Origin of the sequence: Paenibacillus agricola, assembly GCF_011440305.1 — a bacterium.
In the GTDB taxonomy this organism is placed as follows: Bacteria; Bacillota; Bacilli; order Paenibacillales; family NBRC-103111; genus Paenibacillus_S; species Paenibacillus_S agricola.
This window is the reverse complement of sequence record NZ_JAAOIW010000010.1, coordinates 172,461-230,131: the sequence shown is the minus strand read 5'-3', so window position 1 is coordinate 230,131 and position 57,671 is coordinate 172,461. Positions and strand designations below refer to the sequence as shown.

46 protein-coding genes and 1 pseudogene (2 of these 47 cut by a window edge) are annotated in these 57,671 nt (G+C 48.2%); 13 read left to right on the top strand and 34 right to left on the bottom strand.

Annotated elements, in window-relative coordinates; genetic code table 11:
* Window positions 1-2,932 carry the 3' portion of an immunoglobulin-like domain-containing protein gene (locus G9U52_RS24915; RefSeq protein WP_166153356.1) on the top strand. Its footprint begins 170 nt before the window's first position, so 2,932 of the gene's 3,102 nt are visible here — the last part of the coding sequence; its start codon lies off the left edge, out of view; it ends in the stop codon at window positions 2,930-2,932.
* A gap of 214 nt (window positions 2,933-3,146) precedes the next feature.
* Here G9U52_RS24915 and G9U52_RS24910 read toward each other — a convergent pair whose 3' ends face one another.
* From G9U52_RS24910 to G9U52_RS24885, 6 genes are all read right to left on the bottom strand, one after another.
* Complete coding sequence (locus G9U52_RS24910; protein ID WP_166153355.1) at window positions 3,147-4,706, bottom strand: extracellular solute-binding protein; 1,560 nt, start codon at window positions 4,704-4,706, stop codon at window positions 3,147-3,149.
* A 60-nt stretch (window positions 4,707-4,766) separates the two neighbouring features.
* Entirely contained in the window at window positions 4,767-5,924 is a 1,158-nt protein-coding gene (locus G9U52_RS24905) for an enolase C-terminal domain-like protein (RefSeq protein WP_166153354.1), read from the bottom strand.
* An 80-nt stretch (window positions 5,925-6,004) separates the two neighbouring features.
* Window positions 6,005-6,886, bottom strand: coding sequence for a carbohydrate ABC transporter permease (locus G9U52_RS24900; RefSeq protein ID WP_166153353.1), 882 nt, complete (start codon window positions 6,884-6,886; stop codon window positions 6,005-6,007).
* On the bottom strand, window positions 6,887-7,846 hold the full coding sequence (locus tag G9U52_RS24895) for an ABC transporter permease (protein ID WP_166153352.1): 960 nt from the start codon (window positions 7,844-7,846) through the stop codon (window positions 6,887-6,889).
* A gap of 207 nt (window positions 7,847-8,053) precedes the next feature.
* The gene (locus G9U52_RS24890) at window positions 8,054-10,381 is read right to left on the bottom strand and encodes an AraC family transcriptional regulator (RefSeq protein WP_166153351.1); all 2,328 of its coding nucleotides are present in this window, start codon (window positions 10,379-10,381) and stop codon (window positions 8,054-8,056) included.
* A 243-nt stretch (window positions 10,382-10,624) separates the two neighbouring features.
* A complete protein-coding gene (locus tag G9U52_RS24885; protein ID WP_166153350.1) occupies window positions 10,625-11,557 on the bottom strand; it encodes an ArsR/SmtB family transcription factor in 933 nt (310 codons plus the stop codon).
* A gap of 149 nt (window positions 11,558-11,706) precedes the next feature.
* Here G9U52_RS24885 and G9U52_RS24880 point away from each other — a divergent pair, with 149 nt between their 5' ends.
* The gene (locus G9U52_RS24880; RefSeq protein ID WP_166153349.1) at window positions 11,707-14,589 is read left to right on the top strand and encodes a glycoside hydrolase family 2 protein; all 2,883 of its coding nucleotides are present in this window, start codon (window positions 11,707-11,709) and stop codon (window positions 14,587-14,589) included.
* A 75-nt stretch (window positions 14,590-14,664) separates the two neighbouring features.
* Here the strand turns inward: G9U52_RS24880 and G9U52_RS24875 are convergent, their stop codons facing one another.
* Together G9U52_RS24875 and rpiA are read right to left on the bottom strand one after the other, a co-directional pair.
* Window positions 14,665-15,144: an 8-oxo-dGTP diphosphatase gene (locus G9U52_RS24875; protein WP_166153348.1), complete on the bottom strand. Its 480-nt coding sequence runs from the start codon at window positions 15,142-15,144 to the stop codon at window positions 14,665-14,667.
* Complete coding sequence (rpiA, locus tag G9U52_RS24870; RefSeq protein ID WP_166153429.1) at window positions 15,145-15,822, bottom strand: ribose-5-phosphate isomerase RpiA; 678 nt, start codon at window positions 15,820-15,822, stop codon at window positions 15,145-15,147.
* Between the two features lie 158 nt (window positions 15,823-15,980).
* Between rpiA and G9U52_RS24865 the strand changes: the two genes are divergently transcribed.
* Window positions 15,981-16,361: a hypothetical protein gene (locus tag G9U52_RS24865; protein WP_166153347.1), complete on the top strand. Its 381-nt coding sequence runs from the start codon at window positions 15,981-15,983 to the stop codon at window positions 16,359-16,361.
* 176 nt (window positions 16,362-16,537) lie between these two features.
* Entirely contained in the window at window positions 16,538-16,966 is a 429-nt protein-coding gene (locus G9U52_RS24860) for a hypothetical protein (protein ID WP_166153346.1), read from the top strand.
* Window positions 16,967-17,183: 217 nt separating this feature from the next.
* Here G9U52_RS24860 and G9U52_RS24855 read toward each other — a convergent pair whose 3' ends face one another.
* From G9U52_RS24855 to uptA, 4 genes are all read right to left on the bottom strand, one after another.
* Window positions 17,184-17,417 carry a hypothetical protein gene (locus G9U52_RS24855; protein WP_166153345.1) on the bottom strand — a complete coding sequence of 78 codons (234 nt, stop codon included), beginning with the start codon at window positions 17,415-17,417 and terminating at the stop codon, window positions 17,184-17,186.
* A 256-nt stretch (window positions 17,418-17,673) separates the two neighbouring features.
* Window positions 17,674-18,339: an MBL fold metallo-hydrolase gene (locus G9U52_RS24850; protein WP_166153344.1), complete on the bottom strand. Its 666-nt coding sequence runs from the start codon at window positions 18,337-18,339 to the stop codon at window positions 17,674-17,676.
* Window positions 18,340-18,351: 12 nt separating this feature from the next.
* Window positions 18,352-18,918, bottom strand: a complete 567-nt coding sequence (locus G9U52_RS24845) for a thioredoxin family protein (RefSeq protein ID WP_166153343.1) — start codon at window positions 18,916-18,918, stop codon at window positions 18,352-18,354.
* A 129-nt stretch (window positions 18,919-19,047) separates the two neighbouring features.
* Complete coding sequence (uptA, locus tag G9U52_RS24840; protein WP_166153342.1) at window positions 19,048-19,656, bottom strand: undecaprenyl phosphate transporter UptA; 609 nt, start codon at window positions 19,654-19,656, stop codon at window positions 19,048-19,050.
* Window positions 19,657-19,836: 180 nt separating this feature from the next.
* Here uptA and G9U52_RS24835 point away from each other — a divergent pair, with 180 nt between their 5' ends.
* Window positions 19,837-20,157: a dehydrogenase gene (locus tag G9U52_RS24835; RefSeq protein ID WP_166153341.1), complete on the top strand. Its 321-nt coding sequence runs from the start codon at window positions 19,837-19,839 to the stop codon at window positions 20,155-20,157.
* Between the two features lie 155 nt (window positions 20,158-20,312).
* Here G9U52_RS24835 and G9U52_RS24830 read toward each other — a convergent pair whose 3' ends face one another.
* From G9U52_RS24830 to G9U52_RS24790, 9 genes are all read right to left on the bottom strand, one after another.
* Window positions 20,313-23,615 carry an S-layer homology domain-containing protein gene (locus G9U52_RS24830; RefSeq protein ID WP_166153340.1) on the bottom strand — a complete coding sequence of 1,101 codons (3,303 nt, stop codon included), beginning with the start codon at window positions 23,613-23,615 and terminating at the stop codon, window positions 20,313-20,315.
* Window positions 23,616-23,847: 232 nt separating this feature from the next.
* Window positions 23,848-24,729: a carbohydrate ABC transporter permease gene (locus G9U52_RS24825; RefSeq protein ID WP_166153339.1), complete on the bottom strand. Its 882-nt coding sequence runs from the start codon at window positions 24,727-24,729 to the stop codon at window positions 23,848-23,850.
* Window positions 24,730-24,745: 16 nt separating this feature from the next.
* Entirely contained in the window at window positions 24,746-25,630 is an 885-nt protein-coding gene (locus tag G9U52_RS24820) for an ABC transporter permease (RefSeq protein WP_166153428.1), read from the bottom strand.
* A 192-nt stretch (window positions 25,631-25,822) separates the two neighbouring features.
* Window positions 25,823-28,624, bottom strand: a complete 2,802-nt coding sequence (locus G9U52_RS24815) for a hypothetical protein (protein WP_166153338.1) — start codon at window positions 28,622-28,624, stop codon at window positions 25,823-25,825.
* 66 nt (window positions 28,625-28,690) lie between these two features.
* Window positions 28,691-29,779, bottom strand: coding sequence for a mandelate racemase/muconate lactonizing enzyme family protein (locus G9U52_RS24810; RefSeq protein ID WP_166153337.1), 1,089 nt, complete (start codon window positions 29,777-29,779; stop codon window positions 28,691-28,693).
* Between the two features lie 19 nt (window positions 29,780-29,798).
* On the bottom strand, window positions 29,799-31,937 hold the full coding sequence (locus tag G9U52_RS24805) for a beta-galactosidase (RefSeq protein WP_207953181.1): 2,139 nt from the start codon (window positions 31,935-31,937) through the stop codon (window positions 29,799-29,801).
* Between the two features lie 245 nt (window positions 31,938-32,182).
* Window positions 32,183-33,739: an extracellular solute-binding protein gene (locus G9U52_RS24800; RefSeq protein WP_166153336.1), complete on the bottom strand. Its 1,557-nt coding sequence runs from the start codon at window positions 33,737-33,739 to the stop codon at window positions 32,183-32,185.
* A gap of 269 nt (window positions 33,740-34,008) precedes the next feature.
* Window positions 34,009-36,342, bottom strand: a complete 2,334-nt coding sequence (locus G9U52_RS24795) for a helix-turn-helix domain-containing protein (RefSeq protein ID WP_166153335.1) — start codon at window positions 36,340-36,342, stop codon at window positions 34,009-34,011.
* A gap of 151 nt (window positions 36,343-36,493) precedes the next feature.
* Window positions 36,494-37,468, bottom strand: a complete 975-nt coding sequence (locus tag G9U52_RS24790) for an aldo/keto reductase (RefSeq protein ID WP_166153334.1) — start codon at window positions 37,466-37,468, stop codon at window positions 36,494-36,496.
* Between the two features lie 342 nt (window positions 37,469-37,810).
* Here G9U52_RS24790 and fecD point away from each other — a divergent pair.
* A pseudogene (gene fecD, locus G9U52_RS40225) lies at window positions 37,811-37,912 on the top strand (Fe(3+) dicitrate ABC transporter permease subunit FecD); the annotation flags it as partial.
* Between the two features lie 423 nt (window positions 37,913-38,335).
* Here the strand turns inward: fecD and G9U52_RS24785 are convergent.
* The 4 genes from G9U52_RS24785 to G9U52_RS24770 all read right to left on the bottom strand — a co-directional run bounded on the left by G9U52_RS24785 (window position 38,336) and on the right by G9U52_RS24770 (window position 43,967).
* Window positions 38,336-39,919: an MBL fold metallo-hydrolase gene (locus G9U52_RS24785; RefSeq protein ID WP_166153333.1), complete on the bottom strand. Its 1,584-nt coding sequence runs from the start codon at window positions 39,917-39,919 to the stop codon at window positions 38,336-38,338.
* 207 nt (window positions 39,920-40,126) lie between these two features.
* Window positions 40,127-41,803, bottom strand: coding sequence for an ABC transporter permease (locus G9U52_RS24780; protein ID WP_207953180.1), 1,677 nt, complete (start codon window positions 41,801-41,803; stop codon window positions 40,127-40,129).
* A 46-nt stretch (window positions 41,804-41,849) separates the two neighbouring features.
* Complete coding sequence (locus G9U52_RS24775; RefSeq protein ID WP_166153332.1) at window positions 41,850-42,968, bottom strand: ABC transporter substrate-binding protein; 1,119 nt, start codon at window positions 42,966-42,968, stop codon at window positions 41,850-41,852.
* A gap of 30 nt (window positions 42,969-42,998) precedes the next feature.
* Window positions 42,999-43,967 carry an ABC transporter ATP-binding protein gene (locus G9U52_RS24770; protein WP_166153331.1) on the bottom strand — a complete coding sequence of 323 codons (969 nt, stop codon included), beginning with the start codon at window positions 43,965-43,967 and terminating at the stop codon, window positions 42,999-43,001.
* A gap of 173 nt (window positions 43,968-44,140) precedes the next feature.
* Between G9U52_RS24770 and G9U52_RS24765 the strand changes: the two genes are divergently transcribed.
* From G9U52_RS24765 to G9U52_RS24750, 4 genes are all read left to right on the top strand, one after another.
* Window positions 44,141-45,025 (top strand): LysR substrate-binding domain-containing protein, encoded by an 885-nt coding sequence (locus G9U52_RS24765; protein WP_166153330.1) that lies wholly within the window; start codon window positions 44,141-44,143, stop codon window positions 45,023-45,025.
* A gap of 213 nt (window positions 45,026-45,238) precedes the next feature.
* Window positions 45,239-46,003: a MerR family transcriptional regulator gene (locus G9U52_RS24760; RefSeq protein WP_166153329.1), complete on the top strand. Its 765-nt coding sequence runs from the start codon at window positions 45,239-45,241 to the stop codon at window positions 46,001-46,003.
* 166 nt (window positions 46,004-46,169) lie between these two features.
* Entirely contained in the window at window positions 46,170-46,757 is a 588-nt protein-coding gene (locus G9U52_RS24755; RefSeq protein WP_311764924.1) for a DUF1989 domain-containing protein, read from the top strand.
* 61 nt (window positions 46,758-46,818) lie between these two features.
* Complete coding sequence (locus G9U52_RS24750; RefSeq protein ID WP_166153327.1) at window positions 46,819-47,595, top strand: YqcI/YcgG family protein; 777 nt, start codon at window positions 46,819-46,821, stop codon at window positions 47,593-47,595.
* Between the two features lie 117 nt (window positions 47,596-47,712).
* Here the strand turns inward: G9U52_RS24750 and G9U52_RS24745 are convergent, their stop codons facing one another.
* The 4 genes from G9U52_RS24745 to G9U52_RS24730 all read right to left on the bottom strand — a co-directional run bounded on the left by G9U52_RS24745 (window position 47,713) and on the right by G9U52_RS24730 (window position 50,617).
* Complete coding sequence (locus G9U52_RS24745; RefSeq protein ID WP_166153326.1) at window positions 47,713-48,354, bottom strand: spore coat protein; 642 nt, start codon at window positions 48,352-48,354, stop codon at window positions 47,713-47,715.
* A gap of 212 nt (window positions 48,355-48,566) precedes the next feature.
* Complete coding sequence (locus G9U52_RS24740; protein ID WP_166153325.1) at window positions 48,567-48,926, bottom strand: winged helix-turn-helix transcriptional regulator; 360 nt, start codon at window positions 48,924-48,926, stop codon at window positions 48,567-48,569.
* Between the two features lie 124 nt (window positions 48,927-49,050).
* A complete protein-coding gene (locus tag G9U52_RS24735) occupies window positions 49,051-49,377 on the bottom strand; it encodes a potassium channel family protein (protein WP_166153324.1) in 327 nt (108 codons plus the stop codon).
* 70 nt (window positions 49,378-49,447) lie between these two features.
* Window positions 49,448-50,617 carry an MFS transporter gene (locus G9U52_RS24730; RefSeq protein ID WP_166153323.1) on the bottom strand — a complete coding sequence of 390 codons (1,170 nt, stop codon included), beginning with the start codon at window positions 50,615-50,617 and terminating at the stop codon, window positions 49,448-49,450.
* 313 nt (window positions 50,618-50,930) lie between these two features.
* On the opposite strand from G9U52_RS24730, the gene aroC reads away from it, so the two are divergent.
* Window positions 50,931-51,989: a chorismate synthase gene (gene aroC / locus G9U52_RS24725; RefSeq protein ID WP_166153322.1), complete on the top strand. Its 1,059-nt coding sequence runs from the start codon at window positions 50,931-50,933 to the stop codon at window positions 51,987-51,989.
* Here aroC and G9U52_RS39365 read toward each other — a convergent pair.
* The 3 genes from G9U52_RS39365 to G9U52_RS24715 form a co-directional block, all read right to left on the bottom strand.
* Window positions 51,958-52,137 carry a hypothetical protein gene (locus tag G9U52_RS39365; protein WP_207953179.1) on the bottom strand — a complete coding sequence of 60 codons (180 nt, stop codon included), beginning with the start codon at window positions 52,135-52,137 and terminating at the stop codon, window positions 51,958-51,960. The genes aroC and G9U52_RS39365 overlap by 32 nt on opposite strands.
* A gap of 17 nt (window positions 52,138-52,154) precedes the next feature.
* Window positions 52,155-53,405: a nickel pincer cofactor-dependent isomerase, group 22 gene (locus tag G9U52_RS24720; RefSeq protein WP_166153321.1), complete on the bottom strand. Its 1,251-nt coding sequence runs from the start codon at window positions 53,403-53,405 to the stop codon at window positions 52,155-52,157.
* 340 nt (window positions 53,406-53,745) lie between these two features.
* A complete protein-coding gene (locus G9U52_RS24715) occupies window positions 53,746-53,946 on the bottom strand; it encodes an aspartyl-phosphate phosphatase Spo0E family protein (RefSeq protein ID WP_207953178.1) in 201 nt (66 codons plus the stop codon).
* A 267-nt stretch (window positions 53,947-54,213) separates the two neighbouring features.
* On the opposite strand from G9U52_RS24715, the gene G9U52_RS41455 reads away from it, so the two are divergent.
* Window positions 54,214-54,987 (top strand): YugN family protein, encoded by a 774-nt coding sequence (locus tag G9U52_RS41455; RefSeq protein WP_166153319.1) that lies wholly within the window; start codon window positions 54,214-54,216, stop codon window positions 54,985-54,987.
* A gap of 147 nt (window positions 54,988-55,134) precedes the next feature.
* On the top strand, window positions 55,135-56,055 hold the full coding sequence (locus tag G9U52_RS24705) for an amidoligase family protein (RefSeq protein ID WP_166153318.1): 921 nt from the start codon (window positions 55,135-55,137) through the stop codon (window positions 56,053-56,055).
* Between the two features lie 166 nt (window positions 56,056-56,221).
* Here the strand turns inward: G9U52_RS24705 and G9U52_RS24700 are convergent, their stop codons facing one another.
* Together G9U52_RS24700 and G9U52_RS24695 are read right to left on the bottom strand one after the other, a co-directional pair.
* Window positions 56,222-57,178 carry a D-2-hydroxyacid dehydrogenase gene (locus G9U52_RS24700; RefSeq protein WP_166153317.1) on the bottom strand — a complete coding sequence of 319 codons (957 nt, stop codon included), beginning with the start codon at window positions 57,176-57,178 and terminating at the stop codon, window positions 56,222-56,224.
* A 50-nt stretch (window positions 57,179-57,228) separates the two neighbouring features.
* Window positions 57,229-57,671, bottom strand: partial view of an NAD-dependent epimerase/dehydratase family protein gene (locus tag G9U52_RS24695; RefSeq protein ID WP_311764923.1) — the 3' portion only. The gene runs 208 nt beyond the window's last position; 443 of the gene's 651 nt are visible here — the last part of the coding sequence; its start codon lies off the right edge, out of view — the gene reads right to left on this strand; its stop codon occupies window positions 57,229-57,231.

Sequence of the window (57,671 nt, the reverse complement as noted above, 5' to 3'; positions counted from 1 at the left end):
TGGGTTGACGTTAAGCTACAAACTTCAGGCAGATATTAATCTATCAGCCTTCGGAAATTGGCAGCCAATCGGTCCCGGTAGCGGCAACCCGTTTAAAGGCAATTTCGATGGAGCCGGTTATACGATTAACGGATTAACCATCAACTCGTCCAATAGTAATATTGGTCTTTTTGGTTATGCGAATGGAGCCGCAACGTTTAAGAATGTGCGACTGGAGAATATAGATATTACGTCGAGTAGTGCAAGTGCCAATATCGGCGGACTTATTGGTTTTTCTAGTTCGTCCCAGATCACGATTGACCATATTTCGGTGACTGGTGAGTTGAAGGGTGTCGGTTTTACGGCAGGCGGCTTAGTCGGACAATCTCTAAGCACACTCACAAACAGCGAATCACATGCCCGGTTAAACTTTCGCTATACCAATACAGGGGGGTTAGTTGGGTATAACTCATGGGACAGTGTTATCAAGGAAAGTTACGCATCAGGCGATGTGTCAAGCAACTCGGCAATTGGTGGCCTGGTTGGTAACTTAGACGGTCGTATTGAAAACAGCTATGCAACCGGCAATGTCTCTGGAACTACTGCCAATCATACAGGCGGGTTGGTGGGCACATCGTTTGGTGGAACTATTGTCAACAGCTATGCAGCGGGAATTGTGAGCAGTGGCTCCGGCTTGAAAGGCGGATTGGTCGGCAACGAAGATATTTCGCCGAATGTAACCAGCTCCTACTGGAACGTGAGCGATAATCCTGGCCTGCAAACCGTTGGCTCGGCATCGGGAACAGACGGAGCCGTCATTAAGAACGCTATGAAACAAATGGCCACTTACGGGGGTTGGAACCCAACGATTTGGGGAATTCAAGAAAATATAACATACCCTTACTTGAAAACTTTTTCCCCCACACTAAGGGTAAATCCGCTTTCCTCATTGATATATTCCAATGAGCTGGCGAATAACCAGTTTACGATTTCTGGTTATGTACGGGATGGCAGTATCGGTGAGCCATTGGTAGTCAGTTACTCCATAAAAGACGCATCAAACGCTACGGTAGCCCAGAATGTGTATGCCACTAATGCCACCAGCGGCAATCAGACCTTCAGCTTTCCGGTTACGCTTGACGGAATCAGCTACACAACGGGAACCTATACGATAAACATAACAACGAACGATTCCGTTCTGGCGCACGAACAACTGCAATCCTTAACGTTTAATGTAGAGGATACGACAGCTCCGGCAGAGCCTGTCATCACCACTCCGAGCAACGGACAGATGACGAACAATGCGATGCCAACTATCAGCGGTACGGCGGAACCGGGAGCTACGGTGTCGCTTGTACTGGACGGAGCTGCAGCGGGAACGACTACGGTTGTGGCCAATGGAAGCTGGATGTGGACGCCGCCATCAGCTCTTTCCGAAGGTGAGCATACGGTAACGGCGACGGTAACGGATGCTGCGGGCAATGAGAGCCGTATTTCCAAGGGCAACACGTTTATCGTAGACACGACCCCTCCGGTCATTACGCTCATTGGAAGCAATACCTTGCAAGTGGAAGCGGGGGAGTCTTTTATAGATCCAAGGGCAACAGCCCATGATCTTGTCGATGGAGATATCACGGGGCAAATTACCGTAACCGGAAGCGTCGACACCAGAAGGCTAGGTACCTATACGCTCACATACCATGTTTCAGATCAGACAGGTAATCCGGCGACGGCGGTGACACGCTCCGTCGATGTGACGGATACGCAAGCTCCGGTTATTACACTCCTGGGAGTGAGCTTCATTGCCTTTACAGAAGGTGAAACTTTTGTTGATCCGGGGGCAACTGCTCTCGATAGCTTCGAGGGCAGTTTATCAATAACGGTGACAGGGATCGTAGACAACCAAACCCCAGGGACTTATACGCTGCGCTACAACGTACAGGACAGCTCCGGCAACGCAGCTGTGGAAGTGACACGGACGGTTCATGTGAACGCAAGGAGCAGCTCCTCGGACGGCAGCTCCGGCGGCGATTCCTCCAGTGAGGGTGGGTATCTATACGGAAATGCGGATCTCAAACAGCTTATCGTAACATCCAAAGGGTATGAACTAGCGTTAAGCCCGGCGTTTGCTGCCGGAACCGCCAGCTACAGGTCCGAAACAGCTGCGGAGCTGGTCGAGATTCGGGCGGTCCCCACTGAAGTAAATGCGTCCGTAACCATGAAAGGCGAAGCCTTAACCGGCGCAAAAACCGTTTCGTTGGATGATGGGGACAATCAGTTTGAGATTTCCGTCAAGGCGGAGAACGGCACAATCAAGACCTATGCCTTGATCCTACACCGACAGGCAGTAAAAGAGCAGCAGCCGATGACACCAGTGACACCGGAGACACCGTTGACACCGGCGGGTCCGCCGTGCATGTTTACCGATATTAAAGGCCATTGGGCAATGTCGCAAATTTGTGAGGCGGCTGCAAATTGGATCGTCGAAGGCGATTCTCCGAGCGTTTTTCGTCCGGACGGGTTGGTGACGCGAGTGGAATTTGCGACCTTGCTGATGCGATCACTTGGGTTATCTTCCGGAACTGAAGCGGACGAGCTGGCGTTTGTCGATAGCAAAAATATTCCATCATGGGCAACAAAAACGATTAGTGCAGCGGTGGAGCGCGGCATATTAGAAGGCTATCCGGATGGTACACTCCGGCCGCAGCAGACGATAAGCCGCTCCGAAATGGCCGTTATGCTTGCCAAAGCCATGAAATGGGAGTCGAATAGTACACAAACCTCTTTTGCGGATGACGCCCAAATACCGGCATGGGCGCGCGGCTACATTCAGTCGGTTGTCGAGCATGGTCTGCTGATCGGGCGCGAAGGCAACCTGTTTGTTCCAGACGAGCATACTACGAGAGCGGAAGCGGCGGTAGCCGTTCTCCGCTTGCGCGGCACCTTGCAGTAAGTGGCTGTTTTTTTCAGATATGAAAACACCCTCATGATGGGAATGAATGTGCTGTATTGAATGAATATAAGGTAAACGGATTGTTTCATTTCCGTTTACCTTTATTCTACTTTCTCTTAAATTTTGCAGCTCATATTTCGGCAGACGAATTAGGGGGCTAGCTAGCCCACAATCGTTTTAGCCCATTTCAATCACTACAGCTTATCGCTGCTACTTACTTTTGGGTCTGCCGATTTTTGTACTCGATATTGATTTCTTCAATGATTTTCTGGTAATTCGCATCCTTTTTCAGCTGCTCGACATATTTGTCCCATTCCTCCATCGGGATCTTGCCGATAATGACCTGCGTTTTTGTATCCGCGATTTTTTTCGTATAGTCAGCTCCCATTTTAAGCTCCGTCTCGGAGACCAAGCCAATGGATGGATCACCTGTTGAAATTTTAGATTTTTCTTCAACAAGCTTCATGTTTCTTTGATAAACCTCTTTGGGCATACCCGCCGCATATTGCCACAAATCTGCTACAGGCGTACTGAACATTTTGCCCCACGAGCCCGTTCCTACGCTATCCGCCACCGCTTTATCGTTGGCAAGCTTGAGCCCATCTGTAACGGTGTAATGGACATCCTTAATGCCATAGAGGGTCAAATCCAAGCCCTCGCCGCCAGAGCCGTAATCAATAAATTTCAAAATCGCCTTCATCTTTTCCTCTGGAACGGTTTTCGGTATAGCCAGCACGCCATTCATGCCTGTGCTTTGGGATACATGAGGCTTGCCTCCTGCTTTGGGGGCGAGAGACAGCATCGGTGTCCACTCTACCTTCGGATCCTTCTTCCATTGATCCATCGTATAACGGAATAATGCCTCCGGCGTTTCCTGAGTAAGCCCGGCACGGCCGCTTGTTGCCAGCTCCCAATACTGGTTTTCCTTCATAACCGGGAAGTCCTGTGGAATGAGTCCTTCTTTGTATAATTTATTCAAATAGACCAAGGCTTCCTTCGTTTCTGGCTCCAGTGTCACATTGATCAGCTTGCCGTCCTTTACTTTCCATTTACCAACGGTTCCGTTGAACACCTCTTCAAAAATAAACGAGCCTCCGCGCATGGTATAGCCGGTCGTGTCCTTCTTGCCATCAGGCGCATTGTCCTTAAAAGCCTTCAATACCGTATAAAGCTCATCCATATTGGTTGGCATTTGCAAGCCCAGCTTATCCAGCCAATCCTTACGGATGGAAAAGAAGCCGCCACCGTTCATCGGGCGTCCAGCGGGAACTGCAAAGGATTTGCCATCGATTTTGGTATTGTTCCACACCTTGGGATCCAAGCTGACCAGGTTTGGGTAGTCTTTGACATAAGGCGTCAAATCCCAGAAGGCGCCCTGCTTGACCATTTGCCGGAATAAAGGCGTATTGATATTCGGAATTTTAATTAGATCGGCGATATCTCCAGCAGCCAAGGCCACATTAACACGGTCCCCATAATCGCCGCCTGGCACCCATTGGACGGTCAGCTTCGTATTTGTCCTTTTCTCAAATTCCTTCTGCACCGCGTTATCCGGGGATGGGGGCTGGGCGATCGTATAATCCGTCATAATTTTAATTTCCGTAGGCTTCCCTGGTGCTTTGGCTTCTTCCTTGCCCGGTGTAGCCGTTGCGGGGCTTGCAGCCGGTGTTGGCGTGGAGGAAGAGCAAGCGGCGGCGAAGGACGAGAATACGACCAACGTGGAAACAGCTAGCAACGTCTTTTTTCTAAGCAGGTTTGATCCAGTTAATATCATAAAAACTCATCTCCCAAATTTTAAATTGATCTTGCTTTTATTTCACTTTTATTCTCGCTTTTATTTATGAACCGCTTGAAGTACCCAGCCATGCTCACGTACCATGCTTTCATAGTTCGCTTCGTCAATGTGCAAGCCGAACCCAGGCGTCGTTGGCACCGCTATATGCCCGTCCTTAATCGAGTAGCCTGATGTATCGATACCGGGGATTTGTGCCTCATCCCATTCTACGAACATAAAGCCTTCAATTGCCGGGTACACCTGTGCCGATGCATAGTTGCCATAGAAGCCGCCGTAATTATGCGGTGCAGCCTTCACACCGCTCTTGGCCAGCCGCTTGGCTAATTTCAGCCAATTAATAATGCCATAATCCTTCAAATCATATTGGATTGCATCGATCAAGCCCTGCTCGGCCCACTCGACAATAGGTCCGGCAGCGTGGCCCTCCCCATCGGTGATCAGCACCTGCAAATTGTGCTCAACCAGCCACTCCTTAAGATTACGGTACAGCCGATCATCCTCATGGAACGCTTCCTCTATCCACAGCAGGTTGGATTGCGCCGTTTCCTTCAGTACATGCTTGGTCAGGTTCAGGTTGTAGCCATTGTTGGCATCAATTGAAATATTACATTCAGGACCAACTACATCCCTAATTCCATTAACAATGGCGATATCCCGCTTCGTGCCCTCCATCAAATCCATATGCATCGCACCGCGGCCTACCTTAATTTTGAACCCGCGGAATCCTTCGTCAAAGCCTTGCATCGCTTCCTCCTGCAGCAGCTTAACGGCTTCTGCTTCCGAGCTTAGGTGCAGATCGTCAAAATAAAGCGACGTATCGTAGCAGGCAACACTAAGCGGCGATGTCCACTTCTCCTCGGTTAACAGCTCATAAACCGGTATACCCCTGACCTGTCCCAGCCAATCGAGCAAAGGAAATTGAATACTTTGAAACCGGTCTTTAATCCATTGGTCCTCACAAAAAATTTCGCTAACCGAAGCGCCGATCATCGCCTCCGCAGCTTCACGGGAAACACGGGACCAGCTATAGCCGGCAATACCTCCAATTGTAAGTCGAACCAGCGGGAAGCTCACCTCTTTACCATGGACGCCAAGCCTTGCATTGCTGCCCGCCAGCCTGCGGCGTTCCCCCTTCATCAACACCTGCTCAATTTTTTCAATACGCCAGCTACTGTCCAAGTCCGAAAAGTTTTTCATCGTGTTTGCTCCTTATTTTCAATTTGTTGGGCTCACCCTTTGACCGAGTTATCCATTGAACGGGCTATCTATTGAACGGGCTATCCTTTAACCGAGCCTAGCATAACGCCTTTTGTAAAATGCTTTTGCAGGAAGGGATAGACCAGCAGGATGGGCAGTGTCGAAATGACCACCGCAGCCATCTTGATCGTTTGGGTTGGCAGTTGTTTGTCCGAAGCCATCTCCACGGCAGAGGACCCGCCCATCGCGGTATCGGAATCGATCAGCATGTTGCGTAATACAATTTGTAACGGCACTTTTGTAAAATCATTAATATACAACACGGCGCTAAAGAACGTATTCCAATAGGCCACGGCGTAAAATAACCCAAAGGCGGCAAGCGATGCAGCGGAAAGCGGCAGGATGATACGAAAAAAGATACTTAGATCATTACAGCCATCGATCATTGCCGATTCCTCCAGCTCCACCGGAATGCTGTCGAAAAAGCTTTTCATTAGGATCACATACCAGCCGCTGGTCAGCACCGGAATAATTAGCGCCCACACGCTGTTAATGAGGCCCAGGTCACGGACCAACAAGTACAAGGGAATAATTCCCGGATTAAACAAAATCGTGAACATGACCATCATCATCATCAATTTTCTGCCGCGTAAACGCTTACGGGATAACCCGAAGGAGAAGGCGGAGGTGATCATCAGGCTTAAGACGGTGCCTACCGTTGCCAGAAAGGCACTAACCCCAGTAGCCCGAATAAAGGCCGAGGTGGACATTAAATATTCGTAGGAGCCCAGACTCCACTTGCTCGGGAATAACACAAAGCCATACTTTTCGATATACTCGCTCGGCTCGGTAAAGGAAACAACAAATACATAATAAAGTGGAAACAAGGTGATGATACCGATCACAATAAGCAGCAGTGTATTGGCATAAATGAATAGTCGATCTCCTAAGCCTTCCCTCATTTAATACACACCCTCCTCACCAAAACGCTTGGCCATCCAGTTCGCCCCTATGACAAGCACCAGCCCAATCACGGATTTGAATAATCCTACTGCTGTCGTATAGCTGAACTGCCCTTGTTGGATCCCGTTGCGATACACATAGGTTTCAAATACGTCGGAAACATTCGCTACGGCGCCATTGGCCATCAGGAATACTTGCTCAAAACCAACATCCATAATATGACCGAGCCTGAGAATCAATAAAATAATAATGACGTTGCGGATACCCGGCAGCGTAATATGCCACATTTGGCGGATGCGGTTGGCACCATCAAGCTTTGCCGCTTCATACAGCTGCGAGTCGATCCCCGTTATGGCCGCAAGGAAAATAATCGTGCCCCAGCCGGTATCCTTCCATATATTTTGCCCGGTCAGCAATGCCCAGAACAAGCTTTCGCTGGTCAGGAAGGCGATCTTGGAAGCCCCCATAAATTCTAAAATCAGGTTCACAATCCCATTCGTTTGCGACAGCAGCAAGAAGGTAATGCCCGCAATAATGACCCAGGATAAAAAATGCGGCAAGTACACAATCGATTGAATGATCCTTTTAAAATATTTATTACTAACCTCATTCATACACAGCGACAACACAATAGGTAATGGAAAAAAGAAAACTAAGCTAAGCAAGCTAATCATCATCGTATTGCGAAATAAAAGATAGAAGCTGGGGTTCGTGAAAAACCGGATAAAATGCTCAAATCCAACCCAGGTGCTTTTTAAAACACCCATATAAGGGGAATAATCCTGGAAGGCGATAATGACGCCCCACATCGGGTAGTACTTAAATACGAGAAAGTACAGCACGCCTGGCAGTACCAGCAGGTAAAGATACTTATCACGTTTAAGCTCCGCCCAAAGTGATGATCGGCTTTTCCTTTTAGTAAGCGTTTGCGACATTGACTTGGCGGCTTGGATATCCATGCCCTTTCCTCCTCACTTCATTCATTAGGTTCTGGCTCTTGTTAGAGCTCTTGCGTTTACTTTAAGCCGCTGCCAGCTCAAGCACAATAACAACAAATTATTGCTATGCTCCTGCAAAATTTCCGGAGATCGTCTTTTTTTGCGAGGAGTCCAAAAAGCCCTCTATACAAGGATAGAAGGTGGGGATGCAGGGTACAGCACCCACATCTACCGTTCTTGGCTATGCTTTTCGCGGTATTGTCTTGGTGTTATGCCCTCGCTTTTCTTGAACATGCGGATTAAATAGGACGGCTGGTAATGCAGCTGCTCGGCAATTTCATTTATTTTCATATCCGTAGTGACCAAAAGCTCCTTACATTTCTCAATCCGCAAACGGATGACTGTATCAATAAAGTTGCTGCCATTCATTTGCCTGAATGCTTTGCTCAGCCTGGAGGAGCTCATTTGCAATTGATCCGCGTACATTTCCAGCGATACATCTTTTAAAATGTCTGCTTGAATTTGCGTTAGCAGCTTTTCCATCGTTTCCCGGAGATTGCCATCATAGGTCATCGTTAATGTTTTAATAAAAGGGCGAATCAGCTTATATTGGAACCATTCCACAATGGGCTCCGGCTCCGATAGCTGCATCAGCTGCTCGTACAAATGGACGCCCTCGTAGAGCGCATACAGGTTGACATCATGCTTGACCATCGTATCGTGCAAGGTGCCCAGCAGCTTCATCATCCCCTGATGCACCATGAGCTCCGTGCTGTCATTGCTCTGCAGCTCCTTCATAAACTGCCGGATTAGACGGACAGCCTCCTCTTCGAGGCCCATGCTGACGGTATGGGCAATTTCTCGCTCCAGGTCGGAGGGAAAATGCGTTTGACTCGTATTGTCCATCATAAATTGGTTCATATCCAGCATTTGGTTGGAGGTATGAAGATCACGGAAACGCAACGCTTTGCGCGTCTGCTCCAGCACATTAGGTGTGTCGAGAATCGAATCGGATATTTTGCTCGTGACAATCGTTACCTTCAAACGCAGCACATTATTCACCGCCGCGATGAAGTCATGGGCAAGCTTGTTGAGCGTTGCTTTAAGCGGCTCATTCGTGCTGCTCTTATCCAATACGAAAAACACACCAACGGACAAGTCCTGAAAATTGATCACATGCACCTTATTCAGTTTCTCGGAGCATAGCTCTAGCAAAATATTCGAGGCAGCGAACGTAATAAGCTGGGCATCCCGCTCCGAGAATTTGCCACCGAGGTCGGAAATCCCATGCAGCTGGGCCACCATAACGGCAAAGCTTTTATGCTCCACATCCCAATCCAGCTGCTTCATTTTATCGATAAGCTCTAATTCCGTATGGGTATATAAATGACCTCGCAGAAACTGCAGCAAAAAGCTTTCCCTCAGCGTTGGAATCGACTCCTCGATTCGTGTAGACAGCACCTGCTGCTCCTCCAGATGCTCCTTCCATTGATTTTCGATATAAATGATTTCATTTTTTTCATCGGATCTTGGTGGCTTGGCTGCTTCAAACAGCCTTTTCAAACGGTAAATAGGATCATAAATCTTATTCGAGGCAAACCATGACAGCAAGAGGCCAATGGATAGCCCAAATATACTGATCATTAAAATAAGCCTCGACAAGGAGGTTACGGGAGCCACGATTTGTGATAGGGGCGTCGCCGAAACAAAGGTCCATTTTCCGCCGAGCTTTGAAATTTTTCCATAGGATACAGTATAGCTTTGCCGCTGCCAGTCAAATTTGAACGTATTTTCGTTCAGATCCTCCTCGGTAATCCGGCTTCTTAAGGTATCCTCCAGCGTGAGCTGCTCAATCGTCGCTTCATTCGTACGTGGTGTGGTCAAGTATTGCCCAGACTCGTTAAAAAGAAAGGCAACACCTTCTCCGGAAGCCAGCTTTTGCACCATATTATTCAGCTTCGCCTGATCCAAATAAATCATAAAAGCGCCAAAGGAATCATACATTTGCCCGCCAGGCAGCTTGATCACAATCGCTTTCATCATAGTGTCAGGTGTGCCGATTTTTCTTAACGAATAATTCCAGTAAATGGTACGCTCCTTCTCCAATAACGACTCCAGCAGCTTCTTGTCCTCTTCGGACTGAACCGCTTGAAAGCCATTATCATCACTGATTAGCTTGTTGGCATCACGCAAATATAAGCTGACACCACCGATCAAGGAATTGGATTCGACCATCAATGAAAACGATTTCATGAGTTCGTTTGTTTTTTGGAATTCCTGGATAAAATCCAGCTGCTTCAACGTTTCGTCCAAGCTTCTGTCAAAAGCAAGCCTAACCACCGAATGCTCCAGATTGGATAAATAATCCTCCATATGCTGGATCGATTGAGCAAGCTGATTCTGGTGGGCATTATGGACCTCCGTCCCAATCCGGTCGGTTCCGATATAATATAAAATAACGCTTATAGTAGCGATAGGGATGCAAGTGATCAGCAGTACAAGGCTTAGGTTTTTCCAAAAGATGGTTCCCCTATTTCTACTCTTATGCTTGTTCATCTTCCCACTTCACACCCTTCGCTTTATTGGTTGGCTAGCTAAATCAGCGTGCTAAATTTTAGTGCTATATAAGCATCAGCAAAAGGCGCTGCGCAAGATGACCCTTCCTCCAATCGCTGTTGCAGCCGGATTCTTTGAATTTCTTAATCCCATATAGGTAAGAATCCGGCTGCAAAGGCGAGCACTTCGTTTCTCCAGAAGGGTCAACTTACTCCGCTTTAGGCTATGCGTTTCCATATGCAGCTACAGATCGTCGCGGACAAAGCGCAGCAGCAGATGCTGGGGATGGTCGCCGAAGCCGGCTCCGAACAAGTTCAATCCCCTGCAGTTCTCGGCATCCGCGCGCACCTCTAGCCGCACCTTAATCGGGCGGTTGTAATGAAGATCCAGCTCCGCGAGGGTCGTATCGGAGGACTTCACCCCATTGATGGAGCTGCCCTCAGGAGTGACGCTCCACTCGGTCAGCTGCCCATACTGCGAGCTGCCAAATTGCAGGCTTTGCGACAGCCTGCCCTTTCTGTCCCCGAAGTCCCCCTCGCAGGTCCAGGTGCCTATCCACTTGCCGTTAATGCTAAGCGATATATCCGATGGCCAATCCTGCTTATAGCCCTCGGCCTCCGAGCATAGCTCCGCACTCAGCAGCAGCTTTTGTAGCGGCACGCCTCCAGGCAGCGGATTGGCGAAGGCATATTCCACGAAGCCGGCTTCGCTGAACCAGAGCAGGTTCGCCTTCGTCCGCTCCGGCATATAGAACGCACGGGGATCATCCGGGCAGCCAATCGCACCCTCCAAGCCTTGAAGACCGCATGGCGGCTGGATGATGCAATCTGTGTAAAGGCCAACCGGCATCGAGATTTCCTCGACCTGCTGCAAGCCTTCGCCAGGGCGCAGCGGCAGCTCGAACAGCAGCGCGTCCATCACGCGGGAGCAAATCTTCTCACGACCGCTGCCCGAGGTGGCGGAGCTTACCAGCCCGGCCTGTTCCAGGTTTTGCACGTTGATCGAAACGGTCGGCTGGGCTACACCCAGCTCCTCCACCAGCTGCGAAATGCTTTTCGACCGTTCGCCAAGTGCTTCTAGGATGCGAAGCCGCAAATCCCCCGAAAGCGCCTTGGCTACCTCTTGGATTTGGTGGGCGGGAATTCGTTTGATCGTATTGGGTAGTTCCTCTGACATATAGGGTCATCCTCTCATTCCTTTAATAATAATCAAGTAAACATTATGATATCGCAATGTATATTGTGTTTAACAAATGTTTTTATTGCATTTGTATAATATACATTGTATATTTTGTATATTCAATAATCAATGAAAGGTTGTGCACAATGATGTCGCTTTCCAATACACATTTACCTCGTCCCGAATACCCAAGACCGGATTGGCAACGAACCGACTGGTTGAACTTGAATGGAGAATGGGCCTTTGGCTTCGATACCGATAACCGCGGTGTAGCTGATCAATGGTTTCAGTGTGCAACAGATACACTCGATACACGAGCGTTAGCTGACACAGTAGCTTCCGACTTATTTAACCGCACAATTACCGTCCCCTTCTCCTGGGCCTCTCCCTTATCGGGCATTGGCGAGAATACGAAAGGTATCGGCTGGTACCGTCGAGCTGTGCAATGGGATTCCCAAGCGGAGGATGCGCGGCTGTTCCTTAGATTTGGCGCCGTCGATTACCACTGCACGGTATGGGTGAACGAAATTGCCGTCGGCAGCCATATCGGCGGCTATGGAACTTTTGAGCTGGAGGTCACTGGCGCTTGGAAGCGCAATCAGGACAACCTGATCGTTATCCGCGTCGAAGACCAGGATGAAGAGCATCAAACCCGGGGCAAGCAAGGGTATGGAGAAATTCGCGGGATGTGGCAGACCGTTTGGCTTGAAGCAAGGCCGCAGCAATATGTGGACCATGTCCAGTTCATTACAGAGCTGGATGGCCGCATTGTGGTTAAGGGTGTCATTCAGGCCGCGACGGCTGTAGAAGCAACGCTACATTTTGATTTTAGCAGCGGTGCTGTGGATGGCACCGCATCTGGTACTCAGGCCGGAGCTCCCTACAGTGCTGCAGCAGAGACTCGAAGCGTATCCCATACGGTGAAGCTCGTATTAACGGAAGGCATGCAGTTTTTCTCCACGGAATTCCAAGTCGACAATCCGTTGCTTTGGAGCCCGGAAAGCCCACATTTATATGAGGGAACGATCACGCTTGAGGCTGCTGGCAGAAATACTCAAGGCGACCGGATCGAAACCTATTTTGGCATCCGTACCGTCGGTACTTTTCAACAAGAGGGCTTGAAGTCACGCTGGATTACGCTGAACGATAAGCCGATATTTTTGAATGGCACGCTTGACCAATCGTTCCACCCTACAGGCTTTTTTACTTACCCAACCGATGGCGAGATGCACGATGAAATATATCGCTTAAAGCGGCTTGGTTTAAATTTTGTACGCATCCACATTAAACCGGAGGAGCCACGCAAGCTGTATTGGGCAGACAAACTGGGTATGCTGGTGATGGAGGATATGCCTTGCTTCTGGGGAACGCCCGACGAGCAATCCACCAATGCCTATAAACCGGAGGCGCTTGAAACGATTCAGCGCGACTGGAACCACCCTTCGATCATTTCATGGGTGATCTTTAATGAGTCCTGGGGCTTGCTGCACAAAATCGACGATGGTACAGGGAAGCCTGTCTCTACTTACCTTCCAGAAACACAAGCCTGGGTCAAGGAAGTGTATGAATGGGCTAAAGTGCTTGATCCCACGAGATTGATCGAGGATAATTCGCCTTGTCGTTATGACCATGTGAAAAGTGATTTGAATACCTGGCATTTTTACCTCAATGGCTACCAATTGGTACGTGACCATATTGAAACAGCAGCGAGCAGCACGTATCCAGGCTCGACCTGGAATTATATCGACGGCCACCAGCAGTCGGATGCACCCCTAATGAACAGCGAATGCGGCGCGGTTTGGGGTATTGATGGCAGCGCTGGGGATAGCGATTTAGGCTGGCAATACCGCTATATGCTGAATGAGTTTCGGAGACATGAGAACATTTGCGGCTTTATTTTCACCGAGTTTAAAGATGTCGTCAACGAATTTAACGGCTATTACCGTATTGACGACACGGAGAAGGATTTTGGCTACGGCGGCTTCTGCGAAGGGATGAGCCTGCGTGACCTGCATCAGCCTGACTTTATCGTGATCGATGCGCCTCCTTGCACGACAGTTACTGGCGGCCAATCAGTTAGCGTACCCATCGCTATATCCAGCTTTGCCGATACGTACCATGGCCAAAGCATGCAGCTATCCTGGGAGCTATGGTACGACCATCTGGGGGTAAAGACGATAGCCGCCCAAGGCATCCTCCCTATTAGCTGGAACCAATACGGAACGACGGTATTAGCTCCGCTGTCCATGTACATGCCGGAATTTGATGCGGTAGCTGTGCTCGCCGTGGAATTAAAGGATCCCTCCCAAGCTTCCTGCAATGCGGTTGCGCGTAACTTTATCACCTTCGATGTGCGCAGCGAAACGAAGCAGGGGCTGTTCGCTCTAGAAGGGCAATGGCTTCAATCCGCGCCAGCAAGCTTCTCTGAGCAGCAATGGGAATATGCCTGGCAAGCTCTGCAAGGCAGCAAAGTGAATGGCAGCGGCGCCAAGGGAGGATTTTTCGAATATGAAATCGACATATCCAGCCTGACCGCCGGCAACCCATTCGGGGATCTCGATCTGTTTTTCGAAGCAGGCTCCAAAATATTGCTAAGCAAAGACCAGCAGCAAATCGATAACCCACATTCAACGGATCTCTCTTATATGCACGGTAGAAAGGCGGATCCCGGCATGAACGTCAATTCCTACTACATGACGGATGAACACAAGCATCCAAGCACCTTCCATGTATACATTGACGGAACGTTAGTGGATCAGCGGCAGCTTGCGGATGATCCTGCGGATAGTCAAGGCGTGCTGTCTTGGCACTATCAGACCAATGACCGTTTGCTTGATGAGGCTGGCTCCTACGGCTACTTGCAGCATATTCGGATTCCCAGCCGATTGGCGCCTGCCATTATTGCCCGTGGCTCGTTCCGGCTAAGGCTGGAGGTGCCTGCGAACTTGCCTGACGGCTCCGGCGGCTTATGCTTATACGGCCGCAATGCAGGCCGCTATCCGATCGATATTCTCGTCCGTTATATATAACCTATTACAAAAAGCACCTTCTCCTCCGCTTCAATAGTGGATCGAGAGGTGCTTTTCTTTTCATGTGAGATCGACTTAAACATAATTCCTAACTGTTTTTTCCAAGGTCTCATTACTTGCCTCATCCCAGACGGAGCTGATCTCGAATGTCCCCTGCTCAAAAAACAAAGGAAATCTTTGCTTAAACCAGTCCTGCATCGGCAGCTTGCAGGCTTCCTCAATCTCCACCCATAACAGCTCGCCCTCAGGAGGATGCTCAAGTATCGTTCCCTCAAAGGAGGTGGCCAAATAATTAAACACCATATAGCGTAGTCCTTGATTGGGCTCGCAAAATTCAACCAGCCCTTTATAGTTAATGTCATGAATAATTAATCCCGTTTCTTCGTGCACCTCCCGAATAGCTCCGTTAACGATACTCTCAGGATAATCCACCTTGCCTCCAGGAGCGATGTACCCCGGGAAACCTTTGCTATCCGGCCTGTTCATTAAAAGCACCTTCGTGCCGTCTTGCACCATACACATCGTATACAGCTTATACATAACCTTATCGGGCATTTAATTAACCCCCATATACTCAAGCTTCACCGTTCCATCCTTGTAGCCTACCACTAGGCAGCTTGCCATTTGTACAAATAGCCCATTGTCTACAACACCTGGAATGCTATTAAGCCTGGCGGTTAATGACGCGGGTTGTGTAATTTCCCCAAAGTCACAGTCAATAATAAGGTTACCATTATCCGACTTATACGTTTGCCCGTCTGTAGTCCTAATCTTAGGCGTACATCCCAAATCACGAATTTGGCGGATCGTAAGCTCAGCGGCAAAAGGGACGACTTCAACGGGTAGTGGGAAGCGTCCCAGCTTGTCGACTTGTTTGGATTCATCAATAATCACGATAAATTGCTTGCTGTTGGCAGCAATAATCTTTTCTCTAAGCAGCGCCCCGCCTCCGCCCTTAATCAAGTCAAAATGAGCATCCACCTCATCTGCACCATCAATGGTCAAATCAATCTGGCCGATTTCTGAAAAGGGTACAATCGGTATGCCTAATTGCTGCGCCAATTGCTCGGAGCCGTTTGAGGTGGCTACTGCGCGTATCATTAATCCTTCATGGATTCTTTGGGCAATTTTGTGGATAGCCCAGTATACCGTTGACCCTGTACCCAATCCAATCGTCATGCCAGTCTGGATACATTCAACCGCTTTTTCGGCGGCTATTTTTTTGGGACTCATTGTTTTCACTGCCTTCATCTCGCCTCTTTTTGCTGTTATTATACCATACTTCAGAATTCCATCCCTTACAGCTTGAATGAATGCGCTTCCCGTGTCATAATAGAGGAATTAAGAAGATTGTTAGCGTTCTCAAGTTCATGTGAGGAGTGTAGTGGACCATGGAAAAGCCGACCGCCGTTCCTGCAGATTTACTGGAACTTATTGCCGAAAACATGATAGATGTATTCGATTTCAATCAGACCAACAAGCTCTCAGAAATTCTTGATTCTTATGCCAATAAGACCAGCAGCGACGTCTACACGATTCAAAATCCACAAAAAAGACAAGCGCGTGGTGTAATATTGGATTTGGATTATTTTTTTGAATTAATTTTTATTAAGAGACTAGCTGAACAAGCTGAGAATTTTCAAGTCGACACGGCTGCACTGGACAGTTTTAAGCAAAAGGCAACCTCCAAGCTCGATGAGGCCGCTGAACAATTAAGCCAAAACGATGATGATTTCGCCGACATTATGAAAATAGCGGAAATTGAGCTTTAAATAAAACTCGGATTATAGGGGATTTGCCTTTATGGCAGGTCTCTTTTTTATGCTTATAAGTCTAAGAATCGGTCTGTATAGTTATATAAAATTATTTAATGTTTAAAAATTAACAATCATTCACTTAAAAAAAGTGGTACTATTTGTTTATACGAAGTAATGGAGTTGAATAACCAATGAGTATTTCAGACCAATTACATCAATGGCAAGAATCACAGTCAATAGTAGAAATGCACTATATCAACGCCCGTTCCAAAAGAGTGATCCATGGAAGAATCCTGTCTTTCGATTCTAATGAGCAGAAAATACTATTCTATGATGATGATGCTAAAAAAATCGAAAATATAAGTCTGGCACAAATTGAGGATATGATTGCGTCTACATCGGATGAGCCTGTCCAAGCTGTAAAAGCCGTACAAGCTGTACTAACCCCGCAAGCCCTACCAGCTGTACCCGTCAGCACTGCCATTAATAACGAGCCTGATAACACGAAAAACATGACCCTCAAGGAAGAAATAATTGCGATTATCGAGCTATTGCCTTCCAATGATCTCTACGCTGTGCTTCCCCTGTTAAAGCATCTTGCAAACCATGCAGAAAAATAAAATGGGTTGCCCGAAGGCTAGACCGATGTACTAGGTACCCCATTCACAGCTTGCTAATGATCTACCCATTCCATATCTGCCGTCTCAGGCATGTGCATATCAACCAAGGCCAAATCAATTCCTCGGTCTCCTACTATCTGTGAAAGCGCCTCCTCCATCTTATAAGCACCTATGGTAATGGATAGCCAAATGAGGAATTGTTTTATTGGATACGCTTTCAAGTCAGGGTGACTAAAAGAAATATTTCAAGTTCAGTTTTATATTCTAACCTGAAGCTCTTCTCTTCTTCCTCTCCAACATCCTCGAAAGATATCAATCTTGTTTTGCCGTTATTATTAACGACTATGTATCCATCCTGATTTTCTTTCTCAACTACATAAGTGCAGTTGTTGGTGAAATTCGGCTTGTCTGCATAACCGATATGGGTCGTGCAAATTAATGTTTTTTTCATGGATATCCCTCAATCGTCAAATATTGATATATGTAAATGACAGCAAAACCCTTTAGTTACATAGAAGGGGAGTAGCAAGCAGCATCCAAATAAAGGAAGTACATGTAACCTTATGGTACACCAAATTCCTCTATTTGAATAGCTAAAATCTGGTTTACCCTATGTATAGGGATACAACAAAAAAGCTCCTTCATCCCCGCTGGTTAAGAGCGAAGACGTAAGAAGCTTTGAGGTTAACTTGTGTAGGAGTTTACAGCTATACGTAAGGATTATTATCACGTTCATAGCCGATCGTCGTCTTCGAGCCATGTCCGGGGTAAACCACGGTCTCGTTCGGCAGCTTGAACAGCTTGCCGTGAATGGAATCCAGCAGCTCCTCGGATCTGCCGCCAGGCAGGTCGGTACGTCCGACTGACAGTCGAAATAGCACATCGCCGCCGAACAGATGGGTACCCGAAAGCGGCGAGTCTGCTGGATAAGGTCCAAGCACGAAGCTGACACTGCCTGGAGAATGCCCTGGTGTATGTAAAACCTTAATATCCAAGCCCAACAGCTTCAAGGTCTGCCCTTGATCTAACGCAAATTCGGCTGGATCGGTTTCAATAGGTGCGCCTAGCTCCGGATATTTCGTAGATCCGTTAAGCTTCGGATTCGTCAGCCAATCCGCTTCTGCATCATGAAGATAAACGGGGCAGCTTTTCAGCTTGCGGATTTCATCGACACCACCGATATGGTCAAAGTGCGCATGCGTCAGCAGAATGGCTTCAATCTGCAGGTTCGCGATCCGCTTTAGAAGTGGCTTTGGATTCATACCGGGGTCTATAATAATTGCTTTATTCTCCTCTGGCCTGGACAGCAGATAAGCATTCGTTCCAATGGGACCCAAAGAGAACGATTCAATCTTTAAGCCTTCAATACTCATACAGCGCCCGCCTTAAAACGAAGAAATCAGGTCGCGAAGTTCTTTAACGATAACGCTTTGATAGCCGATGCCTTCTCCATATTGACGGCCCATTTCCTGGCGCGCCACCTGAATCTTCTCATTGTAATCGGCCGCAGTGCGATCCGGGTTTTCTTTCTTGAACTGTGTCATTATGGATTGTACATGATCTGGGCGGGGTCCCCAACGACCAAGCACATGGCCGCTGAAATCAGTGAAAATAATAACCGGGACTGCTTCGCCGCCTCCTGTCAGGAATTGCTCCATTACATCTTGGTGCTCTTCCTTAATCAAAACCTCTGTCGGGATTCCCGATATTTCCAGTGCACGGAATACTACAGGCACATTACGAATAACATCTCCGCACCAATCGGCGATTAAAGCCAGACAACGTAGATCGTCACGGTTATTCAAGGATTCAAAAAACTCCTTATCTTCCGTATTCTCCCATACAAAAGCGTCAGACCACTCCACAAATTTTTCCTTATTCTTCGTCATACCGTCAATAAATTGCTGCGGCTTCAAGCCGGTTCCAAGCTTGCTTTGCAGATTTGTGCTCATGGATCATAAAACCTCCTTTTGGGATACTATCTTCTTTATTTTAATGAATAATCGCCAAGAAAACAAACCCTACTTTTCGGGGCGGTCAAATCGTCCATAATACTTGCTACATGAGGAAAATAGGTGAAATTATCTCCTTTGGCGCCTGCGTCTGCTTTTTAAAACCTTATAAATAATATAGAGCAAAGCAAGAACAACGGCTGAAAAAATCAGGGGTCTCATGTAAGGTGCCGCCATTTGATCAATTTGTTCCCAATTGGAGCCAAGCGCCCGTCCTAAATATACGAACAGGATCGCCCAAGGAATCGTTCCAAGGGTAGTGTAAAAAAGAAAATGGAGCATCGGCATCTTTGCCAGCCCAGCTGGAATGGAAATAGCTTGGCGGACAACAGGAACAAATCTTGCAGCAAAAACCATCATCGGTCCATACTGGTCGAACCATCTTTCGGCAATAGCCAGGTAATGCTTTTTCAGCATTAAATATTTGCCGTATTTCTCGACAAAGGGACGACCTCCATATCTGCCAAGCCAGTAAAGAATAACCTGCTGCAGGACGCAGCCAAGCGTTCCGAACACGACAGCGCCGAAGAAAGACACCTTACCCTGCGAAACCAAATAGCCGCCGAACGAAAGAACAAGCTCGCTTGGGATGACCTCAAGCATCAATCCTATTAAAATCCCCCAAACCCCTAGACTTTCAATAAATACTAAAGCGCTGTGAACCAATTCTGTTAACATCTTTGTCCAGCCTCTTCCTCTTTTATTCCGAGACATCCCGCCTTTTAAACCAAGTCTATTTTAACATACATCTACCGCTCCAACCAGCTTCACCAAAAGCGATTTTCGAGCGGGACAGGTTCGCCTGTGGCCTTGCCCGCATATCCTAACATATCCCATTAAGGGAAGGAGGGGATTCGTATGCCCAACCCAGGTAGCCATAATGTAAAGCATGACCAGGAATATCCAACCGCGCGCAAAATAAGACGCTCCTGCAGCCGTGAGCTGTTCCGAACACGCAAAAAGCTCGGGCAATGGATCGCACCCGAGCTGGTAAAGCAGGCTGATGAGCTTTATTACAAAAAAGTGCTGTTGAATTTACCATGGATCGTGGCCAATGGCAGCAACCGCCGCCTGCTCTCCGATTGGTGGGATGAGCATATTGGTCCCGAAATAGCAGAGCTATGGGACGTGGACCCTGCGGTATTGTCCAAAGCATTCCGCGATGCCTTCGGCGGGTAGAGCTGTTTGTTGGAGCCTGTTCGACAAAGCAAACGCGATGCACATGTATTCAAAAAGAGTTACGGTTATTGCGGAGCAGGGGCTGCACTTTATCCTCTGTTCCGCATGGATATTTGAATAAAGCACCTAGGCTTGAATAGGTTTACAGCATTTACTTACTTGGCTTGTATGACTCCAGCTGTTTTCAGCATCCGCTGAATGATGGCTGCCGTCTCGGCTCTGGTGATATTGCTAGTGGGCATCAAGCCAGATTCTAAGCCATTAACCAACTGGTTCTTCACAGTAGCCGCGATCGCCTGTCTGGCCCATCCGCCAATCGACTTGTTGTCGGCAAATCCGGCTAGCACCGATTCCTGCTCTGCACTATTGACGTTGGTTTCCAATCCTGCTAGCTTCATCGCCCGCGCGATCATCACCATCGCTTCTTGGCGTGTAATCGTTTGGGATGGGCGGAATGTACCATCCTCGTAGCCTTCGATGATCGCGTACTCCTTGGCTTTCGCCACTGCACCTACGTACCATTCGCTTGCCATTACATCCGTAAATGCTGTTGCTTTTCCGTTATCTGCCAAGCCTAGCCCTCTTACGGTAATCGCCGCAAACTCCGCCCGGGTGATTGCAGCATCCGGCTTATAGTGGTTCGAGTCGGCTCCCGTTACAACCATCCGCGATGCCATTTCGTTTACGATGTCTTGGGACCAATGTCCCCTTACATCCGTAAACGTCATTGGATGCCAAATCACCGAGTAGGTGCTGTTTGTTAAGCTGTTAATAACCGCAAAACTTCTCCCGTCACGCACCGTTACATACGTAGGGACATGTCGGACCGTTCCGTCGGGCTCCAATACGATTGCGGTCGTGATTTTACTTGCATCCACACCATCAGGAAGCGGTATCTCTCGCAGCACATAGGAAGAAAACTTATCTATAGTCACTGTTTTACCGTTATACGATGCAGTCACAGTAAAATCGACCGGAGCCACTACGACGGAATATCCACCTTCCTCCCCCAAATTTTGCATCAGTGTGACCTTAGCAGCGTCACTCTTGCCGATGTCAACCTGTACAACAATATCTGATAGCTTCACTTGCTCACCAAGCAGGTTAGATAAACGGTCGATCAAAAGCTCGGATGCCGGCAGCTCGTAATTCCCATTTACCGTTTGGATAACCAACACAGCCTGTTTGTTTTCCATCAATTTTACAGCATCCCCGGTCAATAACGCGGAGACCTTGCCGACATTAGCTGTTACCGGTATGACAACAGTAGCTCCGTTCCCCTCCTTGGCGAGCTGCTCTTCCAGTTTGACTTTATCCACCTTGGCCGTCATGACGGTCTGGCCATCGATAGTCGAGGCGGTTCCTGTTGCTATCTGGTCCTGGGGCTGACCGTTGACAAACACACGGAAGCCAGTATTTGAATCTGGACTTGCAGTAGTCGATGTGCTGGGACTAGAGGAGTTCGAGCGTAGCCGTGAGACCGTCACTGTGTACAGCTTCTTCGTAACTCCATCAGGTGCCGTAACCTCCACCTGAATCGTATTCTGCCCCACATTCAGGCTGATTGGTGCGCTAGCCTGGCCACTTGCCACAGTCGTTCCGTTGATTTGTAGTAATGCAAGCCCGGAGCTATCATACACGGATGCGGTCACGGTAGTCGTATTCATAAAATTGGGTACGATAGCTGCATAGGCCGTCGTACTCTTTGCAAAAACAGGGTCTAGCGTTACTTCACTGAGTGTTAGTTGGCTCAGTTCCGCAATATTGGTTAGCGTCCCTTGTATCCACTGGGCATACAGTTCAACATTGGCTGATCCCATATTGAACGTTGATGCTGCCGCATAGCTGGTTCCAGTCCCATCAGCTGCGGTATTCCACCCTGCGAATGTGTAGCCTGTCTTGCTAAGGCCTCCCGTATTCCCATAGACTGATACGGCAACCCCTTGTTCATAGGTGCCAATATCGATTGGAACGCTTCCTCCCGTATGGCTGTTGCCGTTATATGTCACAGTGCTGGCTGCTCCCGCTGCACGCGTTACATTCACCGTGTACATCTTCGTTGTGGTGCCATCCTGTGCGGTAACCGTCACCTCAATACGGCTACTGCCCACACTCAGCGGGATCGCCGAGGACGCCGCTGCGCTCGTCAGGCTGACCGGATAGCCACTGAGTAGCTGATTGCTGCTGTCATAAACGCGCATAGCCATCGTAGAGTTGGCATCATAGACGACCGCCGTCACCGTTAAGGTTGATACACTATTCGCAACACTTGACGTGTAGGATGTCGTAAGTTTATCAAACGTTGTAGACAGAGGACCGCTAGAGAGCGTTAAACTACTCAATTCCGCATTACTAGAAAGCAGAACGGGGGCTTTATAGGCACTAAAAGCTTCCGTACCTACCGTACCATTTGTTGAGGCTGGCTTAACAGAAAAACCGATAAACTTCCCGTTGTCACTTTGGGTTATTGTATAGGATTGACTTGTTGCGCTTGGTATCGCCGCTTTATTAGTACCTGTTGAATCATCTGCACGGTACCATTTAAAAGCAGTAGCGCCTTCCGCATCACTCTCCATATCGCTATATGAATAAGAGCCTGTGAGTGTATTTCCTATCCATGCGGTTCCTGTAATCGACACATTACTTGCCACAGGTGCAGCATCATATAGCCTTAACTTACTAAGGTTCGAATAGTATAGCCGATCTTGCGAATTAAAGGTTATTCCATATAAAGCCACACCTGTTAGCGTTAAAAAAACTGTAGGGGTATCAATGGTATTATTATCACTCAGGTCCGCTGCTAAAACTTTATTGATTTTGGTACTACCAAAATCGTTAAAGTATAAATTTCCCAAAGAATCAAATGCTAAGTCGCCAACAATAGATGTCCAAGTTCCTAATACTTCATGAACTTTAGTAGTATCCGTTATCGATAGGGTGGAACCACTTAAATCACTGCTTAAAATTTTATAGATTTTTTTAGTATTATATCCCCCAAAATATAAATCTCCTGTTTGGGGTTGAATAGCCAATCCGTAAAGCTGGCCGGTGCTCGGAGTGCTGCTTCCAGTTAAAAGGGTCGTAACCTGGGATGGATTTCCTGACACAGAAAAGGCTCCAGAGGTTAAATTACTATTCGAAATTTTATAAATATCATGGACAGTTCCACTCAGATTATCTAATATGTAATACAAATTGCCGCTTGAATCAAAATCAAAACTTGCGAGTGAATTATATGGGGTATCCGTTACAATACTTGATGGGGTTCCATTATCCGCAATTTTAATAATTCCTTTAGGAGTGCCAGTGCCAGCTGCATACACCTCTCCATTATGGTAGGTAATGCTTAAAGCTGTGAAGGATACATCAGTAAAAGCAAATGCATGTTGCATAGACAGTGAGCTCATTAATAATAATGTTAGCAATAATAATAAAGATTTCTTGAACGTTTGTTTCATCTTGATGCCTCCATTTTTCTTTTCAACTTCTAGACTAACACTGTTTATTCACTAGAAATTCTCTTCTTTAAGAGTACCATAACACTCTTGAACAGACCTTCAAATAAAGATCAAAACTAGGTCATGAGAACACAAAAAAACGCAGGAATTTGCAGATTCCTACATTCTTCAGCATAATATTCGTTTTGTGCCCACCAAGGAAGAATAAACATCAGATGACCAGATGAATGTGCTATCCTTTAACCGAACCCAACATAACACCTTTGGCAAAATGCTTTTGCAGGAACGGGTAAATGACAAGGATCGGTGCCATCGACAGCATGATCGCTGCCATCCGGATCGTTTCCTGCGGTAACGTCCGGTCATCTCCACCTGCGCCCGCTTGACCGACACCATTGGAATCGGAGTCAATTACGAGCGTTTTGACTAGCACCTGCAGGGTCCATTTTTTCGAATCCGATATATAGATCAACGCGTTAAAATACGTATTCCAATGCGTAACCGCGAAAAACAACGTAAACGCCGCAATCGCCGGCATTGAAAGTGGGATGACAATCCGCAGAAACACCCCAAGATCGGAGCAGCCATCAATCCGTGCCGAATCCTCAAGCTCCGAGGGCAGCGATTCCAGAAAGCTTTTGATTACAATTAAGCTCCATGCGCTCGTCAGCCCTGACCAAATCAGCGACCAATACGAATTAAGCAGCCCTAATTCCTTAATTAAAATATAACTCGGCACAATTCCCGCATTAAAAACCAAAGTAAAAATAACCGCACTCATCATTATACCGCGACCTGGCATCCCTTTTTTCGTTAAGGCATACGCCATCGAGAAGGATACGATGATATTAAGCACCGTACCCACAACCGTAATAAAAGCTGTGCTTTTTAAGGAGTTGAGGAAGCTATTGGTCGATAAAATATATTTGTACGCGATCAGGGACCATTTTTCAGGAAAGATATAAAATTGCAAGGGAACATAAACCTTGGGATCGGTAAAGGATACGCTAAATACATACAAAAACGGAAATATACAAACGACCGATATCAACCCCAGCAACATGTAGTTCACCCAATCGAATGGGGTCAGCTTTTTACTGGCAACAAAGCTCATAGCCGTTATCCTCCCCTCAATAGATGCCTTCTTGGCCCATTTTTTTGACTACATAATTGGAAGCCATCACAAGCACAAGGCCTACGACCCCTTTAAACATCCCTACCGTGACACCTGCGCTAATCTGCCCTTTGAGAATCCCATGTGTGTACGCATACGTATCAAACACCTCGGACACCGACAGCACTAAAGGGTTCTGCATCAGCAGGATTTGCTCAAAGCCGACATCCACCATATGGCCCAATCTCAGGATCAGCAAAATAATAATTGTCGGACGAATCGCTGGAATCGTGATATGCCAAATTTGCCGCCAGCGTGAGGCTCCATCTACTACTGCTGCTTCATAACGCTGTGGATCAACACCTGCCATTGCCGCAAGAAAAATAATGGTGCCCCAGCCTGCTTCCTTCCACATATTTTGTGCGGTGATCATCGCCCAGAAATAGTTTGGATTCGTCAGGAAAGCTACACTTTCACGACCTGAGCCGGTAATGAGCTTGTTAATGATTCCCACATCTGTGGACAGGATGAAAAAGGTCATACTCGCCACAACGACCCATGACAGAAAATGGGGCAAATACACGACGGATTGATTAATCCGTTTAAAGGTTTCATGCCGGACTTCGTTGAGCATAAGCGCAAGTACAATCGGGAGCGGGAACATGAACACCAGCCCAATCAGGTTGATTCCGAATGTATTGCGCAGCATCACATAAAAGTAATTATCGGAAAATAGCTCCGTAAAATGCTTGCCTCCGACCCACGGGCTGCCCCAAAATCCGCTGAACGGATTATAGTCCTTGAATGCGATAAGCAGGCCCCACATCGGGACAAATTTAAAAATAATAAAATACAGGACACCTGGTAAAGCAAGCAAGTACATATACCTGTATTGCAGCATGCGATTTCCGAGCCGAGGCCAAAATCTGGCTGCGCGTTGATTTTTTCTGGTTAGTTTTAAGTTAGCCACTGCATTAGGCTCCTGCATATTTACACCTCTTTTCGATTCATCACCCCAGAATAAGCCGCCACGTGAAATGGGGTGGGGTTAACCTCACTTCACGCTGTAGCAGCGGCTATTTGAGAAGTATTATTAGACCTGCTGGCGAATGTCATAATAAGGCTGATTGGATAGGTCTGCATCGAATCCGGGAGCAAGCCATGCTTGCCCCTGGCTGTTGTGTAACTCAAAATAATAGGCGAGCGGGTACACCGAATCGGTATATACACCAGGAATTGTTGCGGTAAGCTCGCTTCCGTTGCTGGACATTTCCACAGTCTCATAGGCTTTTGCCTGATGGACTTGGCGATATAGCAGCTTAACGACCACGCCTTCAGACAACCCGGACAGCTTTGCACGAATCTCTACCGAATCACCTCTGCGGAAAAACTGCGGCGATTTATGGCTTAATGTAGCGCGATCCGATGCGCCATGAGCTGACGGGAAAATATCCGCATAAGATAGCGCATTCGGGTAATCGCCTTTTACGGCGGTTTTAGACTCCTCTTCCTGGATAGAAGCGGCGGCTGGTATAAATTCCTCCGGCGATACAATCGCGGATGGGCTGCTTGCTGCACCCGATGCATGCGCATGTGTTCCCACGCTTTCGTTGGCTCCGCCAGCCGCTACCTCAGTACCCGCAGGCTCCGCACCTGCTTGAGCATTCGCATAGACCTGCTCCATCAAGCCGATATGCTCTTCGATGAGCTCTAGTCGATCCGCCCAGCTACCACGCATTAGCGCCAAGTAGCCATATGCCTGCTGGTCGCGGTATACGCCTTGGGTGTCGGCAACAATCTGCTCCCAAGCGGCTTTCGCCAAGCGGTAGCTGTCCAATGCTTCGGCAAGCCGTTCCTGGCTGCCCGTCCGCTCGTGCCACGAGTATGCAACAGCGGAGCGCATCTTATGCGCGAAAAACTTGCCCAGTCCCGCTTGCACAGCCACATCGACCGCCAGGCGGCGGTAGCTGCTGTCTGCTGCGTCCTCAATCAGCGACGCAGAAGCGATTAGGTACTGCTCGGCTGTTTCGGCCAGCTTCGTCAGGCGGTCTGCTACCTCAAGAGGAGAGATTCGACCGTTGCGTTGATTGTTCAGGCAATCCTCGACAAAGTCGTCGATCCGATAAAACAACGCAGAGTCCAAGGGGCTGACCGCGCCGAAGGTTTTTGGTGCCGGGCTATCAAAATCGTACGGCGATGGCTTGCCTGTGAACACGATGGACTGGTCCGTATAAATTTCCGGCCAATACACATTGTTTGCTGCCGAGGGCAGATGCGCAGTAGTTACCAACGGCAGAATCCGTCCGGCATGGGCAAGCGCCTGCTCACAATCCGCCGCTGCTGCCTTAAATTGATGGCGTAGCAATCTTTGCCATACCTCCGGCTGCGTGTCCGGGTTATATAATAACCGTCCCCATAGACGGTAGTAGTATAAATACTTCCGCCATTCCTGGCCATCCAGCTGTAGGCTGATGTCCTGGTACGGGTCGCGCTCTCCGGCAACTCCGCTGCCCTTGCGTCCTTTGAACGCAAGCGGCTCGGAAAGCTCGATGCCGATGCTTCCGCCAAAGCTGCCTCTGCGGCTGTAGCCGGCAGCCATGGCCGGGTCGCCCCACAACAGCACTCTTTGTGTGCCTGGCCAAATGCGGTGGAGTACGCCGTAGCTGCGGCCCTCTTTTAAATAATCGCCATAGCCATATCGGGTAAAACGTCTATAAGTCGCGGTGATGGACATCAGGTCAGGGCGATCGGTTTTGGCCACTGGCAGCTCCCAAGGACGAATCGCAGCCTGGTGGTACGGCAGACCCATATGCTCCGCCCAGAATTTAGGTGAAAGCACAATCGGCATGCCCGTATCGAGAAAAATCTGTAGCATCTGATCGTCTACACCCTTGGTGTGCATATCGATTTCTACAGGACGGCCGCAAGCGGTCACACCTGCCATTACTACCTCCCAGAACAGATGGGCCGGCTCAGGAATCCCGCCTTCATAATGCGTACGAATGGTTACGCCATCGATGTCCGGGCAGGTTTCAAGCAGCAATTGCAAAGCGTCACGGCAATATGCCGCATGGTTGGAATCATCAACACCGGCAATTTTGTAATTAGAGTCGGGGCTGTCCTCCTGAACATAAGCATGCGTCCAAATCCCAAGCTGGAAATGAAAGCCGCGGCGCTTGGCTTCTTTGGCGATATATTGAAGCGTCTCAAGATTACGCTCCATTTCCCCTACGGGAAGCTCGGTAACACGCACATCATAACCAGGAACATTCAACAGATACGGATAGGCAAAGCAAAAATAATTATCTTTGACATCGGGATTATGCCCGTAATCGTAGCCCATACCTAATGCCAGATGGAGCCGGTTAAACCGCTGGCTGGCAAGCTCAGTCAAATATTCGTCCCAGAACGCTTTGTCATAGAACCACGGCTTATCCTCCACTTCGCTCACATATAAGCGGTTAATGCTTCTGACTTTATTATGTGGCTTCTCTGAATAGGACTCGACTGCTCTCAGCGTTACCTCTGGCTCTTCGCTGTAAGTAACTCGGTCGGCTAGCTCCAGCAAGCCGTATACCAAGCCATTGGCATCGGCTCCAATCACGGTGATCGCTTCGCCGACATTGACGATGCTGAAGGCTTCAGCATCCGTCGGCAACGGGATGCCGCTTGCTTGTGCGGCTTGCTGCGCTCCAGCGGAGCCAGCACCACATACACGGATTTGGATGGTTTTAGCTCCAGCTTCAGTGCCTTTATCGGCATCGGAAACGTTAAGACCCTTTTTCGTTAAAACCTCCGTTAAATGGGAAACCGCCCAGCTTGCTGAATCACTTGACACGATTAAGTCGGATGCATCCGAAACTATGTTGACCGTAACTCCGGTAATTGGCTTCATCACTGAAAATCTCCTTTATATTTAAATGGGTGAATGGTTCTAATTACATCGAATCCTGGAACTCTTTTACACTTGGGAAATTTGGTAGTCAGCCTTATCGAGCCAATCGGGGTTAATCGTTATACCCCATCCTGGGCCCTCTGGAACCAGTATTTGTCCATCCCGGACTTCCAGCTTTGAGGTGAATAAGGACTCCGTCCATGCGTCGGATTCAATGGATAGCTCCATAAAGCGACCGGCATTCGGAATCGCTGCGACCATATGCAGGGTGAATACAGTAACCATCGAACGGTTAGCGGCATGTGGTGTACATGTCATTCCGGCGTATTCGGCAAGCTTCGCTACTTCCAATGCCCGGCTTATGCCTCCTATGTAGCAAATATCCGGTTGGACAATATCAACGGCATGCATGGAGATCATCCTTTTCCAATGCGCCATATCAGTATCCTGCTCTCCGCCTGTAACCGCTACATCCAATGCATCGGTCACCTGCTTCGTCCATTCTAATTCTGGATAAGGGCATGGCTCTTCATAATGGACGACGCCTTGCTGCTCCAGCATTCGTCCGACCTCGATGGCACGGCGTGGTGAAAAACCACTGTTAGCATCGACGTATAAGTCCGTTTGGCTGCCAATTGCCTGCCGGACAGCAGCAACTACCTGCTCGGTTCTTCCGGGATATACGTCAATATCGCGCCCAAAGTTGTTGCCGATTCTGATTTTAAAAGCACGGAAGCCTTGCTCTGCCTGGAGCCTGCTCAATCGCTCGGCTTCATCAGCGGGCGAAATATTGCGGCGCATGCTGGAGCCGTATACATCGACAGGACGCGGCTTGCCGCCGAGCAATTCGCAGACGCTTTTATTCGCTCGTTTGCCGTGCAAATCCCATAAAGCTGTGTCCAAACCGCCCACTGCCCTGCATACGTATGAACCGGGAAATTTATGCTCCCCTTCGACAACCCGATCTACCAAATCGGCTATACGCTCAGCGCTAGCTCCCAAGGCGTAAGGGGCAACCTGCTGGTGAAGCACCAATGCCGATATGTTCGCATGGTAGGTAGCAAGCTGCCCATAGCCTTCATGGCCATCGTCGGTTTTTACTCTTACAATGCTAATATTTTTGGTTGTAAAGGTTTCGATGCTTTTAATATTCACTATCGTGCCCTCCCCAGATTTACACTTGAGTCACTTTCAGTCCAATAATCAAGGCATCACGCCCAGCAACAGTGACTTGCAATTTGGAGCCATCCTGATTCCATTGCGAATCTACCCCGTCCCAATACGCTGGACCTGCTTGCCATGCGCCGTATTCGCTGGAAAGCTCCAGCTCGACACTTTTGGGTTCCCTCTCAGGGTTTAATATCCAAATAAATAAAGCGCCATTCGCCTGCCGCGATATTCTCGCCTGCACGCTGGAATCGGATAGCTTGATGTGTGGGTTCACTCCCGCCCATTCCAGCACCTTAGCGAAGTAAGCCAGATTGCCGTCTTCATGGGCATGGTAGTAGCCTGCAGATGGAAAGGTGCCAACCAGCATCGTTTTTCCTTGGCCATACGTATGCTGCACAACGGCTGCTGTGCCATCCGCATAGTGTCCAGCGACCTGCCCGCCTTCCGCTTTATAGGACTGGTTATAAATGCCGCCGCGAACCTGGATGCCATCAAGCTCAAACCTAAGCTCGCCAGAAATATCAGGCATAAACTCAACGTTGCTTTCAACAGCGCCAAAAACCTGGTCAAGCCCATGGTTCGGCTGCCTTGTCCCCACCTTGCCGCGATCTCCGAAGTAGGCCGGGCAGCCTTCGCTGATTAAGGTTCCGCCTTCTGCGACCCATTGGCGCAACGCTTCCCCTTCCTGGCTTCCGATCATAATCGGATACGGCCAATACAACACCCGGTACTGCTTAATATCATCCATATGCACCCAATCGGCTTGGACACCTTGGTCAAAAAATCCCTGGTACGCTCCCCACATCGCTTGCTCGTAGAAAGCATTTTTGCCTTCGCGGTTTAATAAGTAATCAAAAACCTGCGTGTCCGGCACAACCAAAATGCCGATGTCCCCTTGGATCGGAGCCGACTCCAGCAGCTCGCGCTGGCCAGGGTCGTTCGCCCATTTGGCGATGCTGCTCGCCATATCCGAACGCGGCGTGCGCGAGCCGTCCATCGCATAGGGGCCAAAAGCGCCAAACAAGGGGCCGTCCAGCAGCGGACGCCATCTCGGGAAGAGCACACCACGCGCGCCTCCGGCAAGCGTGATCATTTGCCAGATGCGAATATCCGCTGGCTCGGTGACGCGCCCGTCCTCTTTGGCACGCCCGATCACCTGCGGCTGCAGCCATAGCGGGCCGCCTTGTGTCTCGGCGTGCCAAAAGGTTTTGCCTCGTGAGGCCGCACGGGTCACATCGACAGCGTGCCATTGCTTCCACGGCTGGTTGCCTTTACGTGAGGCTACCCATGTATAGCCGTAAAGGTCCACCTTCGATGCAGCCAGCCAATCATCGGCGCCCATCGAAGCCATTACATTTATGCTCCCCGCTATGCCGTGGGCAGTAATCAGATTGTGGTCATCTACGCTGCGGATCAGGTCAATCCGCCATTGCATATGTTCGTAAAAATTGATTTTCGTAAATTGCACCCAATCGATGCATTCAGGATAGGGCCCCAGCTGTTGGGGCGCCCGAACCTGCTCCCAAGACGTATAGCTGTAGCGGTGCCATGCTTGACTCAAGGCATGCAGGCTACCATATTTTTGGTTAAGCCAGATACGAAACTTTGCTTGTGTATAAGGGCTATGGCATACATTAGGTGAATAATTGCATTCATTCCATACATCATAACCAGCCATTGCCGGATGGTCCTTATAACGAAGCGCTAATTCAGTCAAAAACTTGCCCGCCAGCTCCTTAACCTCGGGGCAGTCCAAGTTCAGCACCCCTTGAGAGCCTTCCCCAAAGCCACCGCTTGCGCTACTTACGCCCATTTGTGTTCGAAGCGGCGTTCCGTCTGCACGGACATGGACAGCATGTGCATATTCATGCGCGGCCCATTCCGGGACGGATATAATCATCTCGGCGATGATGGTTTTGATCCCATGCTTTGCAGCCAAATCCATATGCCGATCGTAATCTTCCCAATCATAAACACCCTGAGCCACCTCGATAGCTCCCCACATAAACCAGTGCCGGTTAATGTTCATTCCATCCTCTTCGGCTACTGCGTAGTCGCGTTCCCAATCTTCTCTTGGCGGATTCGATTTGCGAAAATAAACGGCTCCGTAGGGAAGCTGAGGTAATTTGTCCATTCCAGCCATGATTTCTCCTCCTAAGAGTTTTTGCAAAAAAACTAGCATCATGAGCGGTGCCTTTGTTCATGGATTTTTACCGCTAAATCATTTATCTAATCAAAAGATACTTGAACAACAGCAATCGGAGGAACACCCTGGCCGCGCAGATGCATTTATTCACCATACTTTATAGACAGCAAGAAGGACGGGTCACACAATCGGCGGTTACAAACCCTTCCTACTGCCCCGTCCCCACATTGCTTGCTCTTAGCTTATTTACCAAAAAACTCTTTATATTTGGCGCCAAATTCCTGGTATGCCTTTTTAATATCCGGATTCGCATTCAGCTTATCTACATAAGCCTTGTATTCATCCATTGTGATTTGGCCAACAACGGCTTTGATAACCATGGATTGCCATTCCTTTTCGTATTTCGGCCATGTATTTGTCCAAGTATCCGAGTATACGATGTTGAACAGATTCATTTTGCCAACCTTGGCGTAAATTTCAGTTTCTTTAATTTTGGCATCATTATAAGCTTTAGGTGCTGAAGCATTGAATACCTTCATGATATTATTGAAGGACAACGGGAAAGGCTGGTTCGCATTCGTTGTTACTTCCTTAATTCCCAATTCAGTAAGCTGCGGCTGGCCGTCAACTAATTTATGATGGACACCTTCGATACCATAATAGTTAAAATCGGTGAATTCTTTAGTCGTTGTCGTGTTAAAATATTCAAGAATTTGCTTCACTTTGGCTTCAGGCACTTTCTTGGAAATATAGAAGGCTCCGAAGAAAGGTGGAACCAAGGCAACACTCACACCACCAGGTCCCTTCATTGGAGGCAATGTGATGACTTGGGCATCCGGCTGCACCTTCTTAATATCCTGCTCCCAAGACCAATCACGCCAAATATTACGGGTGTAGGAAGCAGCTCGTCCCGTTGCAAACATTTCCTCTGCTTGCGTTTTCTTGATTGTAGAAAATTCCTTCGCCAGAATGCCATCAGCATAAAGCTTACGGAACCAATCGATCATCTCCGTATAGTTAGGGGTAAGCGATTCTTTCATCAAGCCCCCTTCTTTATCATAAATCGGATCAAGTCCGCCAAAGGCAGCCAGGTAAGCAGGGTCTCCATCAGCTATGAAGAAATCATGGCCCAGAATACCAACCGTATCCTTTTTGCCGTTACCGTCCACATCCCCATCCACAATTTTCTTCAACGCTGCAGCATATTCATCAAGCGTTTGTGGAACCGGAATGTTTAATTTATCGAGCCAATCCTTACGCATTTTGATCCCAGGATCAATATTGGGACGATTGCGGGCTACCCCGTAAATTTTTCCGTTCACCTTCATGTAATTCCATACATTCGGATCTGCATTTTTCTTCAGATTGGGATATTGGCTGAAATCGCCAAGCAATGGGGTCAAATCCCAGAAAGCGCCTTGATTGATCGCATTAAGTAGAGTCGACCGCGTCGCTGATTGCGATACAATGACCTCTGGAAGATTGCCAGAAGCCAGTACAAGATCGAATTTAGTATTGTAATCGCCTGATGGAATCCATTCGATGTCCAGCTTGCTGTTCGATCTTTTTTGGAACTCCGTCCAGTACTGATCACTCATATTCGGAACCTCGGCAAAGGATGGAACTAGAAACTGGATCTTGGTCGGTTCGGTTACTGCGGGCTTGTTATCCTTGGTTGTTCCAGTAGCTGTACCTGTTCCTGCAGCAGGTGTGGCTGCGCCTGAACAGCCAGCCAATAAACTGATGGACAGGACCGGAGCGACCACCCAATTGATTTGCTTGCGTAATGACCTTTTCATATTACCCCTCCTAAAAAGTTATATTAGTCTCGAAAGCATTCCACTTTGATGCTATAAAGCCATCCCTCTATCCTCCTGCGGCGTTCTTGATGAACATCTACAGCGCCAGCCGTTCTTGCGTCTTAGGAAAAGGCTTTTCGTTGGCAACGCTTTCTTTCAACAGCATATTCGCAATTTCGCGAACATGTAAGAGACAAATCTTTTCCTATAAGGGGTTTTGCTGCTTAAGAGCAATTACTGTCTGATTCCTTTTTGAAATGTCCGTTCTATTATCCATTGCGATTCTCTGACCTGAACACACCTGGTGTCATTCGCGTCAGGCGTTGAAACACACGGGTTAAATTACGTTCAGAATAGCCGATGATTACAGCAATTTCACTAATGCTTTGGTCGGTTTCCAGCAGCAGCCGTTTCGTTTCCTCAACCCGGCACTCCACAACAAACTCCAGGAAGTTGATCCCCATCTCCTTCTTGAACAAGCGGCTCAAGTAGGAATGGCTAATACCCATCCGTTCCGCACATAACACCAATGAAATATCCTCCGTGCAATGCTCGCGTATATATTTGCATACTTGGCGGATGACGGACTGGCCTACATTATTGTAATAATCCTCGGTAAGCTTCTTATATAAAGGAAACAAAACCTCCACGAACCAATCGGTTATTTCCTGCGAGGTATGCTTGCTCTCTAGCTGCCCAAACAAATTATGCTCCAAAATATCCAAAATGCTGCCCTCTTGCTTTTCAAGTGAGGTAATGATGGCTGATACTAATACATAGTAGCTTTGGTGGATGAAATTATACGATTGGGAGATGTTAAGCGCCTTTGAAAAGCCAGTAAGCGACTGCTCCGCCTCCTCAAGCTCACCTTTGGTTAAAGCCTCGATCAATGTGCTCTCCAGCTCCCTTGGATACCGAAAGGCTGAGCCGGTTTTCGAGTTTTCCAGATCCTCAATATGCAAAATCGAATCGGAATCGTGGTAAATCCGATATTGTAATGCAAGCTCTGCTTCCTTATAAGAAACAGGAACGTCGGCAATATGAGAATAACATCTACCCATGCCGATTGAGGCTTCAAAGGACAAATAATTTTTCAGTGATTCACGGACCGAGGTGGCAAACTCGATTACTCTATGATACAGCTTCAACTGCTCCGTATCATTTTTCCATTGCAATAATGCGATGCCTTTTCCTTGATAGGGGAATACATAGCCATTAAGATTGGAGCTTTTGCCCATTAGCTCCTGCATCACATTCGTGACGGCAAAGGCAACAATCGGCTTGTCTCCAGGAAGGAAACGCCGTTCCTTATACACATTTTCCACCTCAACAACCATCACGACATAATTCGAATTAATGGTCAATCCGTAGGTGTGGCAATCTTGGATTAAGGTTTCGCTGCGAATATAATCCCCATTCAAAAGCTGCTGTAAGCATCTCTCGCGAAGCGTCGGTTGAATTTTCTCCATATAGCTGCCCAAATGCTGGGTTTCCTTGCTTAAATAATCGATACATTCCCGAATATAATCGAATTCGTTTTCCTTACTTTGAATTTTTCCGGCACCGATCGTTTTGCTGTGCTTGATTAGCTGCTCAATGGGGCTGTAGGCTCTTTTCGTACTAAAATAAGTAATAACAACAGCCAAGGCGATCAAAAAGAGGACAGTCAGCATCGTAAAAGCACGAATCCACATCAATCGGCTGGCAATCATTTCTTCAGATACAATCGCAACATACGTACGCCCAAACACACTTTTGACGTAGGAGTAATGAGCCTTCTTCCCATCAAGCCCAACATTATAAAAGCTATCAATATTATTATCGGATTCGCTAATCGTTTGCAGGGCAGACAAGTTAGCTAACCTGTTTACATTCGTAGTTGTATGGTTATTCGTAAGCAAGGAATCTTGGTAATTCACAAATACCAATTCCTGTCCTTTAGACATAATTGTTGTATCCGCTTGCAAAAATTTGCTAACGATCTCCGTTTCAACTTGAAAAGCAATAATTCCTTTGGAAGAGGAGCTTCCTGTAATAGGCAGCCTTCTGGCAAAGGTTAGATAGCCCTCCTTCTGGCTTACGGGCAAGTAGGTCCAGCTTGATAAGGACTCTTCTTTCATTAAAAGTTGAACATCCTCCTTATATTTATACGCCTCTGCATCCATCGTTCCATACGTGTTGGAAACTACAATATGATCGATGTCGTTATAAAAGTAGATCTCACTAATAAAATCGGTGGCGTTTTTGGCTACAGTAATTTTGTCCAGCAATTCTTTGTGCCACACGGTTGGATTATCCGTAATTCGATTGGCAAAAAGGTCATGGATCGTTGGGTCGGCAGCTAATTGCAGTGATTCCTTCTCAATATTTTGTAAAATGCGCTCTGCCCTGTCCTTCAACAAAACAAGCGAGGACTTGCTTTCATCCATAATTTCGTTCTTCATGCGATCCATAGACAAATTGTAATAAACCGTTCCGGCCAGAAGAATGGGAAGGCACACGGCAAGACAGCCAATCCAGACAAATCGGTGCAAATATTTGCCGCTGCGGCCTGTGTGGCCAAAAAATAAATATCGGTATCCTTGTACGAGCCGGTTTGCCATAAAATCCTCCTTAAGAAAAATCTGCAGGTCTATTCAGTATAAGGTATATGTCTTAAGGCGATAACGGACAGTTCTTGCACTATCTGTATAAACATGGTGTGCAAGAGGCAATAACAAGTATTGTCTCTTGCATCTTGGCAGAAAATGAGCGTTATTCAATAATTGATGAAGCGGTTGCAGCATCCAATTTAATGTCCACTGCACCCAGGCTATCCAGCAGATGCTGTTTATTTTTACAGCCAATAACCGGGATTACAGGGAAATCCTGTGCCAGCAAATAGGCCAACGCTATTTGATTCGTGCTTCCCTTTTGCTCTTGGGCAATCTGCTCAATTCGCTCCAATCGGGTTAGATTCACCTCATTCATATATAAGCGGTACACATTTTTATTCCTCAGCTCGGGTGACACCTCCTGACCTCTCCTATATTTGCCGCTAAAAAATCCGTTCGCCTGCGAGCTGTAAGGGACAAGCGCTATACCTGTGCGTGTATGCCAGTCAATCAAGGGCCGGTCGGTAATGACCTGGCTCACATCCTTGATTGAGCCCGGGTTGACCTCAGCCAAGCTCCATAAATTGCTTACGGCAACGAAGCCTTTGTAGCCTTGCTGCTCGGCATACGCCGTAGCTTGCTCCAAACGCTCCAAGGTCCAGTTCGAGCAGGCATAATAACGAATATTCCCCTTGCGTACATGGGATTCCAATATTTCAATCAGCGTCTCCACAGGGATCGTGCGGTCGTCACGGTGCAAATAATAAATATCGATGAAGTCGGTCATTAGCCGCTCCAGGCTTCCTTCGATATCCTGTGCGATTTCTGCCGCCGATAGCCGCGATACCGACGGGGTATCCAGCCGCGGATGCCCGCCTTTGGTAGCCACGATCATCTGCTCGCGATTTCCCCTCGCCTTCAGCCACTTGCCGAGAAACCGCTCGCTGCTATGCGGCTCAATCGGCAGCCAGTTCGCATACACCTCGGCCGTATCCAGAAAATTGCCGCCATGGTCCAGATAGGTGTCCAAAATATCATTGGACTCCTCCGTACTTATCGAACCGCCGATATCCGAGGTTCCCATACAAATAACGGCCGCCTCTAAATCGGTATGTAGCAATTGGGTATACTTCATGCTTGATCGCTCCCTCTCGAACTCCAGAATATAGAAAGGACATCTGCCGATTTGAAAAAATTGTTGGTCACGCCTGCAAATTCCCTAAGAAGGAGATGTCTAGGAATAGGGTAACTCTGTATCTGCCTATCGTCAAGGTATAAGAAGGATGATACAATCCCGGCGTGATTAGCCCTTTTGTTGTTGGAGTTGTCTCATTTTTTAAGATTGTCATATTTTCGATAATAGTATTCGTTAGACGTTTCAAATATAAGAAACAGGTGCAGCACACGCTGCCATAGGTCGTAATCGTCATCCCGCTGGCCTGGATACTCGGGCTGCAGCTAGATATTATCCAGTTGGGTCGCCGATGCCCTCGAACGCGGGCTGCTTCCGCCGCTGGAAATTTCGGCGGGGCTGATTGTAGCCATCATTGGCTGGACTTACTTCCTGTACCTACTTTAGTGGCAGTCCAGACGCAAATAGTAGACTTTCGGCAATCGGCAAATAGTCAGCGAGCATCTGGAAGCAAACGAATAGAGTAGCAAATGCAGATGCTCAAGTGCCAAGTGCAAGTAACTAAGCAGGAACATCCAAAGAGGACTTATTTCCTGAAATATGCTATTACTCGTTTTCAGAGTCAGAGCTCAGCCTTCCCCAATTAATGGGAGCTGCCAAAGAGCGCCAGTCGGGTGTTGTGTAACGATATTGTACAACTAAGGGAGATTCATTGCACAAAATAATCAACAAAAGGGAACCTGAAGAGATCATACTCTCCTGGTTCCCTTTTTGTTGGAGTTTCCGATGAAACATATGGTTTCAGAATTCTTTGAGCCACAGTGATAGTGATAGTCTACATCTATTACTTTAAAGCTTGAGCACACTATTTTAAAGCTTTAGCACACTACCTGCAGATAAGGCATGAAGCCCGGCATAGCCTTCTTGCTTCAATTGTTCGCAAACAGCCTCAGTAGCTTGCCTCCCCGTATGGACAAGCAAAGTATGCTTACTTGGTGCTGAATCCAGCATCAACCGTACATCCTGTAAACCTTGATGAACCTTATAACGGATAAATTGTACCCGTTGCTGTGTAGGCACTGTCGCAAATACTTGTGTAACTGTCGGTTGAGAAGCTGGGACTGCTCTACCATAAAAGGTCCGCTGCATGGAGGGCGTATGATAACCAGCATGAAGCAGTTGATGAGCAAAGCTGCCTTTGGCCAAATGCCCGGTCAAAATAACTACGCCATCTGTATGCTGGCTTAGCTGTTCATAGTACCATTGGCTGCGAGCGGATTGCAGCATCCCATCATTTGTGAAAATAATACGCCCACCAGTAGCGCTAACAGCTTGCTCCCGTTTGGCCTCGCTATCCACAATAACAATTTGTGGATCAGCCAGACAATATTGGATGCGTGTAACGGCATCTGGATGCAGCCATTCGGGTTCTTGCAGCATTTTTTCAAGCCCAGCTGCAATTTCCTGTTCAACAAAGATTTGGGTACCTACGAATGTTTCGCGTGCCCATAATAGCATTTCTTGCCCTCTGCCATAGGTAGGGACGGGCAACAATACAGCAGCATCAAGCTGTAGCGCTCGATTGATCTGCTCACACAATTGCTCCAGCTTATGCTGCTGTTGTTCACTATCCATGCCGTACGCTGCATCGATAATCGCCAAGGTAATAGGCGGCGCTTCTGATGAAACTGGGGGCACTTGGTTCGCCGGCTCCTGCAACCAAGGCACTTGGTTCGACTTTAGCCTATGCGGTTGCGGTTTATTATGCGGTCGCTCCTGCGATTGTGATTGATGTAGCCGCTCCTGCACCGGCTGCTTCTGCTGCTGCGGTGCTTCATGCAGCCTAGCCAGCAACTGCTGCTTCTGCTGCATTGGTTCCAGCTCCTGCGAGGGCTCCTGCCGCTCCAAGCGCGGCCAATCTGCGGCCAGCAGCGCCGACTCGGCGGTATAGTCGCCGGAGTAAAACACCAGGCTGCCTGCTATATTCAGCAGCAGCCAGATCGAGCCGGCCAGGTGGCCGCTACGCCCCCAGCAGACGCTGAGCTGCGGCGAAAGCTGCAGCCAGGCACCGGCTGCGACCTGCTCGTCGATATACGCGTAGCGTATCGCCGCAATATCGCGCTCCGCGTAGGGCAGATCAGCCCCCTGCGAGACCACATACCGCTTCCATGCCGCGAAGTACGCGGGTAGCTGCTCGCAGGTAGCTCGGGTTGTCCATACGATGCCGGTATACCCCATCGCATAGAGCAAGGGAATCGCCATAGAGTGATCCTCATGGGCATGGGAGAGGAACACGGCATCCAGCCGAGGAACTATGCCTTCATCGAGCAGCGGATACTCGCCATTGCCCTCCTTTTTCACCCCACAATCAAGCACAACTCGGGTCTGCCCTTCTTCAATCAGATAGCATGAGCGGCCATGCTCACCAGCGCCTCCCCATACTGTTGCTTGCATTTCGTCACACTCCAATTATGTTTTTCGTGCTGAGTTTGCTCAAGCCAAGCATCCTTGTTGCTCGCCTCTCGTCACACTCCAATTATGTTTTTCGTGCTGAGCTTGCTCAAGCCAAGCATCCTTGTTGCTCGCCTCTTGTCACACTCAATTATGTTTTACATGCTGAGCTTGCTCAAGCCAAGCAGCATCCTTATTGCTCACCTCTTGTCACACTCCAGTTGTGTTTTTCGCGCTGAGCTTGTTTAAGCCAAGCAGCATCAAGGTTGTCAAACCGACGGATACCACTGCCATTGCCATCCCGAGTGATACCTTCCCCTGCTCAAACTGGGCAAAAATATACGTAGCTGATGTTTCCATCGATGGTGGCAAAATCATCAGTGAAGCTACCAGCTCACGAACCGAGATCGTGAACGTCATCATCCAGCCCGCCACCATGCCGGGTATAATTAAAGGCAGCAAAATTCGCCGGAAAATATAAGCCGGGCTTCCGCCAAACACCCGCCCCGCCTGAAACAGCGAATCATCCAATTGCGCGAAATTGGCTTTTACATATTGCACCGTATAAGGAAGGAAAAATACTACATACGTCAACACGACCATCCCGTAGGTGTTATAGAGCGGAATCGGCATCCAAGGCGAGTTCCAGAATAAAATTAGCCCCACCACAATGACGATACCCGGTACCGTATTGGGCAGCAGGGAGAACAAATCGGTTATCCGCTGTGACCATGTTGCCGAGCGCTTAATCATCAGCGCAAAGTACGTGCCTAGTATAACGGCAATCGTTGCCGCTACAAGCGACAGGCTTAAGCTGTTCATCAGCGCCTGCATGCTTTTCGAGCCCCAGGTTAGCAGTTCCACATAATATTGAAACGTAATATTGTTCCACTGGAGGCCGACGCCACGCAGCTTCATTAGTGATGCCGCCACAATCGAGAAATAAGGGACAACAACCGCCAAACCGAGCAAGCCGGCGACATAGGTCCAGGCCAGCAGCTTTTGCCAGAGGCTCATCCCGTATATTTTGCCACGAGAGCCTTTACCACTTACCAGCGAATACGTGAACCTTTGGCTGACCAAGGTCTGCATATACCAGATCAGCAGGCAGGTGCTTAAAAGCACCGAGGCCAGCGCAGTCGCTTTGCCAAAATCGATCGGCCAGCTGGCAATATATTTGTGGATTTCCGACGTTAGCACGTAAAAACCGATTTTTCTGCCAAAGGTTGCAGGTGTGCCAAATTCGGCGATCGTTTTCACAAAAATCAGCAGCGCTCCCATCGCATAGCTGGACAGCAGCAGAGGGATGATAATGCGGCGAAAGCTGTACAGAAACCGCCCTCCGTGAACGCTGGCCGCTTCCTCCTTGGTACCGCCGATTTGTAGCAGCGCGTTGCGCAAAATCAGATACAGAAACGGGAATAGATGCAGGCACATAATCACAACCATCCCAAACATACTGAAGAAGATCGGGGTTAAAAATGCCACCCCAGGCAGCAGCTGCTCCAAATATCCGTTTTTTTGCATAAATAAAATCCAGCCCATCGAGCCGATGTAGGGCGGTGTCATAAATGGAATCAGCAGCACCACATCCAGCCAGGCATGCTTACGCATTTCGGTACGGGCGAATATCCAAGCCAAAGGCAAAGCGAGCACCGTGGTTCCTGCCACTACACAAATCCCGAGCAGGATCGAGTTCCAAAAGACCTCGCCCAATTGCCCTGCAATAATCGCTCTGAATGGTGCCAGCAAATCCAACGAGCCTTCGGAATAAACGCTGGTTATAAAGATAAAAAAAAGTGGGATGACCACCAGCATTGCCAGCAGCAATAAGGCAAGGGCCATCCCGAGCTTGCGATAAGAAAACGAGCTTGTTGTATGCTCCATAAAATCACTCTTCACTTGTTTATTTCGGTGCCTTTATTGGTTGCTTCTACTTAAAAATCTGTGTGAATTTCTTTGTTGAAGCATCACCGTTCGCATCCATCCAAGCCCAGTCGATTTTCATCTGTGGAATCTGGTCAACGCCTGGACGGTTTTTGGCAGGAATATCTTTACGGCCTGGCAGCAGGAAGGTATCAGCGATCATTATTTGCGCTTCATCTGACAACAGGTAATCGATATAGGCTTTGGCAGCATCCGGGTTTTTCGTTGTTTTGATAATCGAAGCCGGACGTGGGCTAATGACCGTACCGCTTGCAGGGTAAATCATATCAATCGGCTCGCCTTTTGCTTTTGCTTGGTAAGTCAGGTAATCCACGCCTGCTACTACGATACTTTTTGCACCTGTAATAACAGGATCCAAGGCTTCTTGGTTCGCGCCTGCCATCGCTACGCCGTTTTTCTTATATTGCTCCAGCAGTTCCCAGCCGCTATCTCCTTTAGTGCTCAAGTAGCCGGTGACAAAATCAAGCGCAGAGCCCGATAACGCTGGATCCGGGATATTCACCTTGTCCTTCCATTCTTCCTTGGTAAGATCTGACCATTCCTTCGGAGGTGTAGGAACCAACTTCGTATTGTAGCCAATGCCCAGTGCAGAAGCGCTATAGCCGAAAAAGTGCCCCTCTTTATCTGACCATTCAGCGATGAGCTTATCCGCATTTTTAGCGTCCTTGTATTCCATGGTCAAACCGCTTTTTTTCAAGCCCTGGGTTGCAGGCAATGAGGCCAGGATGACAACGTCAACAGCCGGATTCGCTTTTTCAGCTTCCATCCGTGACAATACTTTACCTGTTGTGCCTTGGAACATTTCGATCTTCACGCCTGTTTTGGCTTCATAGCCCTTTTGGATCGATTCGGCGAGCTCCTTGGGTCCGGCACTGTAAACGACCAGCTTACCGCTTAGCTTCTTCTCTTCCTTCACCTCTGCTGGCTTTGCAGTTGTAGAAGCTACCGGCTGCTCTGCCTTAGGCACCATGGCATTCGATGCGGCTGCACCGTTGCTCGCCGTGCTTGCTGGCTGGCTTGCTGTTCCACAGCCAACCACTCCGAATCCCACCATTGCTGTAAGTACCATTAACGCGCTGTTTTTCAAACCTTTTCCGATAATCATGTAAATAAACCTCCTCATAATTGGTAGATCTTAGCCAACGATTTCGTGAATTTGCTCACGGGTAATGTAAACCTCAACCTCTTCGCTAATTGGTTTTCGTTCCCAGTGGTAAGCTGTCCATAATCCCAAGCTGCCCATATCAAGCTGAATGTCATAACGATCCCCCAAATAGCTCACGCTATGGATCTTGCCCTGGTAAGCATCCATCGTTGCCTCGGTTCGCTCCCAATGGATCTGCTCAGGCCGAATTAACAGCTTATCCGGAGCCAGCCAATTGGATTTCCCAATAAACTGGGCGATAAAGGGATGTGCGGGGGTATTATAAATTTGCTCCGGTGTGCCTCTCTGTAAAATGCGCCCTTCCTTCATTACAACGATTTCATCGGACATCGACATCGCCTCCACCTGGTCGTGCGTTACATATAAGGCGGTTAAACCGATATCCCGTACTAGGCTAGTCAGCTCGATCCGCATTTCATCGCGCAGCATCGCATCAAGCGCGCTGAGCGGTTCATCGAACAACACAAGCTGCGGCTTCGTTACGACGGCACGGGCAAATGCAACACGCTGCTGCTGTCCGCCGGATAGCTGGTGCGGGAACCGCTTCTCCATCCCTTGCAGACGGACCATCTCGATGGCCTCCTGTACAACCAGCTTCAGCTCCTTCGTCCTTCCCGATGCCCGCAGCCCGAAGGCGATATTCTCGAATACGGTCATATGCGGCCATAAAGCGAAGTCCTGGAACACCATCCCGAAATTTCTCCTATGCGCTGCTTTATCTACACGTTTAGCGCTGGAGAACAGAATATCCTCGCCCATCCTCAGTTCGCCACGATCCGGCGTTTCGAGTCCGGCGATCATCCGCAGCAGCGTTGTTTTGCCACAGCCGGAGGGTCCGAGTAATGTCGTGAAGCGACCCTGCTGTATCGTTAAATCGGTTTCGTGCAGCGCTTGGACCGGGCCAAAGCTTTTTGCCAATCCTTGAATGACCAAATCCATAAAAGTACCTTCCTTGTATTCGACGTCATAAACTCATTGTAGAGGGCAATATTCATCAAAGTGTTATCGTCACGTAAAGGTTTTATTAAGTTTATTCATGCAATCTATTCAAACCCATAGATTTTATCTATACTAAGCAGGAGCTTGCCTATTAGAGCAAAGGGAGATGCACTATGAACCTGCTTAAATTACAAATGATAGAGCTGATTGACAAATATAAAAAAGTTACTGCCGTAGCCGAAGCGATGGGTTTAAAGCAGCCGACTGTTTCCTTTCATATGAAAAATCTGGAACAGGAGCTGGGTGTACAGCTCTTTGAATCACGTGCTGGCAAGGTGCTTTTGACTGAGGCGGGACGATCGCTGCACCACTATTCCATCAAAATCAACGCCTTGGCACAAGAAGCTGAGCGGGTTGTCAAGGAATACGACCAATTAGGCCGTGGCACGCTAAAAATCGGCGCCAGCTACGTTCCCGGCACCTATATGCTGCCCCGTATACTCAGCAGCTTTGCCAAGGCTTACCCACGTATCCAGCTTTCCTTGATTGTGAAAACCGCGCCGGTTATCAAGGAATTGCTGATTAACCATGAGATTGACCTCGGCATGATGTCCTGCGAGCCGTTCCAGCTTCCACCACTATTCGGGGAAACCTTTTGCGAGGATGAGCTGGTGCTGATTTGCTCACCAACGCATAAGCTGGCTTGTCATCCGCAGTTATTTCCCGATCAATTAGAGGGCGTCCCGTTCCTGCTGCACAGCCCGGAATCCAGCACACGCCAACTGACAATGAAATGGGCTGTAAGTAACCGCGTCGAGCTAAATGGGCATATGGAGCTGGATTCCCTGGAGGCGATCAAGCAGGTGGCGATGCTCGGAGAAAGCATTTCGTTCGTGTCGCGCCTGGCCGTTGAACGCGAGGTAGAGCGGGGCGAGCTCGTGTTCCGGCCGATTCCGCAGAACCCTTTTAAACGCTACGTGTATTACGCCTATAACCTGGATCGCCGCCAATCTACCTTGTTGGAGGGCTTTATCGACCATATGAGGCAGCCTATTTAGAATATCAACACGAGGCGTTGACATTCCGTTAACAAATACTCTCTATCATCAGCCTTGCAAGTAAATGACAAACGTGTAGTGAATAACTTGCGGAGCAGCACTTATAAGCTGTACATGACCATAATAATTGAAACGGACTGCCAAAAATCGCGATTAAATGGTTGACATTCTCGTTACGTCAAGGTGTACGATAAGTTTGTGAGGAGGTGGAGCATGGAATATACCGTGCAAAAGCTGGGGTATCTGGCCGGTGTCAGTACGAGGACGCTGCGTTATTATGATGAAATCGGCTTGCTGAAGCCAGCAAGAATCAATTCATCGGGATATCGTATTTATGGTCAAGCCGAGGTAGACCGGCTGCAGCAAATTCTGTTCTACCGAGAGCTCGGGGTGAGCCTGGATGGCATTATGGATATTATGGCAGGCCCGTCGTTTAATAACGACCTGGCACTGAGGGAGCATCGCGAGAAGCTGCTGGAGAAACGCAAGCAATTGGATCAATTAATAGCTAATGTCGAAAAGACACTAGCTCATCATGAAGGGAAAATTACAATGGCTAACGCTGAGAAATTCGAAGGCTTTAAGCAACAATTGATCGAGGATAATGAACAACAATATGGCAAGGAAATTAGAGCCAAATACGGCGATGAGCGAATTGACAAGTCCAATAGCAAGCTAAAAGGCATGACAGAGGAGCAAGCTAAGGCGATTGAGAAATTGGGTGCTCAGGTTCTGGAGACTTTGTCCGCCGCTTACGCGACAGGCGATCCCGCAGGGGAGCTGGCGCAAAAAACGGCTGATTTGCATCGGCAATGGCTCAGATTTTATTGGGACTACTACACCAAAGAAGCCCATGCAGGCGTTGCCCAAATGTATGTGGATGATGAACGATTCGCTGCCTACTATGATAAGCAGCAAGCTGGTGGAGCTGTATTTTTACGGGATGCTGTGTTGATTTACACAGGAATGGCTACATGAACATTGCGAACCGCCTTATAAAAGTCTCGCCTACCCAATCCCCTCATTAATACAGGCTCAAGGACTATCGCAAGATGGGATAACATGCAAATTCATGAGCATGATCTTTCCTGCCGCAAGCCATACTGTTAAGGTACCTGCATATGGCAATAGGAGGCATACAATGATCAAACAGCAATGGATAATTCCCGCTACCCAAGGGCTGGGCTTTAAGCTTATGAAAGGGCAGGTCGTCCGGGTAACCGATGTAGAGGGCGAGCAGGTGGCTGATTTCGTAGCCTATCGTGCTAACAATCCGAGCGAACGGCTTGATCCTGGCGTAACGATGGATGCTCTGGGTACTATGAGTGTGAAGCCGGGGGATATCATCTACTCCAACCAATACCGGCCCCTGCTTACCTTGGTTTCGGATACGGTAGGCAGGCATGATTGGATTAATCCTGCCTGCCGTCCTGAAATGTATGAGCTGCTCTACCATAAACATCGTCATGCCAGCTGTTACGATAATCTGAACCAGGCTTTAGCCGAATTCGTCATTCCGTCGCCTGACCAGCATTACCCGTTCAATCTATTTATGAACACAGTCATTCATCCATCCGGACAAATCAGCATAGAACGACCGCTATCCAAGGCGGGCGATTATGTCGAGCTTCGCGCAGAGATGGACCTGGTCGTGGCCGTATCAGCTTGTCCATGCGAAGAGAGCGCCTGCAATGGATATAATTGTACACCCATCGCTGTGGAAGTGATGTAGGCATTCACCCATCCATCCTTCTTCGCATAGTATGCTTCATACTAGTGAAGGAGGCTTCCCCATGGTTAACTTGACTACCAAAGCCTGGCTTGATGAGCATCTCTCCGAATTGCCGGAATGGCAGCAGGATGCCTTTCGCCAATTCGGCCAGATGATTGCCGATCCGGCTAACAGGTACCCCTGTGTACCTGGGCGCCAAGGCTTTCTTTCCAATAATTTGCGATTCGGATTCGCGGCGGAGCCAAGCTCCGAGCAAGCCATCATAGATGTCGCACAGCTCCTGCAGCAGTATGGCGGATACTCGCGTGAAACTGGCAAATATGCTTCGCTGGTTATTTTTTTCAACACGCCGCCGGAAGCAACGGCAAGCCCCTACTCTGTAGAAGAGTATGAGCACATATTTTGGTCTGTGCTAAGCAAGGTTAGCGCCAACGATACGGCTCCCTGGCCTGAGCATATTGCGACGGACCCCTCCGACCCTTCCTGGGAATTTTGTTATGAGGGGCATCCGTATTTCGCCTTTTGCGGGACTCCTGCACATGAGGTCCGCAATAGCCGCCGTACTCCCTATTTTTTGATCGCCTTCCAGCCCCGTTGGGTATTCGATGAATTGAACGATTCGACCCCCTCTGGACGTAACATGAAAAAGACCATTCGCCACAAATTACTTGAGTACGACGGTATACCTGCACATCCCTCCTTAAAATGGTACGGACAAGCGGATAATCGGGAGTGGCAGCAATATTTTTTGCGGGATGATGAGAGCGCTCCTTCCAAATGCCCTTTTACTAAGATGAAAAATAAATTCAAAGCGCTGGGTGTGCATTTTCATAAATAGCGTGTGCTTTCGTTGCGGTGGTCAAATAAGAGCAAATAACCCAGCATCGTTATGGAAACGCTGCTGGGTGTGAGAAAGACTATAGAATGAACTCAATCGATAAGGATACGCGCTTGTTTAGTGGAGTGTAATACCGGCCTGGTTATTACCCGGCATTTGCGGCGTTCCGGTTGCTGGCACGAAGGCGCTTAGCATCTTTTGCATATCGGCAGTCGCTAATTGTGGTACTTGGTAGTAAGCATGCTTGTTCTGGTAAAGGAAAATTTCATACGCCATTTCGATAAAATTTTCCACTTGTGAAGCCAGTACACGGCGTACAACCGGATTTGTCACTTCAACAGCACTCATCGTCAACAGCGAAGCATGGGTTTTTATTAATCCGAGCATTTGCCCGCTAATCCCCGCATCCTTCACATCAGCCAACGATTGATTGGGCTTTTTCGGCTGGGTGGCTTTGATTCCGTAAATCGGCTGGGACATATCCTTAATCTTATACGTAGCCGTTTCTTGGCTTGGTTTTTGCCCGGTTGAAAAGCACTCCGCTGTAAGATTGTATTGCGAAAGCGTGAAATTATATTGGCGGTCCAAAATATCGAGAAGCTCCTTATCCTGGACAAACTGCCTGAACATCATAAACTGGTCCAGTACATTGACCGTGCAACCCAACACCTCGTGCATATCAAAGAGCTCGTGGCCCCCATGGGTCATTTGCTGAGCGCCTTGTGTCTGATTGCTGTTTGTCTGTGTTTGCTGCTGCATCTCTATGTCTCCTTTACTTGTTGGGATCAGATAACCTCAATAATATGAGTATAAAGGAGTGAAATTATGCATGGAGAGAAGTGTTGCCCAATTAAAAAATCGCCTTTCGGTCCTGAAAAATTATTCTACTTTTGTGCAGCAAAAAAGCCATAGCAGGATGCCATAGCTTTTCTCCACTGTTGACCTCAATTATTAAGCTTCCTAATAAGACCTTACATCATCTCAACAAAATCACGCCCATTTGGCTTATTAGCCATATGACTTACATGGGCTGATCCCCAATCATGCATTAAATGTAAGATAGGCTCTAGCGTTCGCCCATATTCCGTAAGTGAATACTCGACCTTCGGTGGCACTACCGGATAGACCTCGCGAAGAATAATATCCTGATCCTCTAATTCCCGCAGCTGGGAGGTCAGCATCTTCTTCGTAATAAGCGGAATAGCGTTATTCAATTCGCTGAACCGTTTGGTTCCTTCAAAAAGCAGGATAAGCAGGATGGTCGTTTTCCATTTACCAGCGATAACTTCGAGTGCCGGATTAACTAAGCAAAGGGTATGCTTGGCTTCCATTAATACGCTCCTTTTTATAGTAACTTTTATGACACTATGATACATTAATATTGCTACTAGGCAAATTGAAACCTTGGATTCATCATACCACATAGCTTTCTCAAAATGAATAAAAAACCATTTTTTACCTATTTCCACTTTTAAAAATACCGAATGCGACCTTAATAATAAGACCGAGAAACAGACCGGTTCCGGCAAGAATATAGACGATCGTAAACACTTTGCCAAGGCTGGTATGGGGCTTGAACTCAGGATCACCTACCGTACTGAGGGTAGCTACACAAAAATAGAGGGCATCCAGAATCGATAACCCTTCAACCGTAGTATAAAAGATCGTCCCTGAGAGCAAGGTCATCAGGATCAACACGAATAACGCCTGGAAATCCTTTTCTTTAAAGGCATGGACAAGTCCTTTGAGCAGTCTCCAGACTGTTAATAGAAATGAAACCATACAGGTCCCCCCTTTTCTTTTTTCTTTTAGTAAACTTATCATCTAATTTACATGGACCGTCTCAGCTGATTCAACTATTGCCCGGCTCCCGCTGCTCGAATACACGGTAACGTCGGCTGACCCAATAAAAAGCTATCGTTGATAACGCTCCCATAATAGCCAGCATCAGAAAGGCGCTTTGGAAGCCCCATTGTGCCGCGTAGACTCCTCCTAGCATGCCACCGATAATTTTGCCGACACTCATCTGGATGACAGAATTCAGCATTTGCCCGGACGCTTTAAGCTCCTTGACTACATAGCTATTCACATATTCAGCCAAACACATGTAAAACAAAATATACGTTCCACCGTGGAGCATCCAGCTGAGCAAATAAGTGAAGGGCGTCAAAGCAAACGCGTACAAACACCATCGTAATGTATGTATAAAGCCGGAGAATAAAAGAATATTACGGATGCCAAACCGTTCATAAAATTGCCGAAAAAAGATCATAAAAGGAAATTGCGTAAAGGAGCCAATGGCAAGACCGATGCCGATAACCTCCATGCTAATCCCTTGCTGCTTGCTATAAATCGCCTGAAACGAAAATAAAAAGCCCATAGCAATCGACAACGACAGCGTGTAGGCGTAGAGCAGAACCAGCTGTTTGTTTTTGAAGATGCTGATCAATTGTACCTTCTTGCCGCTGCTTTGGTGACCTGCCACCTTGGGGATTCCCAGTGATAAAAGAAAACAACCCAGCATAATGAAGGACGTAATCAAAAATATCAAGTTGAGGTGGGTTGTAAACAGCCATCCCGCTGCTACGGAGACAATCGCATAGCCTACCGAGCCAAAGGTGCGGACGCTAGAGAAACGTACGATTCCTTTGGAAGAGAGCTCCAGCGTAATTGCATCACTAAGCGGATTAATGGCAATCTGGAACAGGCTAAATAAAGCCATCCCCAATAATAGCGGCACAAACAGCGTTCCTGCCCAAGGGATCAGCCACACCGTCACACTGGCAAAAAACGTGCAAATCATCAATATGCTGTTTTTTGTTTTCGCCCGATCACCCAGGATTCCCCACAAAGGCTGGGCAAAAAGCCCAACAACCGCACCAATCGAGGTAAGAATCCCAATCTCCGAATTGCCGAGGCCCACTTCTGTAAAATAAATTCCGATATACGAAGAAAAGGTACCAATGCTCATATAAATAAAGGCATAAAAAATTGCCAAGGTCGTAACATTCCTGTTGGGCATATCAAGCTTCCGCCTTTCAATTATGTAACGTAATAACGTGCATTATACATGTTAACACAGATTAACATAGATTTCAGGGGAACCTGAATCCCAATCCTGCCAAAAAGATGCCTCCTCACCCACATGAATCGTGGCTACTAGGGACAGGGACAACCATTACCTTTATCGCACTCAAATAAGATGTAAACCAACAGATATAGCCCTTCTCTATGTCTGTAAGTGAAAATATCTATTATATTTATATCCCTTCGCCTCTTATAATGAAGTACATACAGTGCTTCAACTTCATCAATGATTAAGGGAGGTTACACAAATGGCAGGCAGCTCATTCGGAGACGCTTTTACAATTACGACATTTGGTGAGTCGCACGGTGATGCCGTTGGGGTTATCGTGGATGGGGTTACACCTGGAGTGGACATAGATGAGGCTTATATTCAGATCCAAATGGATCGCCGAAAACCAGGGCAGTCCTCTGTGACATCGCCTCGCAAGGAATATGATATCGTGCATATTTTATCAGGAGTGTATGAGGGGAAAACTACAGGAACGCCGCTTTTTATGATGATGCACAACCATGATATGCGCTCAGAGGCCTACACGGATATTCAGCATTCCTTCCGGCCGGGGCATGCCGACTATACCTATTTAAAGAAATATGGCATCCGCGACCATCGGGGAAGCGGTCGCGCTTCTGGAAGGGAAACGGCAGGCCGGGTTGCCGCTGGAGCTGTCGCGCGCAAGCTGCTTGAGCGCAGAGGAGTCAGCATCGCCGCCTACACTCTAGAAATAGGCGGTATCCGCTGCGATACCTTCGATGAGCAGGAGATCGAGCGCAACGCTGTCCGCGCCTGCGACCCGCTGGCGGCTGTCGCCATGGTCCAGCGGATTGAAGCATTGGCTGCCGCTGGCAATAGCTGCGGAGGCATTGTCGAGTGCAGAATCAGAGGCGTAGCCGCTGGTATCGGCGAGCCCGTATTTGATAAGATTGATGCCGAGCTTGCCAAAGCGATGCTCTCGATCGGCGCGATCAAAGGCATCGAATTCGGAGCCGGTTTCGACGCAGCCCGTATGCTGGGCAGTGAGCATAATGACCAAATGGATGCCGCCGGCTTCTTAACCAACCATTCAGGCGGAATTATTGGAGGGATTAGCACAGGGGAGGAAATTATTTTCCGGGTAGCCGTCAAACCAACCTCCTCGATTTCGCTCCCTCAACAAACCGTCCGTGTGGATGGCGAAGCACAATCGATCAGCACCGTAGGCAGGCATGATCCCTGCATCTGTCCTAGAATCGTTCCCGTTGTGGAGGCGATGGCCTGCCTCGTCCTAGAGGACCAATTCAAAAGACAGGCGGCTTTGCACGACCAATAGACGCAAGCAATGGGCTGTCTTGCTTAAGCCTAAGAGCAATATACGCAAGCAGAGGCTCGTCTTGTTTAAGCCTAAGCGCAATATACGCATGCAGAAGCCCGTCTTGCTTAAGCCTAACCGTGCCTGCTTGCCCTTGTCCCTTGTACACTAAGCAACTAAGCAAAATTACGGGAATATCATGTTCTCCGGCTCGCCCAAAATTTCAATATCCGCCTTTTGCCGCGCTTCCGAAAGCAGGCTTTCCGAAATCCAAATTTCCTGCACATGCAGCGTGTTGGGAATTCTCACCAAGCGTACCTTGCTTAAATCCGGTGCGTTGCAGGTGCGAATTGCAGCTTTGACCGCTAATTCCGATGTTTCCATAAACATCGGAATTTTTACCGTATTGACCACCGTACTGGTCAGCGCATTAGCCCAGCCCTTCGACCAGTCAATTTGGTCAAAGCATTGGCGGGTTGTGATATCCGCCAGACCCAGCCCGTTATGGTTACCATCTGACGCTTCGGTCAAGCCCAGTGCCACTAAACGGCTAACCTGGATGCCTCCCGCTGCAAATGGGGTTGGGAAGCGCCCGGTAATATTCGGGTCCATTCCCGACCCTGAAATATCTTTGCCGACCCCATCCACAACGAGCACATCCAAAGGATCGAATAGAATCGAAGGCATCCACTGCTTCGCCTTCAACAGGAGCCCCGGCTCCACGTCGGCAATACGTTCAGCAGGAATGGCTTCAATATGCCCGGGACGGTCATAAGCGTTCTCTACGGTAGCAATGCCGAAGATAATCGGCGCTTGCGCAAGCGTTATCTGCGACATTTCCCACACATGCTGTGCCATATGCTGAAATCCATACGCGTGTGCCGTTTCCGCACCTGTTTGCTTGCCAAGCCCAATCGTAATCATCTTCAGCAAGCCGCTCTCCACTTTTCCACGAAAGGCTGTATGCGGCTTCACACGGTTAATAACGATTAGCTTATCTGCTTCATGCGCATGCTTATCCATGAAGACAGGCATGCCATTGGCCAGCCTGCCTATTTCTACAGTCTCCATCGTTGCTCGAATCGGCGCACCGATGTAAGCCTCAGTTACGCCGAGATGGCTGAGCACCGCCCGTTGCCCTTCAGCGGTGGCTCCACCATGGCTGCCCATCGCTGGAATAATGAAAGGCTCGCCTCCAGCCGATCTTACCGCCTTCACAGTTTCCCGGACGATCAAAGCAATATCGGCCACACCCCGGCTGCCCACTGCAATACCTACTTGGTCACCACTATGGATTCTTGAAAGCACATTCGTATCCTCAATCGATTGGTGGACTGCGGCTGCGACATCAGCTATAGCCATCGTCTGGAAATGCTGGCGAACTTTAATCATTCGCGGTATTGTAAACGGTTTCAATAATTTTTCAATAACATTCATCTACTTCCACTCCCTATGTTATCTCACTTCACTGATCTATCTTTTCATTTTTTATCACTTCTATATTTATCCATAGCTAAGCATATTCTTATTATACGCCCCTTTGTCAAGCTACATGGATTCCTCCATGAAGAGACGCATCGCAAACTCTTCAATTTCGCGACTGATTTAAAGACATAGAACAGGAATACTTATAAAGCTTGATCAAGTGGGCTTGCCCAGCGGACACAGAAAACCTCTATTACCAGAAAAATAGTAATTTGGGGTTCGTAAAAAGCAAATAGCGGCTTCTCTGTCCACCAAACTTCCCAAATGGCTGTGTCCGGGTCGACTATGGGCCCTACAGTTCGCTCCGCTTTTCCGCTGTCTTTTTCATGATAATCAGATAATATTCGTTCAACACCACATCCAGCATTTGGCTGGCTGCAATCACTTCAGGATCAGTGATATGCTTTATTTTGATAAGCTCAACCATTTCTGCCCGCAACGTTTCAATTTTTTCAATAAGGCTGTCATACTCCGATTCCATCTCTTGAATCACCCTTGTAGTTTTTGCTTAGCTTTCCCCCCAAGATGAAATCTATGAGCGGTTTTAAGCCAAAGGTTCCAGTCTTCGCCATAGTTTGTTACAGTTATATGAAATAGTCCCGAAACGTCACCACTTAGCCCCAAGTTGCCGCTTACATTCCGATGATTGCAACGTATTGTTTATAGGAGAAGCTTGCTATCATGGATTAGGCATGAATCGAGGATAAGCGGCTTCGCCGTTTTTTATAACGATTCGCGAGACAACCTGGGAGGAATATATATGATAATTGAGGACGCAGGCATCAAAGGATTGGTCAGTGATCTGGCTTATTTAGATGAGTTAACCACAAGTCTGGGGTTCGTTCGTTGGCAATGGGAATATACAAGAGCCACCTATGATTATAAAATTGAAGATAAATCCGAAGGCGCCGAATATTTCTTGCGGTTTAATTCCAGAGCCATTGAAGGCAGGCTGGAATCCCCTTATGCTATACTAGTTCTAGAGGACGCTTATATCGGGAGAGCTACCTTTCCCCACGGCCTGGATTATAAATCTCCTATCCCTGCACCTATTCTCGCAGCCTCGAAACGAGTATTATATGAAATTCAAAAGCAATTGAGAGATGTATTACTGGTCAACGAAATCATGTCCAAGGATTGTATTACCATTGTCGCCAGCGATTCTCTTTATGAGGCTGCTACCAAAATGAGAGAGCATGATATCGGGTTTATTCCTGTAGTTGCAGGCAAACAACTTATTGGAGTCCTTACAGACCGTGACCTCGCCATCCGTGGCTATACGGGTCATCATAACGAAACCGTAACCGTAGGCGAAGTGTTCACAAAAAAAATACGGACTATTGCGCCCCATACCACTGTGGAAGAAGCTGCCCAGATTATGGCTGATGAACAGGTTCGCCGTCTGCCTGTTGTAGAAAATGGGGAGTTATTAGGTATTATTACGCTTGGCGACCTTTCTACTTTAAAGGTTTTTGAGAGCGAGGCCGGAGAAGCTTTAGGACGGATCTCCTTGCCCAGCCAATCTGCTATTTAGACTACATGCAACTCTAAGGAGCGTTATGCCATGCTAAGAGACATATTAAGAGATAAAATCCCCCGTTAATACTCAGCTCGCCAGGCTCGTGGTCCGCCTCTCTCTTTGATTGTACTGTCATTGCCCATTCAAAGGAGAGGATGATAGATGATGTGGCCAAAAGCTGTAGATTGGAAAGATTTAAAATTTGGTGTGGAGATCGAATTTGTAGGGGGTGACCCCGCAGGCTTGGAGCTGCTGCCAGACTGGGTGATGTCGCTAGATGAACAACAGCTGGACGAAACAGGAGCCGCCTCAGGCAGCGAGCTTAAGCCTCCCCCGATCTGCTGGGAGGATCGGGGACAAATTTGCACGATGCTCGAACGGCTCCAAGCTCAAGGGGCAACCGCCAATTGGAGCTGCGGTCTCCATGTGCATGTAGGCCTAGAGCCATGGGGAGCCGATATGCTGCTCCCCTTAATAGATGCAGCCTTGCTGCACCAGCAGGCTTTGCAAGCCCTGCTAGCCAGCAGCGAGCACCGGCTGCTCTATTGCCCGCCCGTGCTCCCGGAGATGCGGGAGCAGTTTATCAAGCAGCCCGATGGGACGGTGCTTCGCCATCGGGGACGGCCGCAATCCCATCGCTGCGGAGTGAATATAGCAGCTTGGTTTGATTTCGGCACCGTGGAGATCCGTTATGCCAATGGTTCATTGCACGATGTGGAGGTGCTCCATACCATTGAGCTTTGCTTGCGCTACGTAGCCGCGATAGGGCAGGGCCTTACGCTTACGCCTTCAAGCGATCCCTATCAATTAGCTGTTGAGCTGGGCGCTCCCGTAACAGGATATCCACCCCATATTCCCATTCCAGCTTGGTTTCAGCAGCAAATCTGGCTGGAGGCCGCACTGATCCCCTTACTTGCCCCTATGGCTGAGGAGCTCGTACAGGATGGTGAAATTCATCATATTGCAACGGGACCTGATGGTTTCCTAGTCGCCATCAAGCAGCCAGGCGGGATGATGAGAAGCTATAGGGTCGAGCCTCCTGACTCAGGCTGGAAGGTTATTCGCGAACTCAACGATTTATAGCCTAGGGTTCCGATCAAATCTGAGGTTAAATGGTGACTAATTGTGGATCTAATCCCCGATGGGTTGCTAGATAATCAAACAAGAAACCTCCCACACCACTCTTGCCGAGGGTGTGGGAGGTTTCTTTTAAACTATGCATCTTTAATCCTATATATCTGCAAGCCTACTAGTATTGGTTTTTAAAATCAACGCGGTTTAATTGCGGCTCTCTGCCCTCTGTATAATCGCGCAGGTTGCGCAGAAATATTTGCATAGCCCGTTCCTGGTAGTACTCGGTAACACCCGAATTATGTGGGGTTATAATGACATTTTCCATATCCCAAAGAAGATTGTCTGCTGGCAACGGCTCTACCTCGAATACATCCAAGCCTGCACCTGCGATGGAGCCGCTTTGCAGCGCTTCAATTAAAGCAGCGGTATCCGTAGTTCCGCCTCGCCCTATGTTGATATAATAGGCGTTTGGCTTCATCGCGGCGAATTGCTCACGACCGATAATATGATGTGTTTCTGCGGTATGGGGCAATGTGACTACCACGTAATCGCTTTCACTAAGCACCTCATTCAACCCATCCATAGTGACCATACGGTCTACATAGACCGACTCCGACAATGTGCGTTTAACACCCAGCACCGTCATCCCAAACACTTTGGACAGCTTGGCTACTTCCAATCCAATGGAGCCGGCTCCGATAATGGCAATAGTTTTGCCATGAACCTCGCCAAGGTCGTTGTAACGCACCCATTTATGCTGGAGCTGGTTACGGATTGCGATATGGACCTTGCGCGTTAATCCCAGCATCATCGCAAAGATCGACTCCGAAATCGGATTCGGATGCACGCCGCTCGTCGTCGTTAAGATCACTCCATGCTCCGCTATTCCTTGCAGGGGCATGTTGTCGACACCAGCACCCCAGTTTTGAATCCAGCGCAGCGCTGTATCCGGTTGCAAGCATTCCTTGGCAAGGCTCGAATGCCAGCCTACAATGATCTCAGCATCCGCTACATGGGGCTGCCACTTTTCTTCATCCTTGCCATGCACCAATTCCCATTCTCTTGCTATACTGCGGATCTGTTTCTCATGCGTTTCGGTTATATCTTGGACAACCAGAATTTTACGTGTCATTGTTTACCCTCCCAAGGTTTTTTTAAGAAATTGGTTTGATCTCTACTCGCTTACCTATTAGCAAGCTCGGCAATTTGCTCGTATTCGTACCTATGTATGCCTTTATTACCCAGCTTTGCTGCTTCTATCATCCCTTTGGCAACCACTTCGGCTTGGATCGGCTTATATTTACGTAAGCCTCCTACCATCAAGGGTGAAACTACTATAGAAAGAGCAGATCCTATTCTCTCACCCATCCGGGCTTCCTGCCTATCCCCCAGCAATAAGGAAGGATGAAAAATATGCAAAGCCGGCAGTTTCAGCTGTTCAAGGCCTTCCTCGACCTGACCCTTGACCTGGGTGTAAAAAATACGGGACTTGGCATCGGCCCCCATTGAGCTAACAATTAAAAAATTGGCTGCTTGATAAGCCAAAGCCAGCCTTCCCAGCTTCATCGGATATTCAAAATCCACCTTGCGGAACTGCTCTTTGGACTTCGCCTTTTTGATCGTGG

What these genes read in the sequence shown, in the direction of transcription:
- G9U52_RS24860 (WP_166153346.1), top strand. Translation starts at nt 16,538, where the DNA reads ATGAGTATTTCAGACCAATTACATCAATGGCAAGAATCACAGTCAATA.
- G9U52_RS24730 (WP_166153323.1), bottom strand. Translation starts at nt 50,617, where the DNA reads ATGCCCAACAGGAATGTTACGACCTTGGCAATTTTTTATGCCTTTATT.
- G9U52_RS24845 (WP_166153343.1), bottom strand. Translation starts at nt 18,918, where the DNA reads ATGAGCACAAATCTGCAAAGCAAGCTTGGAACCGGCTTGAAGCCGCAG.
- G9U52_RS24895 (WP_166153352.1), bottom strand. Translation starts at nt 7,846, where the DNA reads ATGGATATCCAAGCCGCCAAGTCAATGTCGCAAACGCTTACTAAAAGG.
- G9U52_RS24835 (WP_166153341.1), top strand. Translation starts at nt 19,837, where the DNA reads ATGCCCAACCCAGGTAGCCATAATGTAAAGCATGACCAGGAATATCCA.
- G9U52_RS24800 (WP_166153336.1), bottom strand. Translation starts at nt 33,739, where the DNA reads ATGAAAAGGTCATTACGCAAGCAAATCAATTGGGTGGTCGCTCCGGTC.
- G9U52_RS24720 (WP_166153321.1), bottom strand. Translation starts at nt 53,405, where the DNA reads ATGAATGTTATTGAAAAATTATTGAAACCGTTTACAATACCGCGAATG.
- G9U52_RS24910 (WP_166153355.1), bottom strand. Translation starts at nt 4,706, where the DNA reads ATGATATTAACTGGATCAAACCTGCTTAGAAAAAAGACGTTGCTAGCT.
- G9U52_RS24830 (WP_166153340.1), bottom strand. Translation starts at nt 23,615, where the DNA reads ATGAAACAAACGTTCAAGAAATCTTTATTATTATTGCTAACATTATTA.
- G9U52_RS24820 (WP_166153428.1), bottom strand. Translation starts at nt 25,630, where the DNA reads ATGCTGCAATACAGGTATATGTACTTGCTTGCTTTACCAGGTGTCCTG.
- aroC (WP_166153322.1), top strand. Translation starts at nt 50,931, where the DNA reads ATGGCAGGCAGCTCATTCGGAGACGCTTTTACAATTACGACATTTGGT.
- G9U52_RS24865 (WP_166153347.1), top strand. Translation starts at nt 15,981, where the DNA reads ATGGAAAAGCCGACCGCCGTTCCTGCAGATTTACTGGAACTTATTGCC.
- uptA (WP_166153342.1), bottom strand. Translation starts at nt 19,656, where the DNA reads ATGTTAACAGAATTGGTTCACAGCGCTTTAGTATTTATTGAAAGTCTA.
- G9U52_RS24735 (WP_166153324.1), bottom strand. Translation starts at nt 49,377, where the DNA reads ATGGTTTCATTTCTATTAACAGTCTGGAGACTGCTCAAAGGACTTGTC.
- G9U52_RS24825 (WP_166153339.1), bottom strand. Translation starts at nt 24,729, where the DNA reads ATGAGCTTTGTTGCCAGTAAAAAGCTGACCCCATTCGATTGGGTGAAC.
- G9U52_RS24905 (WP_166153354.1), bottom strand. Translation starts at nt 5,924, where the DNA reads ATGAAAAACTTTTCGGACTTGGACAGTAGCTGGCGTATTGAAAAAATT.
- G9U52_RS24780 (WP_207953180.1), bottom strand. Translation starts at nt 41,803, where the DNA reads ATGGAGCATACAACAAGCTCGTTTTCTTATCGCAAGCTCGGGATGGCC.
- G9U52_RS24750 (WP_166153327.1), top strand. Translation starts at nt 46,819, where the DNA reads ATGGTTAACTTGACTACCAAAGCCTGGCTTGATGAGCATCTCTCCGAA.
- G9U52_RS24900 (WP_166153353.1), bottom strand. Translation starts at nt 6,886, where the DNA reads ATGAGGGAAGGCTTAGGAGATCGACTATTCATTTATGCCAATACACTG.
- G9U52_RS24805 (WP_207953181.1), bottom strand. Translation starts at nt 31,937, where the DNA reads ATGGCTGGAATGGACAAATTACCTCAGCTTCCCTACGGAGCCGTTTAT.
- G9U52_RS24880 (WP_166153349.1), top strand. Translation starts at nt 11,707, where the DNA reads ATGATGTCGCTTTCCAATACACATTTACCTCGTCCCGAATACCCAAGA.
- G9U52_RS24785 (WP_166153333.1), bottom strand. Translation starts at nt 39,919, where the DNA reads ATGCAAGCAACAGTATGGGGAGGCGCTGGTGAGCATGGCCGCTCATGC.
- G9U52_RS24760 (WP_166153329.1), top strand. Translation starts at nt 45,239, where the DNA reads ATGGAATATACCGTGCAAAAGCTGGGGTATCTGGCCGGTGTCAGTACG.
- rpiA (WP_166153429.1), bottom strand. Translation starts at nt 15,822, where the DNA reads ATGAGTCCCAAAAAAATAGCCGCCGAAAAAGCGGTTGAATGTATCCAG.
- G9U52_RS24885 (WP_166153350.1), bottom strand. Translation starts at nt 11,557, where the DNA reads ATGTCAGAGGAACTACCCAATACGATCAAACGAATTCCCGCCCACCAA.
- G9U52_RS24705 (WP_166153318.1), top strand. Translation starts at nt 55,135, where the DNA reads ATGATGTGGCCAAAAGCTGTAGATTGGAAAGATTTAAAATTTGGTGTG.
- G9U52_RS24850 (WP_166153344.1), bottom strand. Translation starts at nt 18,339, where the DNA reads ATGAGTATTGAAGGCTTAAAGATTGAATCGTTCTCTTTGGGTCCCATT.
- G9U52_RS24890 (WP_166153351.1), bottom strand. Translation starts at nt 10,381, where the DNA reads ATGAACAAGCATAAGAGTAGAAATAGGGGAACCATCTTTTGGAAAAAC.
- G9U52_RS24855 (WP_166153345.1), bottom strand. Translation starts at nt 17,417, where the DNA reads ATGAAAAAAACATTAATTTGCACGACCCATATCGGTTATGCAGACAAG.
- G9U52_RS41455 (WP_166153319.1), top strand. Translation starts at nt 54,214, where the DNA reads ATGATAATTGAGGACGCAGGCATCAAAGGATTGGTCAGTGATCTGGCT.
- G9U52_RS24765 (WP_166153330.1), top strand. Translation starts at nt 44,141, where the DNA reads ATGAACCTGCTTAAATTACAAATGATAGAGCTGATTGACAAATATAAA.
- G9U52_RS24770 (WP_166153331.1), bottom strand. Translation starts at nt 43,967, where the DNA reads ATGGATTTGGTCATTCAAGGATTGGCAAAAAGCTTTGGCCCGGTCCAA.
- G9U52_RS24875 (WP_166153348.1), bottom strand. Translation starts at nt 15,144, where the DNA reads ATGCCCGATAAGGTTATGTATAAGCTGTATACGATGTGTATGGTGCAA.
- G9U52_RS24745 (WP_166153326.1), bottom strand. Translation starts at nt 48,354, where the DNA reads ATGCAGCAGCAAACACAGACAAACAGCAATCAGACACAAGGCGCTCAG.
- G9U52_RS24740 (WP_166153325.1), bottom strand. Translation starts at nt 48,926, where the DNA reads ATGGAAGCCAAGCATACCCTTTGCTTAGTTAATCCGGCACTCGAAGTT.
- G9U52_RS24700 (WP_166153317.1), bottom strand. Translation starts at nt 57,178, where the DNA reads ATGACACGTAAAATTCTGGTTGTCCAAGATATAACCGAAACGCATGAG.
- G9U52_RS24795 (WP_166153335.1), bottom strand. Translation starts at nt 36,342, where the DNA reads ATGGCAAACCGGCTCGTACAAGGATACCGATATTTATTTTTTGGCCAC.
- G9U52_RS24775 (WP_166153332.1), bottom strand. Translation starts at nt 42,968, where the DNA reads ATGATTATCGGAAAAGGTTTGAAAAACAGCGCGTTAATGGTACTTACA.
- G9U52_RS24815 (WP_166153338.1), bottom strand. Translation starts at nt 28,624, where the DNA reads ATGAAGCCAATTACCGGAGTTACGGTCAACATAGTTTCGGATGCATCC.
- G9U52_RS24790 (WP_166153334.1), bottom strand. Translation starts at nt 37,468, where the DNA reads ATGAAGTATACCCAATTGCTACATACCGATTTAGAGGCGGCCGTTATT.